The 54,961-nt window shown below is 60.5% G+C and carries 58 protein-coding genes (2 of these 58 only partly in view); 34 read left to right on the top strand and 24 right to left on the bottom strand.

Annotated features, from left to right (window positions below; all coding sequences use genetic code 11):
* The 3 genes in view from flaF to ACR0MO_RS16985 are tightly spaced (each overlapping or abutting the next) and all read left to right on the top strand, a layout consistent with a single transcriptional unit that may run on beyond the window.
* Positions 1–202, top strand: the 3' portion of a protein-coding gene (flaF, locus tag ACR0MO_RS16975) for a flagellar biosynthesis regulator FlaF (protein WP_170455280.1). Its footprint begins 173 nt before the window's first position; the window shows 202 of its 375 coding nt (coding positions 174–375); its start codon lies beyond the left edge, outside the window; the stop codon is at positions 200–202.
* Positions 202–603 carry a flagellar biosynthesis repressor FlbT gene (flbT, locus tag ACR0MO_RS16980; RefSeq protein ID WP_170455278.1) on the top strand — a complete coding sequence of 134 codons (402 nt, stop codon included), beginning with the start codon at positions 202–204 and terminating at the stop codon, positions 601–603. Before flaF ends, flbT begins: the two co-directional genes overlap by 1 nt.
* Positions 600–1,394 carry a DUF1217 domain-containing protein gene (locus ACR0MO_RS16985; protein WP_170624631.1) on the top strand — a complete coding sequence of 265 codons (795 nt, stop codon included), beginning with the start codon at positions 600–602 and terminating at the stop codon, positions 1,392–1,394. The genes flbT and ACR0MO_RS16985 overlap by 4 nt, the downstream gene beginning before the upstream one ends.
* A gap of 111 nt (positions 1,395–1,505) precedes the next feature.
* Here ACR0MO_RS16985 and ACR0MO_RS16990 read toward each other — a convergent pair whose 3' ends face one another.
* From ACR0MO_RS16990 to ACR0MO_RS17000, 3 genes are all read right to left on the bottom strand, one after another.
* Positions 1,506–3,077, bottom strand: a complete 1,572-nt coding sequence (locus ACR0MO_RS16990) for a DUF427 domain-containing protein (RefSeq protein ID WP_480892428.1) — start codon at positions 3,075–3,077, stop codon at positions 1,506–1,508.
* Positions 3,078–3,168: 91 nt separating this feature from the next.
* A complete protein-coding gene (locus ACR0MO_RS16995) occupies positions 3,169–3,870 on the bottom strand; it encodes a helix-turn-helix domain-containing protein (RefSeq protein WP_170523814.1) in 702 nt (233 codons plus the stop codon).
* Positions 3,842–4,129 carry a hypothetical protein gene (locus ACR0MO_RS17000; RefSeq protein WP_170455270.1) on the bottom strand — a complete coding sequence of 96 codons (288 nt, stop codon included), beginning with the start codon at positions 4,127–4,129 and terminating at the stop codon, positions 3,842–3,844. The genes ACR0MO_RS16995 and ACR0MO_RS17000 overlap by 29 nt, the downstream gene beginning before the upstream one ends.
* A 176-nt stretch (positions 4,130–4,305) precedes the next feature.
* Here ACR0MO_RS17000 and ACR0MO_RS17005 point away from each other — a divergent pair, with 176 nt between their 5' ends.
* The 4 genes from ACR0MO_RS17005 (at position 4,306) to ACR0MO_RS17020 (ending at position 8,226) form a co-directional block, all read left to right on the top strand.
* Positions 4,306–4,770: a hypothetical protein gene (locus ACR0MO_RS17005; protein ID WP_170523816.1), complete on the top strand. Its 465-nt coding sequence runs from the start codon at positions 4,306–4,308 to the stop codon at positions 4,768–4,770.
* A 112-nt stretch (positions 4,771–4,882) separates the two neighbouring features.
* Positions 4,883–5,500: a ribonuclease HII gene (locus ACR0MO_RS17010; RefSeq protein WP_170523819.1), complete on the top strand. Its 618-nt coding sequence runs from the start codon at positions 4,883–4,885 to the stop codon at positions 5,498–5,500.
* Positions 5,501–5,607: 107 nt separating this feature from the next.
* A complete protein-coding gene (locus ACR0MO_RS17015; protein ID WP_170455264.1) occupies positions 5,608–6,708 on the top strand; it encodes a site-specific DNA-methyltransferase in 1,101 nt (366 codons plus the stop codon).
* Between the two features lie 141 nt (positions 6,709–6,849).
* Positions 6,850–8,226 carry an adenylate/guanylate cyclase domain-containing protein gene (locus ACR0MO_RS17020; protein WP_480892433.1) on the top strand — a complete coding sequence of 459 codons (1,377 nt, stop codon included), beginning with the start codon at positions 6,850–6,852 and terminating at the stop codon, positions 8,224–8,226.
* A gap of 78 nt (positions 8,227–8,304) precedes the next feature.
* Here ACR0MO_RS17020 and ACR0MO_RS17025 read toward each other — a convergent pair whose 3' ends face one another.
* On the bottom strand, positions 8,305–9,441 hold the full coding sequence (locus ACR0MO_RS17025; protein WP_170455414.1) for an alkane 1-monooxygenase: 1,137 nt from the start codon (positions 9,439–9,441) through the stop codon (positions 8,305–8,307).
* A 61-nt stretch (positions 9,442–9,502) separates the two neighbouring features.
* Positions 9,503–10,558 carry an A/G-specific adenine glycosylase gene (gene mutY / locus ACR0MO_RS17030; protein WP_170455260.1) on the bottom strand — a complete coding sequence of 352 codons (1,056 nt, stop codon included), beginning with the start codon at positions 10,556–10,558 and terminating at the stop codon, positions 9,503–9,505.
* Positions 10,559–10,639: 81 nt separating this feature from the next.
* On the opposite strand from mutY, the gene ACR0MO_RS17035 reads away from it, so the two are divergent.
* Together ACR0MO_RS17035 and ACR0MO_RS17040 are read left to right on the top strand one after the other, a co-directional pair.
* The gene (locus tag ACR0MO_RS17035; RefSeq protein WP_170455258.1) at positions 10,640–11,146 is read left to right on the top strand and encodes a DciA family protein; all 507 of its coding nucleotides are present in this window, start codon (positions 10,640–10,642) and stop codon (positions 11,144–11,146) included.
* Positions 11,147–11,159: 13 nt separating this feature from the next.
* Positions 11,160–11,822, top strand: a complete 663-nt coding sequence (locus ACR0MO_RS17040; protein ID WP_170455256.1) for a DsbA family protein — start codon at positions 11,160–11,162, stop codon at positions 11,820–11,822.
* Positions 11,823–11,862: 40 nt separating this feature from the next.
* Here ACR0MO_RS17040 and lpxK read toward each other — a convergent pair whose 3' ends face one another.
* From lpxK to ACR0MO_RS17065, 5 genes are all read right to left on the bottom strand, one after another.
* On the bottom strand, positions 11,863–12,861 hold the full coding sequence (gene lpxK, locus ACR0MO_RS17045) for a tetraacyldisaccharide 4'-kinase (RefSeq protein ID WP_170624713.1): 999 nt from the start codon (positions 12,859–12,861) through the stop codon (positions 11,863–11,865).
* The gene (locus ACR0MO_RS17050; RefSeq protein ID WP_170455253.1) at positions 12,848–14,083 is read right to left on the bottom strand and encodes a glycosyltransferase N-terminal domain-containing protein; all 1,236 of its coding nucleotides are present in this window, start codon (positions 14,081–14,083) and stop codon (positions 12,848–12,850) included. Before ACR0MO_RS17050 ends, lpxK begins: the two co-directional genes overlap by 14 nt.
* On the bottom strand, positions 14,080–14,880 hold the full coding sequence (locus ACR0MO_RS17055) for an inositol monophosphatase family protein (RefSeq protein ID WP_480892438.1): 801 nt from the start codon (positions 14,878–14,880) through the stop codon (positions 14,080–14,082). Before ACR0MO_RS17055 ends, ACR0MO_RS17050 begins: the two co-directional genes overlap by 4 nt.
* The gene (locus tag ACR0MO_RS17060; RefSeq protein ID WP_170624619.1) at positions 14,867–16,213 is read right to left on the bottom strand and encodes a TldD/PmbA family protein; all 1,347 of its coding nucleotides are present in this window, start codon (positions 16,211–16,213) and stop codon (positions 14,867–14,869) included. The genes ACR0MO_RS17055 and ACR0MO_RS17060 overlap by 14 nt, the downstream gene beginning before the upstream one ends.
* Positions 16,214–16,348: 135 nt before the next feature.
* Positions 16,349–17,869, bottom strand: a complete 1,521-nt coding sequence (locus tag ACR0MO_RS17065) for a DUF2125 domain-containing protein (protein WP_170624617.1) — start codon at positions 17,867–17,869, stop codon at positions 16,349–16,351.
* Between the two features lie 139 nt (positions 17,870–18,008).
* Here ACR0MO_RS17065 and ACR0MO_RS17070 point away from each other — a divergent pair, with 139 nt between their 5' ends.
* Genes ACR0MO_RS17070 through ACR0MO_RS17080 form a run of 3 tightly spaced genes read left to right on the top strand, consistent with a single transcriptional unit; the run spans position 18,009 to position 20,091 of the window.
* Positions 18,009–18,752: an SDR family oxidoreductase gene (locus ACR0MO_RS17070; protein ID WP_480627112.1), complete on the top strand. Its 744-nt coding sequence runs from the start codon at positions 18,009–18,011 to the stop codon at positions 18,750–18,752.
* Entirely contained in the window at positions 18,749–19,357 is a 609-nt protein-coding gene (locus tag ACR0MO_RS17075) for an enoyl-CoA hydratase/isomerase family protein (RefSeq protein ID WP_170455246.1), read from the top strand. Before ACR0MO_RS17070 ends, ACR0MO_RS17075 begins: the two co-directional genes overlap by 4 nt.
* Positions 19,354–20,091 (top strand): VOC family protein, encoded by a 738-nt coding sequence (locus ACR0MO_RS17080; RefSeq protein ID WP_480627113.1) that lies wholly within the window; start codon positions 19,354–19,356, stop codon positions 20,089–20,091. The genes ACR0MO_RS17075 and ACR0MO_RS17080 overlap by 4 nt, the downstream gene beginning before the upstream one ends.
* Here the strand turns inward: ACR0MO_RS17080 and ACR0MO_RS17085 are convergent, their stop codons facing one another.
* On the bottom strand, positions 20,092–20,388 hold the full coding sequence (locus ACR0MO_RS17085; protein WP_480627114.1) for an HNH endonuclease: 297 nt from the start codon (positions 20,386–20,388) through the stop codon (positions 20,092–20,094).
* A 46-nt stretch (positions 20,389–20,434) separates the two neighbouring features.
* On the opposite strand from ACR0MO_RS17085, the gene ACR0MO_RS17090 reads away from it, so the two are divergent.
* A complete protein-coding gene (locus ACR0MO_RS17090; RefSeq protein WP_170455407.1) occupies positions 20,435–21,625 on the top strand; it encodes a TIGR03862 family flavoprotein in 1,191 nt (396 codons plus the stop codon).
* On the opposite strand, the gene ACR0MO_RS17095 is transcribed toward ACR0MO_RS17090, so the two are convergent.
* From ACR0MO_RS17095 to ACR0MO_RS17115, 5 genes are all read right to left on the bottom strand, one after another.
* Positions 21,622–22,209, bottom strand: coding sequence for a glutathione S-transferase family protein (locus ACR0MO_RS17095; protein ID WP_170455240.1), 588 nt, complete (start codon positions 22,207–22,209; stop codon positions 21,622–21,624). The genes ACR0MO_RS17090 and ACR0MO_RS17095 overlap by 4 nt on opposite strands.
* Before the next feature lie 68 nt (positions 22,210–22,277).
* The gene (gene holA, locus ACR0MO_RS17100) at positions 22,278–23,306 is read right to left on the bottom strand and encodes a DNA polymerase III subunit delta (RefSeq protein WP_480627116.1); all 1,029 of its coding nucleotides are present in this window, start codon (positions 23,304–23,306) and stop codon (positions 22,278–22,280) included.
* Complete coding sequence (gene lptE, locus ACR0MO_RS17105) at positions 23,303–23,794, bottom strand: LPS assembly lipoprotein LptE (RefSeq protein ID WP_480780961.1); 492 nt, start codon at positions 23,792–23,794, stop codon at positions 23,303–23,305. Before lptE ends, holA begins: the two co-directional genes overlap by 4 nt.
* The gene (leuS, locus tag ACR0MO_RS17110) at positions 23,781–26,315 is read right to left on the bottom strand and encodes a leucine--tRNA ligase (RefSeq protein WP_480892443.1); all 2,535 of its coding nucleotides are present in this window, start codon (positions 26,313–26,315) and stop codon (positions 23,781–23,783) included. The genes lptE and leuS overlap by 14 nt, the downstream gene beginning before the upstream one ends.
* A 72-nt stretch (positions 26,316–26,387) precedes the next feature.
* Positions 26,388–26,876 (bottom strand): DUF3576 domain-containing protein, encoded by a 489-nt coding sequence (locus tag ACR0MO_RS17115; RefSeq protein ID WP_480586287.1) that lies wholly within the window; start codon positions 26,874–26,876, stop codon positions 26,388–26,390.
* A 285-nt stretch (positions 26,877–27,161) separates the two neighbouring features.
* On the opposite strand from ACR0MO_RS17115, the gene ACR0MO_RS17120 reads away from it, so the two are divergent.
* On the top strand, positions 27,162–28,169 hold the full coding sequence (locus ACR0MO_RS17120; RefSeq protein ID WP_480892446.1) for a porin: 1,008 nt from the start codon (positions 27,162–27,164) through the stop codon (positions 28,167–28,169).
* Positions 28,170–28,273: 104 nt separating this feature from the next.
* Positions 28,274–28,933 (top strand): YggS family pyridoxal phosphate-dependent enzyme, encoded by a 660-nt coding sequence (locus ACR0MO_RS17125; RefSeq protein ID WP_480892449.1) that lies wholly within the window; start codon positions 28,274–28,276, stop codon positions 28,931–28,933.
* Here the strand turns inward: ACR0MO_RS17125 and ACR0MO_RS17130 are convergent.
* Together ACR0MO_RS17130 and ribA are read right to left on the bottom strand one after the other, a co-directional pair.
* The gene (locus tag ACR0MO_RS17130) at positions 28,917–29,417 is read right to left on the bottom strand and encodes a L,D-transpeptidase family protein (RefSeq protein WP_480892452.1); all 501 of its coding nucleotides are present in this window, start codon (positions 29,415–29,417) and stop codon (positions 28,917–28,919) included. The two genes, ACR0MO_RS17125 and ACR0MO_RS17130, sit on opposite strands and share 17 nt — an antisense overlap.
* A complete protein-coding gene (gene ribA, locus ACR0MO_RS17135; protein WP_480892455.1) occupies positions 29,414–30,508 on the bottom strand; it encodes a GTP cyclohydrolase II in 1,095 nt (364 codons plus the stop codon). Before ribA ends, ACR0MO_RS17130 begins: the two co-directional genes overlap by 4 nt.
* A gap of 161 nt (positions 30,509–30,669) precedes the next feature.
* Between ribA and ACR0MO_RS17140 the strand changes: the two genes are divergently transcribed.
* The 6 genes from ACR0MO_RS17140 to ACR0MO_RS17165 all read left to right on the top strand — a co-directional run bounded on the left by ACR0MO_RS17140 (position 30,670) and on the right by ACR0MO_RS17165 (position 34,698).
* On the top strand, positions 30,670–31,356 hold the full coding sequence (locus ACR0MO_RS17140) for a response regulator transcription factor (protein ID WP_050605036.1): 687 nt from the start codon (positions 30,670–30,672) through the stop codon (positions 31,354–31,356).
* Positions 31,357–31,552: 196 nt separating this feature from the next.
* Positions 31,553–31,969 carry a DUF5071 domain-containing protein gene (locus tag ACR0MO_RS17145; RefSeq protein ID WP_480892457.1) on the top strand — a complete coding sequence of 139 codons (417 nt, stop codon included), beginning with the start codon at positions 31,553–31,555 and terminating at the stop codon, positions 31,967–31,969.
* A 95-nt stretch (positions 31,970–32,064) separates the two neighbouring features.
* The gene (locus ACR0MO_RS17150) at positions 32,065–32,853 is read left to right on the top strand and encodes an exodeoxyribonuclease III (protein ID WP_480892459.1); all 789 of its coding nucleotides are present in this window, start codon (positions 32,065–32,067) and stop codon (positions 32,851–32,853) included.
* A 76-nt stretch (positions 32,854–32,929) separates the two neighbouring features.
* Positions 32,930–33,847 carry a thioredoxin gene (trxA, locus tag ACR0MO_RS17155; RefSeq protein WP_480892462.1) on the top strand — a complete coding sequence of 306 codons (918 nt, stop codon included), beginning with the start codon at positions 32,930–32,932 and terminating at the stop codon, positions 33,845–33,847.
* Between the two features lie 27 nt (positions 33,848–33,874).
* A complete protein-coding gene (locus ACR0MO_RS17160) occupies positions 33,875–34,516 on the top strand; it encodes an LON peptidase substrate-binding domain-containing protein (protein WP_170455215.1) in 642 nt (213 codons plus the stop codon).
* Complete coding sequence (locus ACR0MO_RS17165) at positions 34,513–34,698, top strand: Trm112 family protein (RefSeq protein WP_170523870.1); 186 nt, start codon at positions 34,513–34,515, stop codon at positions 34,696–34,698. The genes ACR0MO_RS17160 and ACR0MO_RS17165 overlap by 4 nt, the downstream gene beginning before the upstream one ends.
* On the opposite strand, the gene ACR0MO_RS17170 is transcribed toward ACR0MO_RS17165, so the two are convergent.
* Positions 34,695–35,957 (bottom strand): FAD-dependent monooxygenase, encoded by a 1,263-nt coding sequence (locus tag ACR0MO_RS17170; RefSeq protein WP_480780954.1) that lies wholly within the window; start codon positions 35,955–35,957, stop codon positions 34,695–34,697. The genes ACR0MO_RS17165 and ACR0MO_RS17170 overlap by 4 nt on opposite strands.
* Positions 35,958–36,009: 52 nt before the next feature.
* On the opposite strand from ACR0MO_RS17170, the gene ACR0MO_RS17175 reads away from it, so the two are divergent.
* The 4 genes from ACR0MO_RS17175 to ACR0MO_RS17190 all read left to right on the top strand — a co-directional run bounded on the left by ACR0MO_RS17175 (position 36,010) and on the right by ACR0MO_RS17190 (position 42,168).
* The gene (locus ACR0MO_RS17175) at positions 36,010–37,338 is read left to right on the top strand and encodes an amidase family protein (protein WP_170624591.1); all 1,329 of its coding nucleotides are present in this window, start codon (positions 36,010–36,012) and stop codon (positions 37,336–37,338) included.
* 109 nt (positions 37,339–37,447) lie between these two features.
* Positions 37,448–38,629, top strand: coding sequence for an aminotransferase class I/II-fold pyridoxal phosphate-dependent enzyme (locus tag ACR0MO_RS17180; RefSeq protein ID WP_170455209.1), 1,182 nt, complete (start codon positions 37,448–37,450; stop codon positions 38,627–38,629).
* Between the two features lie 14 nt (positions 38,630–38,643).
* On the top strand, positions 38,644–41,532 hold the full coding sequence (locus tag ACR0MO_RS17185) for a DNA translocase FtsK (RefSeq protein ID WP_480892465.1): 2,889 nt from the start codon (positions 38,644–38,646) through the stop codon (positions 41,530–41,532).
* Positions 41,533–41,571: 39 nt separating this feature from the next.
* Positions 41,572–42,168, top strand: a complete 597-nt coding sequence (locus tag ACR0MO_RS17190; RefSeq protein ID WP_170455204.1) for an outer membrane lipoprotein carrier protein LolA — start codon at positions 41,572–41,574, stop codon at positions 42,166–42,168.
* A gap of 10 nt (positions 42,169–42,178) precedes the next feature.
* Here ACR0MO_RS17190 and ACR0MO_RS17195 read toward each other — a convergent pair whose 3' ends face one another.
* A complete protein-coding gene (locus tag ACR0MO_RS17195) occupies positions 42,179–42,760 on the bottom strand; it encodes a transglycosylase SLT domain-containing protein (protein ID WP_170455203.1) in 582 nt (193 codons plus the stop codon).
* A gap of 61 nt (positions 42,761–42,821) precedes the next feature.
* Positions 42,822–43,703 (bottom strand): AEC family transporter, encoded by an 882-nt coding sequence (locus ACR0MO_RS17200; protein ID WP_480892468.1) that lies wholly within the window; start codon positions 43,701–43,703, stop codon positions 42,822–42,824.
* An 80-nt stretch (positions 43,704–43,783) separates the two neighbouring features.
* Here ACR0MO_RS17200 and hspQ point away from each other — a divergent pair, with 80 nt between their 5' ends.
* Complete coding sequence (gene hspQ / locus ACR0MO_RS17205) at positions 43,784–44,110, top strand: heat shock protein HspQ (RefSeq protein WP_170455199.1); 327 nt, start codon at positions 43,784–43,786, stop codon at positions 44,108–44,110.
* Positions 44,111–44,145: 35 nt separating this feature from the next.
* Here hspQ and ACR0MO_RS17210 read toward each other — a convergent pair whose 3' ends face one another.
* The 3 genes from ACR0MO_RS17210 to ACR0MO_RS17220 form a co-directional block, all read right to left on the bottom strand.
* On the bottom strand, positions 44,146–45,723 hold the full coding sequence (locus tag ACR0MO_RS17210; RefSeq protein WP_480892471.1) for a gamma-glutamyltransferase family protein: 1,578 nt from the start codon (positions 45,721–45,723) through the stop codon (positions 44,146–44,148).
* Between the two features lie 215 nt (positions 45,724–45,938).
* Positions 45,939–46,388: an ATP-binding protein gene (locus tag ACR0MO_RS17215; RefSeq protein ID WP_480892474.1), complete on the bottom strand. Its 450-nt coding sequence runs from the start codon at positions 46,386–46,388 to the stop codon at positions 45,939–45,941.
* A 19-nt stretch (positions 46,389–46,407) separates the two neighbouring features.
* Positions 46,408–46,746, bottom strand: coding sequence for an STAS domain-containing protein (locus ACR0MO_RS17220; protein WP_170624586.1), 339 nt, complete (start codon positions 46,744–46,746; stop codon positions 46,408–46,410).
* Positions 46,747–46,850: 104 nt separating this feature from the next.
* On the opposite strand from ACR0MO_RS17220, the gene ACR0MO_RS17225 reads away from it, so the two are divergent.
* From ACR0MO_RS17225 to ACR0MO_RS17260, 8 genes are all read left to right on the top strand, one after another.
* Positions 46,851–48,023, top strand: a complete 1,173-nt coding sequence (locus tag ACR0MO_RS17225; protein ID WP_480627130.1) for an acetyl-CoA C-acyltransferase — start codon at positions 46,851–46,853, stop codon at positions 48,021–48,023.
* A 93-nt stretch (positions 48,024–48,116) separates the two neighbouring features.
* Positions 48,117–48,566, top strand: coding sequence for a GAF domain-containing protein (locus ACR0MO_RS17230; protein WP_170455191.1), 450 nt, complete (start codon positions 48,117–48,119; stop codon positions 48,564–48,566).
* A 226-nt stretch (positions 48,567–48,792) separates the two neighbouring features.
* Positions 48,793–50,277 (top strand): peroxidase family protein, encoded by a 1,485-nt coding sequence (locus tag ACR0MO_RS17235; RefSeq protein WP_480892476.1) that lies wholly within the window; start codon positions 48,793–48,795, stop codon positions 50,275–50,277.
* Between the two features lie 155 nt (positions 50,278–50,432).
* On the top strand, positions 50,433–51,002 hold the full coding sequence (locus tag ACR0MO_RS17240; protein WP_170523903.1) for an XRE family transcriptional regulator: 570 nt from the start codon (positions 50,433–50,435) through the stop codon (positions 51,000–51,002).
* 13 nt (positions 51,003–51,015) lie between these two features.
* Positions 51,016–51,639, top strand: a complete 624-nt coding sequence (locus ACR0MO_RS17245; RefSeq protein WP_170523906.1) for a LysE family transporter — start codon at positions 51,016–51,018, stop codon at positions 51,637–51,639.
* A 4-nt stretch (positions 51,640–51,643) separates the two neighbouring features.
* Positions 51,644–52,024, top strand: a complete 381-nt coding sequence (locus ACR0MO_RS17250) for a GFA family protein (protein WP_170523909.1) — start codon at positions 51,644–51,646, stop codon at positions 52,022–52,024.
* A 15-nt stretch (positions 52,025–52,039) separates the two neighbouring features.
* Positions 52,040–54,487, top strand: coding sequence for a GcvT family protein (locus tag ACR0MO_RS17255; RefSeq protein WP_480892480.1), 2,448 nt, complete (start codon positions 52,040–52,042; stop codon positions 54,485–54,487).
* Between the two features lie 18 nt (positions 54,488–54,505).
* On the top strand, positions 54,506–54,961 hold the 5' portion of the coding sequence (locus ACR0MO_RS17260; RefSeq protein WP_480875723.1) for a cupin domain-containing protein. It continues 21 nt past the right edge of the window; 456 of the gene's 477 nt are visible here — the first part of the coding sequence; it begins with the start codon at positions 54,506–54,508; the stop codon falls past the right edge of the window.

Genomic DNA, 54,961 nt, shown 5'->3' on the forward strand with positions numbered 1-54,961 from the left:
GCGTCTGTGGACGGTTCTTGCAACGGGCGTGTCTGACTCGGATAACGCCCTGCCCAATGACCTGCGGGCCCGCATTTTCTATCTGGCGGAGTTTACCGAACATCACAGCAGTCAGGTTCTGACCAACAACGCAACCATTGATCCCTTGTTGGAAATCAACACCGCAGTTCTGCGCGGGCTGCGTCAGGGTGGGGCCGCGTGATGGGGGGGCTGGTCCTGAAATTGGCCCCGAAAGAGAGGGTTCTGATCAACGGCGTTGTCATTGAAAACGGGGATCGACGCAGCCGGTTCTCGATCATGACGCCGCAGGCCAATGTGCTGAGGTTGCGAGATGCCATTCACCCGGATGAGGTGAATACACCCGTCCGTCGTGTCTGTTACGCCGCGCAGCTTGTTCTGTCCGGGGATATGGATCCTGTTTCCGCAAGACAACAACTGCTGCGCCGCGTTGAAGAACTGAGTCAGGTTTTCACCGATGCCGACAGCCGGCGCGTTCTGACCGAAGCAACCGATGCGCTGGTGGCCGAGCATTATTATAAATGTCTGAAATCGCTCCGCTCGCTATTGCCGAGGGAAGAGCGTTTGATGGCCTATCAGCAATGACCTTCCAACCCGTCATACCCACTGGCGGGCTGGTCGGCTGGCGCTTTCTGCAACGCACGTACGATTCGCAGTTTCAGGCCTTTTCGACCTCGAACATCAACGAGCGAGAGACACGGTATTTTCTGGAAAACATCGGTCAGGTCGAAACAGCCGAACAACTGGTGTCGGATCGGAGGCTGTTGCAAGTCGCACTTGGGGCGTTTGGGCTTGAGGGTGATCTGGATAACCGCTTCTTCATCCGCAAGATCCTTGAGGATGGAACCAGCGCCGATGACGCCTTGTCCAACCGGTTGGCCGACAAGCGGTATCGCGAGTTCTCGGACGCTTTCGGATTTGGCCCCGGTCAGGTGCGGCGGACCGGATTTGCATCGCTTATGGAGCAGGTCGCACAGGACAACATGACCGCACGTTTCGAGATCTCGGTAGGTGACTCGGATGAGTCCATGCGCATCACCCTTTATGCGCAACACGCACTGACCGAACTGGCTGAGGCGGATACAAGCACGGACACGAAGTGGTTCGATCTGATGGGGTTACCGCCGCTGCGCAGCATGATGGAAACGGCATTGGGATTACCTGCGTCCTTCGGGCAGTTGGACATTGATACGCAATTGGTCGAGTTCAAAGAGCGTTTGTTCAGTCTGACGGGCTCTGAAGATCTGTCGCAATTCACGGATGAGGGCGCTGTGTCCCGCCTGACCGATACCTACCTTGCGCGCAGCCAGATTGCGCAGTTGCAGAACACGATCTCTCCTGCGCAGACCGCGCTGATCCTGCTGGGGGCCGGGTAATCCTATGATGGCCGAACAAGTCACGGGATGAACCGTCTTTGGCGAAACCGGGTTCGCCGAAGACTATGATTGCACCGCTGGTCGAAAGACCCGGATCGAGGCACAGGCAAGCTAAGAATTCAGGATGTCATCTGCAGATGTGCGCAATGCATAGGATCTGACCGGTTTGGACACATTATGCAACGCGACCTCGCCCAAGGGCTGCGCATTTGCGCAGGCCGGCGCGATGTCTTCCGAAACTACGATGCGGTGCCCAACGGTTTTGCCGAACTCCCCCAACCGGGCGGCGACATTGGCAGCCTGACCGATCACGGTGAAATCCAACCTTTCGCGCGAGCCGACATTGCCATAGGTCACACGCCCATAGGCCAGACCGATCGAGCAATCGCAATGGGTGTCGGTGCCGGCTTGCCGCAACTCGCCCAGTCGTTCGACAATTCCAATTGCCGTACGTTGCGCGCTTTCTCGCGCGACCGCGGGGTCGTCGATGGCCGGAAAGACAGCAAGCACAGCGTCGCCGATGAATTTCAGAACTTCTCCCCCATTGTCGTGAACGATGCCGGATACGGTTTCGAAAAACTCATTCAGAAGGTTGATATAAGCCGCACGTCCCAATTTCTCTTCAAGGCTGGTCGAATTGCGCAGATCGCAGAACATGATCGCCGCATCAATCTCATCCCCGTCGCCGCGACGGATTTCACCACCCAGAACCCGCGCCCCGGATCGTTTGCCGACATAGGTTTCCAGCAGAACCTGCGCGTTCTCGCGCTGCATGAACACTTCGTAATACCGAGCGATCACGGCCGAGCATTCAAAAACCAGCCCAAGATTTTCGGTCGTGAAGCCGTTGGGGTGATCGCAGGTCAGGGTCAGAACATTGGTGCGCCCGTCCGAAAACGGCAGCGGCATGGCGACATAGTCCGTTGCGCCCTTGGCCCTCAAATCCTCCATGATCGGGAAACTGTTATGGGGGTTCTCGTCGTTCAGCCGTTGCCGCACGCCACCCAGCCCGTTGGAAACATGACGCAGCGGGCTGTTGATAAACGCCGGATGGTCATGGATCTCGTAGGTTGGTGCGTGGGTCAGAATCTCGGCCTGATCCTTTTCCCAGATATAATGCTTGCCCACGATCAGGGGATGAAGCGACCAGGCCAGAATGCTGAGGCGTTGAATCGCGATCCCGTGTTCCAGCATTTTCTCGGCCAGCGCTTCTGTAAACGCCTCGGGCGTATTGGCGGTTGAGGCACCGCGCATCAGCCAATCAATCAAGGGGCCGCTGATGTTCCCGTCATCAGGTTCGCGCAGTTGGTTCTGGCCCAGATCGATCTCGGTATAGGCGTCGGGCATGAACCCGATATGGCCCTGAATCGCGATGCTTTCCGGCAGCGCGTCTTCATAGGCCCAGACGGAATTGGTCAGATGCTCACCCGGCAGGTTGATGTCATGATAGGTCGCGGTGCCCTTGAACGGGCAAAAGGTCTGCAGTTCGGTTTCCGAACTCAGGTCCACGCACAAATCCGCGCGCGGGATGTAGAGGGTGGGCGGCAGCCGTGTCTCATACATCACCTTGGCATTGTGGCTCTCGGCCAGAAGAATGTCGTTCCGGTAAATGGCAATTCTGCCTTTCAACGGCTCGACAGAGATTCCGTAACCTTTGGGTCTTGGTGTGGCGTGGACGTTCATGATCGACCTCCCTTGCCATGGGGTCCCAAAATAATGGGGTTTTCCGGTCTTTATTCCAAGGGGCACGGCCCAGTTTTTCCGCTGCGCCGGGTCACACCATCTGGATGACGTCCTTTTCGATGGACAGCATATAGCCCTTTTTGGCGATATTCTTGACCAACAATTCGCTGACCATCTGGTTGCCCAACGCGTCGCGAAGGCGTTTGATACGGGTGGCCCCGGCTGCCTCGTCACAATCGGCTGCATCACGGCCCGAGATCATCGCCTCGATCTGGGCACCTGACAGGACCTCGTCGTCAAGGCGGGATTCGGCCAGAATGGACAGGGTTTCCATCGCGGCAGGGGTCAGTTTGAAGTCCATGTTGTTGAGGTAAACCGTGTTTTCCTCGCGGCTGATCAAAAGCGAGGTCACCTGAATCCCGGTGCGTTCGATCTGTGCCATGCGCCGGTTCAGCAGCACCAGCATCACCAGAAACACAAAGGCCGAAATCAGCATCGCGCAGGAAAAGACAAGCAGCACATAGATGACCATCCGATAGCTGGCCAGCGTATCGGCAAAGGCGGTGCCGGATTGGGCCAGAATCTCCAACAGCCGGATTTCGGCCTGCGTGGTCAGGTCGCTTTCGACAAACAGCCTTTCGACCCGTGCGTTGAAGGCGTTGGCGTCGGGCAGGGTCCAGAACAGAAATGCGGCTGCGGTCACGAGAATGGCCAGGATGGCAGCAATGCCCAGCCCGACCAGTCGAACCCCGGAGCGTCTTGCGTCAGAAACGGAGATAGAATTTTCCGGCATTGGCCTTCCTTTGATCCAACCCTTCCGGCCCAAATACCGACATGACGTTCAGCAAGGTCCAGCCGGACCCGCGCAGGCGCTGCGCGACCTCCTGCTTTGCCTGCCCTTTTTTGCACGAAGACACCTGCATCACGCCGTAGTGCAGGCGCAACGGATTGTCCTGTTTGGCCTTGTAGTCGGCATAGCAATCCGCCGCCAAAGCAGAGGAGCCCACCGATAACAGGGTCGCAATGACCAGAGAAGAGAGGATCTGTTTCATAGGCCGCATCCTGCGCATGGGTGGCCGGGATATTCAATAACATAAGGGGTTAGACGCGGCTGATATTCGATAACAACCGCGCGTTATTGCTTGTCTGAAGGGGGCGGGCCCAGTGTCGGGGCATCACATTCGCGGTCCTTAGCGGGTCCGCCCCAAGTTGCGAAAGGACATGCATCATGCACCGCAAATTCATCGCCCTGATCGTCGCCACCGCCATTGCCGTTACCGGCGTCTCGGCCTCGCAAGCGCGGGCTGCAGATACCGGGGACATTCTTGGCGGGCTGGCCGCCATTGCCATCATCGGCGCGGCGGTCAATCACTATAACAAGGAAAAGCGCAGGGATCGGCCGAGCCGCCAGTATCATCACGTGTACAAGGAACCGAAGATCGTGCATCCACATGTTCGTCCGGTTCCGAAACGTGTGGCGCGATATGACCTGCCGCACCGGTGCCTGCGGACCATCAAAGGCTACGGACCCAACCGGCAGTTGCTTGGGCCAAAATGCCTGAAGAAACACTACAGACATGCCAATAGCCTGCCCAACCAATGCAAGGTCGGTTTCTGGAACGGCAAAAAGGTCAAGCGGGGGTATGAACCCGCGTGCCTGCGCCAGCAAGGATACCGCGTGGTTTACCAGTAATCGGTCACGAGCAGGAGCGGTGCCGCAAGAAGCGCCGCGCAAGAGAGGGGGCGGCACAAGCTGCCCTCTCTTTTTTCTTGCGGTCGGTCGTGAAACGCGGTTTGCCAAAGGGATGATGGTACCGAATTTTGAACTTGAGCAGGCCCTGCTGGACCGAGGGCATCTGCGCGTCGCAGGTGTTGATGAGGTCGGGCGCGGCCCGCTGGCCGGGCCGGTTGTGGCGGCTGCGGTGATTCTGAACCCCGGTGATATTCCCGCCGGGTTGAACGATTCCAAGAAACTAACCGCCAAGCGCCGCGCCGCTTTGGATACGGTCTTGCGGGACAGCGCCGAATTTGCGGTTGCCGAGGCGTCGGTGGAAGAAATCGACGAGATCAACATCCTGCGCGCCTCGCATCTGGCCATGGCGCGGGCGGTGGCGGCCCTGGACCCTGCGCCCGATTTTCTGCTGATCGATGGCATTATGATACCGCGCGGCCTGAAAATCCCTTCGCAGGCGGTTGTCAAAGGGGATGCGCGATCGGTGTCGATCGCGGCGGCCTCGATCCTTGCCAAAAACTGGCGCGATCAGGTGATGGTGGATTTGGCGCAACAGCATCCGGGCTATGGGTGGGAGACAAATGCCGGTTATCCGTCAAAACAACACAAGGAGGCGCTGCAAAATCTTGGTGTGACCCCACACCATAGACGTTCGTTCAAGCCTGTCCACAATATCTTGTATCAAGAGTAAATCGTAAGTCGCTGATTCAAAAAAGAAATTGACGGCGAATCGTCTTTGACTCATCCTTGTCTCAACCAAATGAGCGCAAAAGCGCCGTGGATACTTGAGGCAGTAAAATGACAACAACCACCAAAAAGGGCGCAAAAGCGCTCCCTTTAAACACGATCCTATCCGGGGACTGCATCGATGTGATGAACAGTCTGCCCGAGGCGTCGGTTGACCTGATCTTTGCGGATCCTCCGTATAATTTGCAGTTGAAGGGGCAATTGCATCGCCCGGATAACTCTCAGGTGGATGCGGTTGACGACCACTGGGATCAGTTTTCCAGCTTTGGCGCTTATGACCAATTCACCCGCGAGTGGTTGAAAGCGGCGCATCGCCTGCTGAAACCCAATGGCGCGATCTGGGTGATCGGGTCCTACCACAACATCTTCCGCGTGGGCTCGGCCCTGCAGGACGCGGGTTATTGGATTCTGAACGACGTCGTGTGGCGCAAGTCGAACCCGATGCCGAATTTCCGCGGCAAGCGATTCACCAACGCGCATGAAACGATGATCTGGGCGTCGAAACGTGAAGGTGCGAAATACACGTTCAACTACGAGGCGCTGAAGGCCCTGAACGAAGGCGTGCAGATGCGCAGCGACTGGGTGCTGCCGATCTGCACCGGGCATGAACGGCTCAAGGATGAAAACGGCGACAAGGCACATCCGACGCAGAAACCGGAATCGTTGCTGCACCGGGTTCTGATCGGCTCGACCAATCCGGGGGATGTGATTCTGGACCCGTTCTTTGGCACCGGCACGACCGGTGCGGTTGCCAAGATGCTGGGGCGCGAGTTCATCGGCATCGAGCGCGAAGAAAGCTATCGCAAGGTGGCCGAGAAGCGTATTTCCAAGGTCCGCAAGTTCGACCGTGAGGCGCTGGAGGTCAGCGCCAGCAAACGCGCCGAGCCGCGCGTGCCCTTTGGCCAATTGGTCGAACGCGGCATGCTGCGCCCGGGCGAGGAGCTCTATTCCATGAACCAGCGCCATAAGGCCAAGGTGCGCGCCGACGGGACGCTGGTGGGCGATAACGTCAAGGGCTCGATCCATCAGGTCGGCGCACATCTGGAAAACGCGCCGTCCTGCAATGGCTGGACGTACTGGTGTTTCAAACGCGACGGCAAGACTGTGCCGATTGATGTGCTGCGCCAGCAGATCCGCGCGGAAATGAACTGATTTCACGAAAACCGCCGGTGCCTGTGGCCTGACACATGGCACTACGCCTTGCCCCGCCGATCATCCGGCGGGGTCTTTTGTTTTGGCCGCAGGAATGGTTGCATGGGATCACTCTGATACCTGATACGAGAGTGATCCGTCATGACAGACACCAGCGCCAGCCCCTCGCGTTTTGAAAGGTTCTTTGTCACCCGGCCCGACAATTTCGATCTGGACAACAAATATACCGAAGCCGCGCTGGAACAGCACAAGCGCGAGGGGCTGGAACTGGCCGTTCGCGCCCGCTGGATCGCGATGGGGCTGACCGGGGTGCTGCTGATCTACCTGAACCCGCAGTGGGAGGTGTTGTGGTATCACTTCGTCCTGCTGCTGATCTGCGCCAATGGCTGGCTGATCCGCCGCGCGGGCCGGGTGGGGCAATCGCGGGCTGAGCTGTTGCTGATCTTTGTCGATCTACTGATCATGACCTTGGGCATGATCGTACCCAACCCGTTCAGCGACGATGTCCGACCGCTGGCGATGCAGTACCGGTTCGACAATTTCCAGTATTTCTTCATCATTCTGGCGGCGGGCACGCTGGCTTATTCCTGGCGCACGGTGATTGCCATCGGGTCGTGGACCGCAGGGGTATGGACTGCGGGGTGGATCATTGCCTGGTGGATCGCCACCCCCTTCCCCGGGATCAGCGAGCGGGTGGCGGATGCGTTGCAGGGCTATCCGGATGTGGCCGAAATGTTGGATCCAAACAGTTTCCGGGCCGAACTGCGCATCCAGGAGGTGATCGTGTTTGTAATGGTCGCGGTGACGCTGGGCGTATCCATGCGGCGGCTGAACCGGCTGTTGATGACCAATGCGGGGCTGGAGCGCGAGCGGGCGAACCTGTCGCGCTATTTCTCGCCCAATGTGGTCGATGAACTCAGCCAGAATGACGAGCCGTTGAAACAGGTGCGCAAGGAAAACATCGCGGTTCTGTTCATCGATATCGTGGGCTTCACCAAGTTTGCGGCGGGTCGCGACCCGTATGAGGTGATCGAGGTTCTGCGCGGGTTCCATGCCCGGATGGAGACCGAGGTGTTTCGTCATCATGGGACGCTGGACAAATATCTGGGTGATGGGTTGATGGCCACGTTTGGCACGCCGGTCCCGACGCCGCTGGATGCCACCAACGCGCTGGGCTGTGCGCGGGCGATGGTGGACATGATCGACCGCTGGAATCTGGAACGCCGTCGCGCGGGCGAGGTTGAGATTCATGTGGGGATCGGGGTCCACTATGGCTCGGTCGTGTTGGGTGATATCGGGGCCAACCGTTTGGAATTTGCGGTGATCGGCGATGCGGTGAATGTCGCTGCCAAGCTTGAGGCGATGACGCGCGACTATAAGGCACGCGTTGTGGTCAGTGACGCGCTGCGGGCTCAGGCGTCGCAGGAAAGCCCCGCATACGCGATGGAAGGATTCACTAGGCGCAGCGCTCAGGCCGTGCGCGGCGTGGCCGACCCCATGGATATCTGGGTGTACTGAGGGGCTCCCGCCCGTCGTTGCTGCATCGAAGATGCAGCGCCTTCGGTTGGGCCGGGCAGCGCGCAGGGCGCGCTGCGGTCACGCATTTGGCTGGGGGTTCTGCGCCTTGTTGTAGGGATGCCAATCGGTGATCTCGGGGTAGTATTGCCGCCGCCAGGCCCGCACACGGGGGTTCATGACGCGCCGCCACAAGGGCGGGATCATCGCGGCCACCGTCATGACCGGGTAGCCATGGGGCAATTGCGGCGCGTCCTCTTTTGCGTGGTTTTGCAGCAACGGAAAGCGCCGGTTGGGTTTGTAGTGGTGATCCGAATGGCGTTGCAGGTTGATCAGCAACCAGTTTGACGCCTTTTGCGAGGCGTTCCAGGAATGGCGCGGCAGAACATGTTCGTATTTCCCGTCGCCGATATGTTTCCGGGTCAGCCCGTAATGTTCGACGTAGTTCACCAGTTCCAACTGCCAGATCGCCACGCCCGCTTGCAGCAGGAACAGCCCCAACCCGGACCATCCGCCGATCAGGGCCGCAAGCGCCAGCATTCCGCCTTGCAGCGCCCAATACCGCCAGAACGGGTTCGACGGGTCGGTCCAGGGGCGATCCTTGCGGGCCAGCTTGTCCCGCTCGGCTTTGAAGGCGGACATGAGGCATTGCAGCAGGACGCGCGGGTAGAAGCGGTGGAAGCCCTCGTTATACCGCGCGGTCACCGGGTCGCGTGGAGTGCCGACATAGCGGTGATGGACCAACAGATGTTCGGACCGGAAATGGGAATAGAGGACCATGGCAAGCAGGATATCGCCCAGCCAGCGTTCCAGCCGGGATTTCTGGTGCATCAGCTCGTGGCTGTAGTTGATGCCAACCGTACCCGAGAGGATGCCCATACCGAAAAACAGCCCGACCTTGGACCAGCCTGACAGGTGATCGGTGTGCGTGACATACCAGATCAGGCCAAACAGGGTGACAAACTGAACCGGCACCCAAAGCTTGGTCAGCAGGATGTACCAACGCAGCACATCGTCTGGCGTTTCGGGATCGGCATTGTCCAGGTTAAGGCCGGTCAGGCGGTCCAGCGCGGCAAAGGCCCACCAGGTCGTCAGCGGGATCAGCAGAACCCACCAGCCGCCTGCGATGGCTGTGATCCAGATCAGGGGAACCAGCAGAAAGGACACCCAGAAGGGCAGAGCCGTTTGCCAGCGGGTCAGGGTCTCTGTTGTGATCATCATTCGTGCTCCGAACCGGTATGGGCAGCCTAGCCGGGCGACCCAATGGGGCACAACGGGCTTATTGCCCGCGCCACAGATCGTGGGCCTTGCGCATCACGGTTGGCAGGTCGCTGGGTTTGAAATCGTGTTTGGGCAGTATCGTCAGGCCGTTTGGTGTTTCTTGCTCAGGCAGGTCCGCTGTCCAGATACGCAGAACCAGATGGAAATGAGTGAAGGTGTGGCGCACTTCGCCGGGCAGCAGGTTCCAGTCGGCGCGGAACGGAGGTGCCTCGGCTGGTGCATCCGACCAGTCCGAGCCCGGCCAGCCCAGCATTCCGCCCAACAGCCCTTTGTCGGGACGACGCTCCAGCAGCAACGCTCCGTCCCGGCGCTGGGCGATGTAGATATGCCCGAGGCGGGTGGGTTTTGGCTTTTTCGGGGTCTTCCGGGGCAATTCTGCCTGCGTTCCTGCGATGCGGGCCAGACAGGGGTCACGCAGGGGGCAGATGCCGCAGGCGGGGGATTTCGGGGTGCAGATCGTTGCGCCCAGATCCATCACCGCCTGCGCATGGTCGCCGGGGCGCTGATCCGGCGTCAGCGCGGCGGCCTTGGCCTTCAGAACTGGTTTCGATCCGGGCAGTGGATCATGAATGTCATAAAGCCGCGCCATGACACGCTCGACATTGCCGTCCAGCACGGTCTCGGGCCGGTCAAAGGCAATGGATGCGATGGCGGCAGCGGTGTAGGGGCCGATCCCCGGTAGGTTCAGCAGGGCGTCATAGGTGTCGGGGAACCGCCCGTCATGCTGATCCGCCACGACCCGGGCGCATTTCAGCAGGTTGCGGGCGCGGGCGTAGTAGCCAAGCCCTGCCCATTCGCCCATCACCTGATCATCCGGCGCGGCGGCCAGATCATGAACGGTTGGCCAGCGCGAGGTGAAACGCATGAAGTAATCACGTACGGCAGCAACGGTTGTTTGTTGCAGCATTACTTCGGACAACCAGACGCGATAGGGGTCTGGCTGCACGCCTGCGGCACGATCCGCAGGCCCTACGCGCCATGGCATGTGCCGCGCGTGACGGTCATACCAGTCGAGCAATGCGGCGCTCAGGTCGAATTCAGGGCTGTCACGCAAGATTTATCTAACTCTCTGTCGGGTTTCGCTGGCACCTGCCGTTTCGCCCATTACAATAGCGGCGCAGGAGTTGGAAACCAGATGCAGCGCAGACGTTCTTCGACCCGCGGGTTCAAACGGACCGCGACATTGCTGAACGACCAGATCAGGCGCGCCGGGGAAAGCCGGGGCTTTGCCGTGTCGCGTCTGTTGACCCACTGGGCCGAGATTGTGGGGCAGGACACCGCCTCGATCGCGCGTCCGGTCAATGTGGGCTATGGCAAGGGCGGGATCGGCGCGACGCTGACCCTGCTGACCACGGGCCCACAGGCCCCGATGCTGGAGATGCAGAAGGAACAGCTGCGCGGCAAGGTGAACGCCGTATACGGCTATAACGCGATCAGCCGCATTCGCATCACCCAGACCGCTCCGACAGGATTTGCCGAGGGGCAGGCCAGTTTCGATCACAAACCGAAACACGCAAAACCGGAAATAAAACCAGAAATTGCGGCCGAGGCAGACAAAGTGTCGCGCGATGTTCACGATGGTGATTTGCGCGCTGCCCTTGAACGTTTGGGCCGCAACGTTTTATCCAAACAGAAACGCTGAGAAAGGGCTGAGAATGAGCCGTATTGCAACCGTAATCTGTGCGGCTGTCGCCGTCGCCGCTGGCGGCTATTGGCTGACAACCTCGAATTCCACCCCGGCCAACCCGCTGGTTGGCAGTGCCATCGCGCAAGAGGCCGATCTGGACACCTCGACCATCGTCGAAATGGTGCAGGGTGCCGAGGATGCGCCGGTCGAGATCATCGAATACGCATCCTATACCTGCCCGCATTGTGCAAATTTCCATCAGGGCGCGTATAAGCAGCTCAAGAAGGATTTCATCGACACCGGGAAGGTCAAGTTCATCTACCGAGAGGTGTATTTTGACCGCTATGGTCTGTGGGCCTCGATGGTTGCGCGCTGCGCGGGTCCCGAGAAGTTCTTTGGCATCACCGACCTGATCTATGAAGGTCAGTCCGAATGGACCCGCGCGGGCGGCCCGCCGGAAATCGTCGACGAGCTGCGCAAGATCGGGCGTCTGGCCGGGATCGATGGCGATCAGCTAGAAGCCTGCCTGCAGGACGGTACCCGCGCCCAGACACTGGTTGCGTGGTATCAGGAAAACGCCGAGCGTGACGATATTCAGGCCACCCCGTCCTTCATCGTCAACGGCGAGAAGGTGTCGAACCAGTCCTACGAGGATTTCAAGCGGCTGATCGAAGCCGAGCTTGGCAGCTAAACCCATTCCCGGTCAGCCCGTTCAGGGCTGGCCGGATCCATCAGGGCGAAGGTGCCGCCTTTAACAGCATCTCGCGCACAGAATCGGCATCTGCCACTTGCAGGCGCACCGGCAGGGTCACGACCTTGCGACGAAAGGCATCGGGCAACCGGACCGCATCTTTTTCCGTTGTCACCATCTGGGCACCCAAGGACCGGGCTTCGTTCTCAAGCCGGGTCATAAGGGCTGTCGTCAGCGGTTGGTGATCGTCCAAAGCCTCGGCCCGCAGCAGCTCGGCCCCTTGCTGGCGCAGGGTCTGGAAGAATTTCTCGGGATGTCCGATGCCTGCAAAGGCCAGCACGCGCGACCCGGCCCAGTCCATTCCTGTTTGCAAAGGTTCGACGACACCGGTCGCGTGCGGCACTGAAATCTGATCGCCCCACTGATCGGCAAATACCTGTTGCGCGGGGGCGTCGCCAAGGGACAGAACCAGATCGGCGCGTTTCAGGCCCACATCGACGGGTTCGCGCAAAGGCCCAGCAGGCAGGCACAACCCGTTCCCGAACCCGCGTTGCGCGTCCACCACGATGATCGAGAAATCCTTGGCGACCGAGGGGTTCTGGAACCCGTCATCCAGCACGATCACACTTGCGCCTTCTTGTGCGGCAGCACGCGCACCGGCGGCGCGATCCTTGGCCACCCAAACCTCGGCAAACATGGCCAGCAGCAGCGGTTCGTCGCCGACTTGCGCGGCCGAATGTTTGCTTGGATCGACCCGCACCGGTCCTTCCAGCGACCCGCCATGTCCGCGTGTGACGATATGCGGTTCGTGCCAGTTGCTTCGCAACTGTTCCACAACCCAGATCGCCGTGGGGGTCTTTCCGGTTCCGCCTGCATTCAGGTTGCCGATGCAGATCACCGGAACGCCCGGATTGACCCCGGTATCGGATGCAACGCGGCGCGCGGTTGCCGATGCGTAGATACGGCCCAGAGGGGCCAGTAGCCGCGCCCGCAGGTCCAGCTTGTCTGGGCCGGTGTTCCAGAACTCAGGTGCTCGCATCATCTGCACTCCGCTGGTCCAGCGCTTCCTGCACCATGTCGATCAACTGGTCGGCCTGCGGCGCGCCTTCGGTGATCATTTGCCATCCTGCAAGGGCCATGCCCGCCGCCTGATCGGGGGCCAGAAGCTCGACAATCGCATCGCCCAATTCGGTGGCGGATTTCACCATGCGTGCCGCCTTGACCTGTTTCAACTGATCGTAAAGCTCTTGCTGGCTGTGCACAAAGGGGCCGTGCACAATGGCCGATCCCAATGCAATCGTCTCAAGCGGGTCCTTGCCAGCTGCGCCACGTTCAAGCGAACTGGCCATGAATGTGACGGGTGAGACTCGTTGCCAGAGGCCCAGATCTTCGGGCTCGGATGTCAGAATGACCTGTGTCGTGTCTTCGATCTTGTCGCCCTGATCCCAGTAGGCACAGCGCAGATCCATCGATTCAAGCCGCCTGTGCAGCGGTCCGGCTTCGCGCATGTCGGCCACATGCAGCACCAGCGCCAGACGCGGCAGCATCCGCATCGCCTGACGATGGGCACTGAGAACCGAGATGAATTCCTTGTCCTGCACCCATGCCGCCAGCCAGACGGGCCGACCCGAAAAGATGTGATTGATCTCAATAAGCTCGTCTTCGGGCCAGGGTTCCGGGTTGGGGCTGATCTGCAGGGGGGGAGATACGGCAACCTTGGCCGATGCAACACCCATGCGCCGGATCTGGCGTGATGTGTCTTCGGATTTGGTCAGGATTCTGTCAAAGCAATCAAATGTATACCGGGAAATGTCCGGCAGCCACCGCGCGGTTCTGGGGATCTCGATCTCCAGCGTCGCCTCGATCAGGATCAGCGGTATGCCCCGTTCCTGAGCGCGGGTAATGATGTTGGGCATCAGGCCGCCGCCAACCCACAGCCCCATATTCGGACGCCAGTGGTTCAGAAACCCGCGTGCCGCGCCGGTGTGCTCGACCGGCAGGGTGATCAGCGGATAGGGCGTTTCGGCCCATCGTTTCAGGTCAGCCTTTGGCGGTGCGCTCAGCAGGATGGACAGGCCGGGCCGGACCTGTTGCAGACGGTGGCAGAAGTGATTGATCACCCGCAGCCGGTCCTGATCTGCGATGTGGATCCACAACAACTCCCCTTCAGGTCGCGGCAGGTCGGGCTGGCCATTGCCGTTGGGAACCCCCCACGACAAAACCCGATAGGCCGCAAGGCTGAGAGAGCGGGGCTTGCTCATCCGCTGATCCCGGGGCCGTTGGGATCCAGTTGTTCGGATAGCTGGTCGTGCAGGGGTTTCCCGGCGGCAATCACCCCGTTCAGGCGGGGATGGGCATTGTTGAAGCGCAGCGGTTGGCCTGCACGGTCGGAGCAGATGCCGCCCGCCTCGCGCACGATCAGGTCGCCTGCCGCGATGTCCCATTCCCAACTGGGGCGCAGGGTCAGCATCCCGTCGAACCAGCCCTGCGCGACCAGCGCCATGCGATAGGCCAGCGACGGGCGATAGGCCCGCGTGAACGACGGGGGCTGGCCCTGACGCCAATGATGGGGCGCGAGGTTTGGTTTGGCCGCCAAAAGCTCGGAATCGTCCAGCGTGGCGGTTGTTGCGATGCGGATGGGGGCGCCGTTCAGCGTGGCCCCCTGACCCTTGGCTGCGGCGTACAGCAGGTCGCGCAGGGGCAGATAGATCACCGCTGCCGTGACCTCACCCTTCTCAGCGATGGCCAGCGAATGCGCCCATGTGCGGGCACCCTCGGCAAAGCTGCGGGTGCCGTCGATCGGGTCGATGACAAAGACGCGGTCGCGGTTCAGCCGATCCGGCGTATCCTCGGTTTCTTCGCTCAGCCAGCCGTAATCGGGGCGGGCTGCGGGCAGGTGCTGCTCCAGCATGGCGTTTACCGCCAGGTCGGCCTCGGTCACCGGCCCGGCCCCGTCGGGCTTGTCCCAGCGTTGCGCCTGCGCCCCGGAATAGCGGGTGGCGATCTTTCCGGCCTCAAGGGCTGCGTCGATCAGAAGTGGCAGATCAGTTGCCGGCAAGCGTCATTCCTTCGATCAGCACCGAGGGGACGACCCGCGACAGATAAGCCCGCGCGTCATTGGCCGGGATCATCCGTTTCAGCATGTCGTGCAGATTGCCTGCGATGGTGCATTCGTTGACCGGGTGCGTGATCTCACCGTTTTCGACCCAGAATCCGGAGGCCCCACGCGAGTAATCGCCGGTATTCGGGTTGATCGTCGAACCGATCATCGACGTCACCAACAGGCCGGTGCCCATGTCGCGGATCAGGTCCGCGCGGCTTTGGTCACCCTGGGTCAGGCTCAGGTTCCAGTTGCTGGGCGAGGGCGGCCCCGACACGCCGCGTGTGGCGTTGCCGGTCGAGGCCATGTCCAGCTTGCGCGCGCTGGACAGATCCAGCGTCCAGCCCGTCAGAATGCCGTTTTCGACAATCGCGCGGCGGCGGGTCGGCAGCCCTTCGGCATCAAAGGGGCGCGAGCCCGAGATGCGCGGGCGGCTGGGGTCTTCGATCAGAGACAAATGTTCGGGCAGAATCTGCTTCCCAAGGCTGTCTTTCAGCCACGAGGCCCCGCGCGCGATGGCGGCACCGTTGCTGGCGGCCAGCAAATGCCCGATCAAAGACGATGAGATACGTTCATCAAACAGAACTGGAAAGCTGCCGGTCTCGGGCTTGCGCGCACCCCCAAGGGCCACGGCGCGTTCGCCCGCCTTGCGACCGATCTCCTGCGGGTCGCGCAGGTCGGACTGGAACGTGCGGCTGTCGCCGTCATAATCCCGCTCCATCCCCGTGCCTTCGCCCGAGATGGCGACGCACGAGGTTGAGCGATAACTGCGCGCATACCCGCCCGAAAACCCGTTCGTGGCGGCCAGAAAAACGCGGTGGGTTCCATAGCTTGCACCGGCGTCGGACACTTGCGACACGCCCGGTACGGCCAAAGCGGCGGCTTCGGCGGCAAGCGCATCCTGCATCAACGCATCTGGGGCAGGTTCCGGGGTGGGGTCGAACAATTCCAGCGCGTCGATGTCCCAGCCATTGGCCAGTTGCGCGGCATCGGCCAACCCGGCAAAGGGGTCCTCGGGGGCCTCTTTCGCCATGGCAACGGCGCGTTCGGCCATCGCGTTCAGGGTTTCGGGACGATTGTCAGAGCTTGAGACGATGGCCTGCCGTTTGCCGACAAACACCCGCAGCCCAAGATCGGTCCCTTCCGAACGTTCCGCATGTTCCAGGGCCCCGCCGCGCACTTCGACCGAGACCGACGAGCCGTCGATAACAATCGCATCGGCCGCTTCAGCCCCGGCTTTGCGGGCCGCATCCAGCAGGGATTGGCTGATTTCTTCTGGTGTGCGCGTCATGGGGCCTCCGGTTTGACTGCAATGGACCTAGCCTTGCACAGCCCGTCTCGCAAGACCCGTGACCGAATGGTTTTGTGACGTCTGCACCGTAGGTCAAGGGCAAGGGCGCGCGGTCACGCCCTTGCCCGATCACATTTACTTAATACGCTGACCATTCGCCAGAATCTGGCCGTCTTCGGTGAATTCGATGGTTGAATTCAGCGTGTCGGGCTCATCCCCCGGCACCGCCATCATGCCCATCATCATCCGGGCGCCCAAGGCATCGCTGTCGGACATCAGGCCCATTCCGATCAGCTTGTCGATCAGTGCATTTGCCCCCACCAGTTGAAGGTTCGCGACACCAGCCGGGGCGGGCATGCCGAATTCCTCGGTGTTTGCGTTGTCGAAGGTGAAATCGCCGTCACCGGTCAGTCTTGCCCCAACCAGCGAAACCAGAAGCTCGTTGATCTTCAGCGAGTGCAGCTCGGCCGGAATCTCGCCTGTTGCTTCGAACTCGGCGGCCTCTTCGGGATCGAAGATGTTCATCAGAACTTTGGCGGTGCCGCTGGTGTCCAGCGCGATGGTCGCCGGATCGCGGGGCAGAGTGCCTGCGGGGTCAAACATGCTCCACAAGATATCCGACATGGTGAAATCGGTCAGGTTCATCGAGAAGCCAAACGGCTTGACCTCATCCGAAGGTTGAACCGGAATCTCAAGTTGCAGACCGGCTTTCTCCATCGCGGCTTCCAATGGGAAGGGCAGGTCCGCCGTTGTCACCGCCAGCTTGGTATTGTTCTGCTCGATATCATAGGCAATCCGCTCGGCATCCATGCTGGCCGCAAAGCGCCCGCCTTCGGATGAGCTGGCCATGTTGAACTGCTCACCCTCGCTGACGCCGCTGATATCGGTCTTGCCCGAGGCATAGGTGAAATCGCCCGCAAAGGCGAAACCGGCAGCGTACAGCGCCTCAGGATCGCTGAGGTCAAATTCCAGCGGCAGGATGTTTTCACCCGCAAACGTCAACTGGTCCATTTTGCCGACAAACAGGCCGGAATCGCCGTTCTCAGGGTCTTCGAACTGGATGTCGTAGGACAGTTCGGCGGCTTCGAACGTCTGATCGATTGTGCGCTCATCACCGATCAACATGCGAGAGCTTCCGGACAGGTCGGTCATGTCAAAGCTGACATTCAGAGCATCATCGGGCAGGGCTTCGTCGCCAGCCTGCAACTCGCCCAGAACGATGCTGAGGGTGGATGCGGAATAGTCATAGGTCATGTCTTCGGGCGAGCCGGAAACAACCATGTCCAGATCGGTCTGCGAATAGATCAGGTCGACCGAGAATGCCTCATCTTCGGCCGTGCCCGAGATTGTCATCGGGAAGCTGTCGGGAAAGCCGATGCTGACGGTGCCATCGCCGTTTTCGGTCAGTGTCATTTCCGGCATGACCATCTGGAACTGACCGTCATCTTCGGGGAAGGTCATCGACAGGGTCATGTCCGCGATTGTGGTCACGTCCCCGGCGTTGCTTTGATCGCCGGTAATTGTATAGCCCATCGACTGGAAATAGTTCTGCCAATCGGCCCAGACATCATTTGCAGTCAGGTCGGCCCAGGCGCCTTGGGTGGCAACGGCGTAAGCCAGGGCTGCGCCGCAGCTGCGGCGAAGGAAAACAGACATAAGGTAACCCTTCTTGATCAATTTGTGGCGCATGGTCGGGGTTGCGGCGGGTATCGTCAAGGGGCAAGGGCTGGACGCCTTCCCCGTTTCCGCGCTACGGCTTTGGACAAGGACCAGCCCACGGATTGAGGAGGGGGAAATGCAGGGAAAAACAGTACTCATAACAGGGGCCAGCCGGGGAATCGGGGCCGAGGCGGGGCGCGTTTTTGCCGCAGCCGGGGCCAATGTCGCGCTGATTGCACGCAGTCGTGATCAGATTGATGCGCTGGCGGCTGCGCTGGGGGATAACGCGATTGCGCTGGCTTGCGACGTCAGTGATTTCGCGCAGGTCGAACAGGCGGTGGCCGATTGCGTTGCCCGGTTTGGCGGTCTGGACGTACTGATCGGCAATGCAGGTGTGATCGAGCCGATCTTTCACCTGTCCAACGCCGATGTCGCATCCTGGAGCCAGGCCATCGATATTAACCTCAAAGGCGTATTCTACGGCATGCGCGCCGCCCTGCCGGTGATGCGCGCCGCCGGGGGTGGTACGGTCCTGACCGTCTCGTCCGGTGCGGCATCGAACCCGGTTGAGGCGTGGAGCCACTATTGTTCCTCGAAAGCGGGTGCGAAGATGCTGACCGAATGCCTGCATCTGGAAGAGGCGCATAACGGTATCCGCGCCATGGGCCTGTCGCCGGGCACTGTGGCCACGGATATGCAACGTGTCATCAAGGCCAGCGGCATCAACCCGGTTAGCCAGTTGGATTGGGATGTTCACATCCCGGCGGACTGGCCCGCGCGGGCGCTGATGTGGATGTGTTCGTCAGACTCGGATGAGTTCTTGGGCTCCGAGATTTCCCTACGCCAAGATGACATCCGCCAAAGGATCGGCTTGACGTGATTGAATTGACGAAGGACGACGGTCTATGGACCGTCACGATCAATAACCCGGGCAAGGCAAACGCCCTGACCGGTGCGATGCTGACCGAACTGGCCGAGATTGCCGAGGCCGCGACCGAGGCCAGCGCGCTGATCCTGACAGGTACCGGCAAAGTGTTCAGCGCCGGGGCCGATCTGGACGAGGCGCGCGCCGGGCTGGCCACCTCGGACGTGTGGGAGCGCCTGTCGGGCGCGATTGCCGCCTTGCCCTGTCTGACGGTGGCCGCATTGAACGGTACGCTGGCCGGTGGGGCCAACGGGATGGTGCTGGCCTGTGATCTGCGCATCGCGGTGCCCTCGGCCAAGTTCTTCTATCCGGTGATGAAGCTGGGCTTTCTGCCGCAACCGTCCGATCCCAAACGCATGGCGGCCCTGATTGGCCCGGCGCGGACCAAACTGATCCTGATGGCAGGGCAGAAGATCACGGCAGAGGAAGCCTATGCCTTCGGTCTTGTGGACCGCATCGTCGCGCCCGAAGACCTGATGCCCACAGCGCGCGAGCTGGTGGCGGACAGTGTCGCTGCAAAGCCCGACATCGCCGCTGGCATCGCCGAGCTGTGCCGATGAGGTTGTCCGCGCTGCGATTGCGCGTCGCCGATCCGGATCGCCTGGCCGGATTTTACCGGAACGCGCTTGGCATGTCGGTGCGGGCCGAAGGGCAAAACCGCCGCGTCGGCTATGACGGGCAGGATGCGGATCTGTTGCTGATGCCAGGTGGCGGCGGGTACGCCCATGATCAGGGGCAACGATACTGGAAGATCGGGATTACTCTGCCCGATGTGGACGCGGCGGTTGAGGCGTTGAGCAAACAGGGCCATGCTGTCAGTGTCCCGCGCCAGTTTCTGGATATCGGCTACATGGCCCATCTCAGCGACCCCGAAGGCTTTGTGATCGAACTTCTGCAACATGATTTCGAAGGCAACCGGCCCGAAAATGCAGCCGATCCCGCGAACCCGTTCGCGCAGGCGCGGGTCGGTCAGATCACCCTGCGTACCGGCGATATAGCCGCCGAGGACGCGTTCTGCCGCGCCCGGGGCATGAAACTGCTGTCAATGCAGGACGTCGCTCCATACGGGTTCGATCTGCATTTCTACGCCTTCACGCAGGACGCCCCGCCTGATCCCGACCCGTGGGCGGTCGGAAACCGCGAATGGTTGTGGAAGCGCCCCTACACAACGCTGGAATTTCAGCACATTCAGGGCGCGCAATTCGCACCGGTGCCGGATTTCAAGGGGTTGGAGTTCGAGGGCCTGGCCCAGCCGATTTCGGATGCCTTCGGTGATCCCGTCCTGCCCGGCTGATCACCGAGCGCGCCGTTTTCCCGGCACTTTCGAACGAAAACCGGGCGGGCGTTTGCGGACCCAGTTCAGGAATTTCTCAAGCCTGGGATGCGCGCGCAGGGCCTCGACCGTGTTGAAACTGCGCGCCAATTCGGCCTCGGTCAGCGTGGCGTGGATTTCCTTGTGGCAGATCTGGTGCAGCAGAACGGTGGGTCCGCCCTTGCCTCCTTTGAGTTTTGGGATCAGATGATGCAGGCTGCCGCCGCCTTCGGGGATCGGGCGGTCGCAAAGCGGGCAGATCGGATCGCTGTTCGTCATGATCGGGAATGATGCGCCTGTGGGCGACGAAGGCAAGAGGGTGCGAATGGCGCAGGCAGTGGTGATCGGGGCAGGTCCCGCCGGGTTGATGGCGGCGGAACAGCTTGCCCGGGCCGGTCACTCGGTTCTGGTGGCCGAGGCCAAACCCTCGGTCGCGCGCAAGTTTCTGATGGCGGGAAAATCGGGGCTGAACCTGACCAAGGATGAACCTTTCGAGACCTTGATCCAGTCTTATGACGAAGCCGCCGACTGGCTGCTTCCGATGCTGGCCGAGTTCGACGCGCAGGCCGTTCAGGACTGGGCGCGCGGTTTGGGGCAAGAGCTGTTCACCGGCTCGACGGGCCGGGTATTTCCAACCGTCATGAAAGCCTCACCCCTGTTGCGCGCGTGGCTGGCCCGCCTGTCAGAAGCGGGCGTTGAGATCAGGACGCGCTGGCGCTGGACTGGGTGGCAGGGCGATGTGCTGACATTCGACACCCCGGACGGCGAACACAGCCTGACGGCAAGCGCGACAATTCTAGCGATGGGCGGGGCCAGTTGGGCGCGATTGGGATCGGACGGCAATTGGGCGACCCCCCTTGCCGACAAAGGTGTTCAGATCACCCCGTTTGCTCCCGCCAATGCCGGTCTTCTGGTCGACTGGTCCGACCAAATGGCATCGCATTTCGGCGCGCCAATCAAAGGTGTTGCCCTGCAAGCCGGGTCCTTGCACACACGCGGCGAGGCGGTGATCTCGGCCCGCGGGCTGGAGGGCGGCGGCATCTACACCATCTGCAAAGCGGTGCGAGACGGGGCGCCATTGACGCTCGACCTGATGCCTGATGTGTCGCAGGACGACGTGGCGCAGCGCCTCAGCAAACCGCGCGGCAAGGCCAGCCTGTCCAATCACATCCGCAAAGTTCTGAAACTGGGGCCGACCCGAACGGCGTTGCTCATGGAGTTCGGGCGGCCCATCCCGTCCGCGCCCGATGCCTTGGCACAACTCATCAAATCGCTGCCGGTTCATCATGCGGGCCCGCGGCCAATGGACGAAGCCATCTCAACCGCAGGTGGCGTTTCGCGCGCGGCCCTGACCGATGGCTTGATGCTGACGGCCCTGCCAGGCGTTTTTTGCGCCGGAGAGATGCTGGACTGGGAAGCGCCAACAGGTGGTTACCTGTTGACGGCGTGTCTGGCCACAGGGCGCTGGGCCGGTCGATCCGCAGTAGACCGGCTGAGGCAAAACGGTCCTGATTAATTGAGTTCGGCCAGTTTCTTATAGGCAGGCCGGTTCCGCATCTCTTTGCCGTAGGCTTTCAACACGTCCGAATCCAACGAAAAGCCCGCGCCCTTTGCCCAGCTCATGCAATGTACCAGCAGGATATCGGCGATGGTCATTTGATCACCCATCAGGAACGGACCCTGGAACCGTTTCTCTAACCGCTTGAAATTCTGATCGAACTCCCATTTGGCGGCCTCGCCAATCTGCGGGACGCGCTTGTCCTCGGGCAGGATGAACCCGTGCCGTGCCGCAACCCACAGGACCGCGTCCAGTTCGTCCAGAATCGCGTGGAACACCGAATCCTGAGCGGCGCGTTCAGGGCTGCCCGCCGGGAAGGTGAAGGCCCCGTGTTTGTCGGCCAGATAGGTCATGATCGCGGAACTGTCCGAGATCACATGATCGCCGTCCACCAGAACCGGAATCTTGCCGCTGTGGTTCAACGCGGCAACCTGTGGATCACGTGGTCCGACATTGACCAACTCGTACGGCTGCCCGAGCTCTTCCAGCAGCCAGATGACGCGCGAGGCGCGGCTTTGGACGCGTCCATAGATCTTGTACATGCTGATCTCCTGCCATTTGCTGGCCTGAGTGTGGCCCGGAACGGGCAGGGGTCAAGACAAACGCAGGGTCAGCGCGACCGGGCGAGCATTGCCAGACGGATCATGGCACGTTCGACCAGCGCCATCGCCGGGGCTGTCTGCCCGGCTGAGCGCAAGGACAGGTCGGTATCGGTCAAAACGGTCAGCGCCGTTTGCAGCTTGGGTGCGCCCCATCCCTGCGCTTGCCGCAGAATGCGGTCGCGGCGTTTGCCATAGACCGGCGGGCGCAGCTTGCCGATTCCCTGCGCCGCACCGCCGGGGTCCGAGGCGCAGGCGTAAAGTGTGCGAAAATGCCGGGTCGCGCCGATGCACAGCGTCACCCCATTGGTGCCCTGCGCCTGCAGACGCCGGATCAGCGGCCCGATCTCACCAGCGCGGCCCTCGGCGACCACGTTCAGGACATCGTCCAGCGCCGCTTCGGTCGAACGGGGCGCGCAGGCTTCGATGTCCTCCAGGCTGAGTTCGCTGTCATCTCCGCGCTTGAACAGCGACAGTTTTTCAACCGTCTGGGCGAAATCGCCGGGGCTGAGGCTGACGGCCAGTTCGTTCAGCGCCGACATTGTGTCGCGCGGCACGTTCCGCAATCCGGCCTGGGCCAGCACACGCTCGACCTCGGCCCGTGAGGGCGGATCGTCATAGATACCAACCGCATAGGCCGCCGGGTGCGATTCGAAGGCTTTGCGGATTTTGGAACTGGGTTTCAGCTGCCCTGCGGTGACGATGATCTGCGCGTCTCCGGGTGCCCAATCCTCAAGCGCGGCCAAAATCGAGGGGGCGGCAGCATCCGTGGCTTCTTCGACGAACACGGCGCGGGGGCCGGGGAAGAAACCGACCGCTTTGACCGCATCCAGCAGTAAAGCGGGGTCGCCGCGCAAGTCGCTGCCGGGCATCCGGGTCAGGCGCATTTCCTCTTCGGCATTTGCGCCCAGCAAGGCCGCCAGCACCTGTTGACGCTTCAACGCCACCCGCATGGCATCCGCGCCGTAGATCAGCAGGCCGGTCTTGTCTGCATCCGGTTTGGCGAAATAGCCGTCAGCCTCACGCGGGCTCAGCTTCATGCGGTCAGGCCCGGCGTGGCGTAAAGGCGATTGACGATCTGATCCGACAGAATCGTCATCAGGCGCCGTGTCGCGTCGCGTTCATCGGCGAGTGTGGAAACCGTTGACCCAGACGCCGAATAGCCCACGAAATCGGTGACGGTGCCCGAGGCCACGATCTGCCCCGAGGCGTTCGAGCGCAGCGAATACTGCGCCCGTCCGTTGATCGTGTAGCGGTTGGTCTCGTTGGTTGTGGTGATGGCCGCGCTCTGAACCTGAGTAGAGACCTGCACGCTCAGCTTGTAATCCTTACCCGAGGTCGCACTGCGCCCAAGCTGCTGTTCCAGATTCTGAACCAGAAGGAACGTGTTTTCGTTATTTGGCGCAGACAGTTCGACCTTGCCAAACAGCGCCGATCCTGCCCCGCCCGGAGCGTAAACCGGTTGAAAGCCGCAGGCAGCAAGCGCCAGCGGCATCAACAGAAAGGTTCTTCGGTCAAACGACGACATTCACGATCCGACCCGGGACAACGATCACTTTCTTCGGGGCCGATCCATCCAGCGCCCTTTGCACAGCTTCGGTGCCAAGCGCGAGTTTTTCAACCTCGTTCTTGTCCATGTCCTTTGGAACGCTGATTTCGGCGCGGCGCTTGCCGTTGATCTGGATCGGCAGGGTGATGGTGTCATCGACCAGCATCGCCTCATCGGCCACCGGCCATGGCGCAGTTGCCACCAGCCCTTCGCCGCCCAGCAACTCCCAGAGTTCCTCTGACAGGTGCGGGGTCATCGGCGACATCAGTTGCGCCAGTGTCTTGGCGGCCTGACGCTTGGCGTCGGTGCCCGCCTTGGATTTGGCCAGCGTATTGGTAAAGGCGTAAAGCTTGGCAATCGAGGCGTTGAAGCCAAAGGATTCGACGCCTCCGGTCACATCATGGATGGCTTTATGCATTTCACGCAGCAAGGTTTCGTCTTCGCTGTTGGCCGGGTTGTCCGACTCGGCGATTTCTGAGGCGATGCGGTGCACGCGGGTCAGATGTTTGTACGCGGCCTCGGCCCCGGCGGCGGTCCACTCAACGTCCCGCTCGGGCGGCGAATCGGACAGCACAAACCAGCGCGCAGTATCTGCGCCAAAGGCCGAGATGATGCTGACCGGATCGACCACGTTCTTTTTGGACTTCGACATTTTGGCCGAGGGGATGATCTCGACCTCGGTGCCGTCGGCCAGTTTACCGTCGGTCACATCCTCGGGCAGGTGATAGACCGGGCGGCCCTTGGCGTCGCGGGTCTGGTAAATCTCATGCGTTACCATGCCTTGCGTGAACAGCGCATTGAACGGCTCGATGGCCTTTTTCGGCAGATGCCCGGTGATCTGCATCGCCCGCGCGAAGAAACGGGAATAGAGCAGGTGAAGAATCGCATGTTCGATGCCGCCGATATACTGGTCGACATTCATCCAGTATTCGGCCTCGGCCAGATCGGTGGGCGTTTCCGCGCGCGGAGCGGTGAATCGGGCGAAATACCACGACGAATCGACGAATGTGTCCATCGTGTCGGTTTCACGCTTGGCCGGGGCACCACAGGACGGGCAGGCGCAGTCACGCCAGGTCGGGTGGCGGTCCAGCGGGTTGCCCGGTTTGTCGAATGTGACATCGTCGGGCAGGCGGACCGGCAGATTCTCTTTCTTCTCGGGCACGACGCCGCAGGCATCGCAATGCACAACGGGAATCGGGCAGCCCCAATAGCGCTGACGGCTGAGGCCCCAGTCGCGCAGGCGGTATTTGGTGACGCCTTCACCCCAACCCGCCTTTTCGGCGAAATCGACGGTGGTGTTGATGGCCTCATCGCCCGTGGCCTCGGTCAGGCCCGCGAAATGGTTCACCCAGCGCACCTTTTCGGTCTTCGGCGGCACGAAGGCGATCTTGTCGACCGGCGTGTCATCATCCAGCGCAAAGAAGGTATCGACCACGGGCAGGCCATATTTGCGGCAGAAATCGAGGTCGCGCTGGTCATGTGCTGGGCAGGCAAAGATCGCGCCGGTGCCGTAATCCATCAGGATGAAGTTGGCGATCCAGACCGGCAGCTCCCAATTCGGGTCCAGCGGATGACGCACGCGGATGCCGGTGTCATAGCCCAGCTTTTCGGCCGTTTCGATGGCCTCTTCGGTGGTGCCACCCTTGCGGCATTCGGCAACAAACTCAGCGACTTCGGGGTTCTCAGACTCCAACGCCTTGGCAATCGGGTGATCCGGCGAGATGCCCACAAAGGACGCACCCAGCAGCGTATCGGGGCGAGTCGTATAAACCGTGATCGGCTCACCTCCATCGGTGCGCTCAAAGCCGAATTGCAGGCCACGGGACTTGCCGATCCAGTTCTCCTGCATCAGACGCACCTTGGCGGGCCAGTTGTCCAGCGTATCCAGCGCATCCAGCAATTCCTCGGAGTAATCCGAGATTTTGAAGAACCACTGCGTAAGCTCGCGCCGTTCCACCAGCGCGCCCGACCGCCAGCCGCGCCCGTTTTCCACCTGTTCATTGGCCAGAACGGTCATATCCACCGGGTCCCAGTTCACCACGGCGTTCTTGCGGTAAACCAGCCCGGCCTCGAGCATGTCCAGAAACAAAGCCTGCTGCTGGCCGTAATATTCCGGGTCACAGGTGGCAAATTCACGCGACCAGTCGATCGACAGACCCAGAGGTTTCATCTGTCCGCGCATGTCGGCGATATTGCCATAGGTCCAGTCTTTCGGATGACCGCCAATCGCCATCGCGGCGTTTTCGGCGGGCATCCCGAAGGCATCCCAGCCCATCGGGTGCAGCACGTTGTGCCCGGTCGCCAGCTTATGACGCGCGATCACGTCGCCCATCGTGTAGTTGCGCACATGCCCCATGTGGATTCGGCCTGATGGGTAGGGGAACATCTCAAGCACATAGTATTTCGGCTTGTCCGCCTTGTGGTTGGCGGTGAAGATCCCGGCCTTGTCCCAGGCCTCTTGCCATTTTGCTTCGATTTCGTTGGCCGAGTAGCGCGACATCATGCGGTCCTTCGTGAATGAAAACGCCGGGTCAGAACCCGGCGTGGTCTTAGTGCGAAATTAGACGGGTTGCTAGAACTTACTGTCTGCAATGCGTAGCTGACGTGCGCGAGACAGGATCGCATCTTCAACCGCGCGCGAGGTTGCCGCGCTGACGGGTGCACCGCCGCTGGACTGCAACGCAACCGACAAGGACCGCGCCGCAAGCGCCGGGTCGCTGATATGCACGGTTGCCCGGTACGAACGCCCTCCGCCCGGAGGAGTGCCGTAACCCGTTACGATCACACCGGTAAACGGATCCACCTCTTGCACAGGCAGGAAACTGAGGACGTCCAGCGATGCGGCCCACAGGTAACGGTTCACATTCGCTGTCTGTTCAGCACCGCTGCGGTCGAACACATCCCAAATGGTCGAACGGTTGGGGTCGTTCAGTTCCCGTTCAGCGGATCGGGTGCTGTCCGTATCGTTGTAAACCGGGTTCGGCGCAGCGCCGCGATTCGGGCCGCAGGCGGAAACGGCGGCGGTAATTGCAATCAGACCCAAAATCGTCGGCAGGCGCATTGTCAGCAGATCCTGTTTTCACTTGCTATACATCGTCGGGGGATACTCCTAACTAAGGTCCCTGTGTGCAACAAGCCTATTCTTTATGAATTGTCGGTGTGATTGCCGCCTGACAGGTCCCAAAACCGACTGTGGCATCCTTGCACCAATCTGATCCCAATGAACCGCCCCCTTTTATGCCAAGCTTGCGCAATGGGGGCAAAAAGAGCGAAACGGTGTCCGTGCTGAGACATATGCCTTGGTATGTGTCGAGTAGATAAAACTTTTGAAACCGAGGGAAACAAGATGAAAAAAGTTCTCTTCGCAACGACGGCGCTGATCGCGACCGCAGGCGTTGCAGCAGCTGAAGTGAAATTCAGCGGTTACGGCCGTTTCGGTCTGGGCTATCTGGAAGATCGCACAGGCACCGTTAGCACCATCGACGGCGCGACCGCGACCGGTGTTGAAACCGACGAAACCATCCTGGTCTCGCGTTTCCGTCTGAACATCGACGGCATCGTTGAAACCGACGGTGGCGTTCGCTTTGAAGGCCGTGTTCGTGTACAGGCCGACGAAGACGCAGGTAACGGCGAAGCAAACGCGGCCAGCCTGAACGGCGCGCGCTTCTCGGTCATCTTCGGCGGTCTGCGTGTTGACGCGGGCAACGTTGCTGGCTCGTTCGACAACCTGGCAAACTACTACGGTAACGAGCCTGGTCTGGAAAACTTCATCGGCCAGTACTCGGGCGTTGACTATGACTTCCTGGCCTATTCGTCGACCGGTTCGGGTGCAAACGCTGTGTTCTTCCAGTACGCAGTTGGTGACTTCGCGTTCGGCGCGTCGTATGACCAGCGTACTTTCGCTAACGACGCTGTTCCTGGTTCCGACACCACGGATGCAGATCGTTGGGACATCAGTGCCACCTACACGTTCAACAACATCACAGCTGCTCTGGCCTATGGTCAGACCAGCTCGATCGGTGACATCGACAAGCAGAGCCTGGCCGTTCTGACCCTGGGTGCAGAATTCGGTGACTTCTCGGGCACTCTGTTCGTCGCGGACGACGACGTTGCAGATGACAGCCGCAACGGTACCGCATATGGTCTGTCGGCTGCTTACAACGTGAACGCAGCAACCACCCTGACCTTCGCTTACGGTGACGGTTCGGCTGACGACGACCTGCAGCAGTACGGCATTGGTGCCATCTACGACCTGGGTGGCGGTGCATCGCTGCGCGGTGGTATCGGCAACCAGAAGCGTGGCGACGGCGACAGCCAGCTGCGTGCTGACTTCGGTGCACAGTTCAACTTCTAAGTTGATCTGAACCGAACGGTTCTTAGGGCGGGTCTATGGACCCGCCCTTTTCTTTTGCCTGAACATGGTGTTCTGTCGCGCCAAAGACAGATTTGAGGAACGCCATGTCCCTGCAAGACATCACCGCCCGCATCACAAAGGCCGAATCCAAAGCAGGCCGGGAACCCGGGTCGGTCAAACTGATCGCCGTATCGAAGGTCCAGCCGAATGAACGGGTTCAGGCCGTACTGGAACAGGGCCACCGCTGTTTCGGTGAGAACCGGGTGCAAGAGGCGGCAGGCAAGTGGCCCGCGTTCAAAGAGCAGTTCGACGGGATAGACCTGCACCTGATCGGACCGTTGCAAACCAACAAGGCGCGGCAGGCGATGGAGCTGTGCGACGCGATCCATTCCGTCGACCGTCCGAAACTTGCCAAAACCCTGGTGCGGCTGGCGCAGGAGATCGGGTCCTGCCCGGACTTGTTCGTTCAGGTCAATACGGGGGAAGAGGCGCAAAAGGCCGGGATTCTCCCGACCGACGCGGATGGGTTCATCGCAGAATGCAAGGCTCTGGACCTGCCGGTTCGGGGGTTGATGTGCATCCCACCGGTCGAAGAAGAGCCCGCGTTGCATTTTGCCCTGCTGGCCAAAATCGCTGAACGCAACGGGTTGAACGGCCTGTCCATGGGAATGAGCGGTGATTTCGAGCAAGCCATCGCCCTTGGCGCGACCCATGTGCGGGTCGGCTCGGCCATTTTCGGCGAGCGGGTCAGGCCTGAGGAATAATCAGCCGCGTGCCCGGTGCGATCCGCCGGGCGATCCAGTGCAGATGATCGCGACGGAAGGCCACGCAACCTTCTGTCGGAAAGCCGGGCCTGCGCCATTGGTGAACAAAGATGGCCGACCCCGCCCCCGGAACCGCATTTGGCCAGTTCCAGTCGGTTATCAGAACCAGATCATATAACGGATCCACCCGGCGCAGCTTTTCATGGCTGAAGGCGTAAGGCGCTGAAACTAAACTGTTATACCCGCGATCGGACATATCGTCGGACCACAGATCCGTCGGGCCGATGGGCCGCGCCCAGGAACAGGGTGCAGCCATCCGGTCCGGGCGATACAGCATCCCGACAATGCGGTGCGTGCCGGTTGGGGTGGCCCCGTCACCTTCGCGTTTCGCGGCGCTCAGGCCCCCTTTCCCAATCGAGCAGGGGAAGATGCGGCCCAGAAACCGGACGCCGCGTGGGGTCCAGACCAGATCGCCCGGCGTCACAGCAAATGCCCGGATTTCGCAGCCTTGGTGGCCAGATAGCCGCGGTTATGCGCCGTCTCACCCACTTTCAGCGGCACGCGTTCGGTCACTGCGATCCCGGTTTTCTCCATCATCGACATCTTGGCCGGGTTGTTGGTCAACAGACGCACCGAGCTAAAGCCCAGCGATTTCAGAATGTCCGAGCCCAGCCGGAAATCACGCTCATCATCTTCAAAGCCCAGCCGGTGATTGGCCTCGACAGTGTCAAACCCCTGATCCTGAAGGAAATATGCGCGCATCTTATTGGCCAGGCCAATCCCGCGCCCCTCTTGATTCAGGTACAGCAATACGCCTGCGCCCTCAGCCCCCATTTGCGCCAGCGCGCCCCGCAACTGCGGGCCGCAGTCGCATTTCAGACTGCCCATCAGGTCGCCGGTAAAGCAGGCCGAGTGCAGGCGCGCCAAAACCGGTTTGTCCCGATCCGGACGGCCGATTTCTACGGCGTAATGCTCCTCGCCACCGTCTTCGGGGCGGAACACATGCAGGCGACCGGCCTCGGACACCTCCATCGGCAGACGCGCGGCGACAACCGGGTGCAGGGCGCTGCGATCCGCCAGATGAGGGGCCGCACGCGTGTGATCGATGCAGGTGAGGCCGTGCTGTGCAGCAAAGGCCTGGCCGTCCTCAACCGGCATCACAACAGCTGCGGGCAACAGGCGTGCCGACTTGGTCAGCGCGATGGCAATGCGATGCAGGTTGGCATTCCCCTGCCGCTCGGTTATCAGGGGGCCCTTCATTGGCGCGTTCAGATCGTCCGAGGGATCGGCAACCGCCTGCACCCAGTCAATCTCAACATCTGCCGGGATCACAACTCGCGCCAGATCCCCGTCATAGGCGCGCGCTTTCAGCGTCTCGGCCCGCCGTCCGGTGATTGCGACTACAGGTGTCCCGCCAAGCCCGCGCAAATCCGCCAGACGTTGGGGGTTGAGCGTCTCGGCCGCAAGCGCCAGCACACTGACGCCGCTGTCGTCGGTCAGGGCCACAGGCACGCCCATGCGCAGGTCTGCCCGTGCGCGGGCCAGCAGCTCGGTGATGTCGGGGTTCAGACTCATTGATAATGCCCAATCGCGTTCGGCGGACTTCTAACGGTTTCCAAAAGAAATGTGAAACATTTCTGCCGCGTCTGACACGATGGCGTGAGACGGGTGCAGCAAAGCTTGTCGATTGCATCTTCTACGCGCAAGTGATGGAAAAGGCTTAGGAGGACCGCGAAATGGCTCAGCTCAAGAAAATCCTGCTGGTGGATGACGACGAAGACCTGCGCGAAGCGCTTAGCGAGCAACTGGTGATGACCGAGGATTTTGACGTGTTCGAAGCCTCTGATGGTTCGTCGGCCATGGAGCGGGCCCGCGAGGCGATCTACGATCTGGTCATTCTGGATGTGGGACTGCCCGATACCGACGGGCGCGAGCTGTGCCGCCTGATGCGCAAACAGGGCGTCAAAAGCCCGATCCTGATGCTGACGGGCCATGACAGCGACGCCGACACGATCCTGGGCCTGGATGCCGGTGCCAATGATTATGTGTCTAAGCCCTTCAAATTCCCGGTTCTTCTGGCCCGCATCCGCGCGCAACTGCGCCAGCATGAACAATCCGAGGACGCCGTATTCGTTCTTGGCCCGTACACCTTCAAGCCAGCCATGAAAATGCTGATCACCGAGGAAGACCGCAAGATTCGTCTGACCGAGAAAGAGACCAACATTCTCAAGTTCCTGTACCGTTCGACCGATGGCGTTGTGGCGCGGGATGTGCTGCTGCACGAGGTCTGGGGTTACAACGCCGGTGTCACCACCCACACACTGGAAACCCACATCTATCGCCTGCGTCAGAAGATCGAGCCTGATCCCTCCAATGCTCGCCTTTTGGTCACAGAATCGGGTGGATATCGCCTTGTATCGTGATCCGAGGTGGATTGATTTGGATCAAAGTGATACTCTGGCCACATAATTAGGTTACTCCCACCCCGCGCATGTCCGGGTTATGACATGCACCTCCCTGTTGGACTGCCGGGCCTTATGGCCCGGCTTTTTTTGTAGTGAAACTGGAGATTGGCTTGAGGTGATTGTGGCGGCTGCGTAATCCATTTAGTTTCGCAAAATGAATATTCGAGACTGCATTCCTAAAGACAAGTTTGATGTATCCGCTTCGGCACGGGCAAAAGAAGTGGGATTTCCCATGCTAGATGACGCTATTCCCTTGCTGCTAGCGTGGGTTCAAGATTCAAACTGGCCAGTAGCTGAGCCGACTGCGTCTGTATTGATAGATGCTGGGCCAGAAATAATACCTCATATCCGAAATCTTATGATGGGAGACGACGCGGAATGGAAGTACTGGACACTCGTTCTTGTTGTATCACGGGCAACTTCGGACGTGGTTAACGCCCTAAAAGTTGAGTTGCTGCGTTTGGCGGAAAAACCTGGCGAAGCTGATAGGCGCGAAAAGGTAGATGTGGTGGCGCGAGACATTTTGAGAGAACGACTTGGTTATTCAGCTACAGACAAGATTGTTCGCTAGATCATTTTGACTGCTAGAAAATTCAGAGACTTTCCCATGGCACCCCAACCCGCACCACGCTAACCTCCGCCCAATCGCGACAGAGGAATCCCCACATGCCCTTCACCCTTGCCACCTGGAACATCAACTCGGTCCGCCTGCGCGAGCCTATCGTGCTGAAATTGTTGCAGGAAGAGGCTCCGGACGTGCTGTGTTTGCAGGAATGCAAGTCTCCGGTCGACAAGATCCCGACCGAAGGGTTTGCGGAACTGGGGTATACCCACATGGTTGCTCGGGGCCAGAAGGGCTATAACGGCGTCGCCATCCTGTCGCGCCTGCCGATGGAAGAAGTGGGCGATAAGGATTTCGCCGGTCTCGGCCATGCGCGCCACATCGCGGGACGGTTGGAAAACGGTGTGACGATCCATAATTTCTACGTCCCTGCAGGCGGGGATGTGCCGGATCGCGAGGTGAATGAGAAGTTCGGGCAGAAGCTGGATTACCTCACTGACATGCGTGATTGGTTCCATGCGGAAAAACCCGAGAAATCCATTCTGGTCGGCGATCTGAACATCGCCCCGCGCGAAGATGATGTGTGGTCGCATAAACAGCTGCTCAAGGTGGTTTCGCACACGCCGATTGAAGTTGAGCATTTGGCGGAAACGCAGGATGCAGGTGGATGGGTTGATATCACCCGTCAGGATATCCCCGAGGGGCAGCTTTTTAGCTGGTGGTCCTATCGGGCGCGGGATTGGGACGCGGCGGATAAGGGGCGGCGGCTGGATCATGTCTGGGCCACGCCGGATATCTCGAACGCGGGTCACTCCAGCCGTATCCTGCGCGATGCGCGCGGATGGGAAAAGCCCAGCGATCACGCGCCCGTCTTTGCAAGTTTCGATCTGTAACCGGGAAACTCAGCCCTTGGTTTCTGCGCCAAGCGGTTGCATATAGGGCGCAAGTTCGAACGAAAGAGTATTTGCCATGGACCTTCTGAACCCGTCAGACAGCACCCCCGCCACCGATCTGATCAAGGACGGCTCTGAGGCCACGTTCATGGCCGATGTGGTCGAGGCGTCGCAGGAAACCCCAGTGATCGTGGATTTCTGGGCGCCATGGTGCGGCCCGTGCAAAACGTTGGGGCCACTGCTGGAAGAGGCCGTAACTGCCGCCAAAGGTGCGGTGAAGATGGTCAAGATCAACGTGGACGAGGCGCAGATGATTGCGTCTCAGTTGCGGATCCAGTCGATCCCAACCGTTTACGCCTTCTTCAAGGGTCAGCCGGTTGACGGATTTCAGGGTGCGCTGCCGGGGTCCGAGATCAAGGCATTCGTGGACCGTGTGATCGAAGCGGCAGGCGGCGAAAGCCCCGGTGGCCAGTTGGAAGAGGCCGTTCAGGCCGCCGAAGAAATGCTGACCGAAGGGGCCGCCGTAGATGCGGCGCAGACCTTTGCCGCGATTCTGGGCGAAGATCCCAACCATGCCGCAGCTTATGGCGGGCTGGTGCGCGCGCATATCGCATCCGACGATCTGGAACAGGCCGAGGCGATCCTGAACAGTGCCCCGGCCGAGATTTCCAACGCGCCCGAACTGGAAGCGGCGCATGCACAATTGGAATTGGCGAAACAGGCGGCAGATGCGGGCCCGGTGGCTGAACTGACCGCTGCGGTCGAGGCCGAGCCCGACAACCATCAGGCCCGGTTCGATCTGGCGCAGGCGCTGCACGCCAATGGCGATGTGGAAGACGCCGTGGCACAATTGCTGGAATTGTTCCGTCGGGATCGCGAATGGAATGACGGTGCGGCCAAGGCTCAGTTGTTCACGATTTTCGACGCGCTCAAGCCCAATGATCCGATTGTTCTGAACGGGCGGCGCAAGCTCAGCTCGATGATATTTGCCTAATTCCTGATCAGAGCTACACTCGGGTACATGATGCATCCCGCCGACCTGCCGGAAACGGTATCCGTTTTCCCATTGCCCGGGGCGCTGCTGCTGCCCCGTTCGCCCCTGCCGCTGCATATTTTTGAGCCGCGCTACCTGCAAATGGTGGATGACGCGCTGAAGACCAAGGAACGGCTGATTGCGATGGTCCAGCCGAACCCCTCGGCCAACGATGACACCAAGCTGCACCGCATCGGATGCGCCGGGCGCATCACCCAGTTTTCCGAAACCGAAGATGGCCGGTACCTGATCACACTGACTGGCATTTCCCGGTTCCGCATCAAATCCGAACTGGACGCCTTCACCCCGTATCGCCGGTGCGAGGTGTCATGGGATGGGTTTGATCGCGATCTGGGCAAGTCCGAGAACGATGATGGGTTCAATCGGACACGGTTTCTGACCCTTTTGGAACGGTTCTTCGTATCCCGCCAATTGTCCACCGACTGGGGTTCGCTGAAGGATGCCGATGATGAGCTTTTGGTGAATTCCCTGTCGATGCTGATGGATTTCGACCCGGAAGACAAACAAGCCCTGCTAGAAGCTCCGTGCCTGCGCACACGGCGCGAAACCCTTGTGACATTGATCGAATTCGCCCTGCGTGGCGGATCAAATGAGGAAACACTGCAATGAGTGATCCAGCAAACGCGTTCGACCGCCATATGCTTGAGGCGCTGATTTGCCCGCAGACGCATACAACATTGCACTATGACGCGGAAAAGCAGGAACTGGTGTCCAAAGCCGCAGGGCTGGCCTTTCCGATCCGCAACGGGATTCCGGTGATGCTGGTGGATGAGGCGCGTCCGCTGGACTAAATCGGGCGGCCTTGCAGCAGTTTCGGCAGATCGCCAGTCAGACCTGCCGCTTCACGCACGAATCCGCGCCGCAATCCGGGCAAGGATCCGACGATCCCCATTCCGATATCGCGACCGATCCGCAGCAGCGGATTGTCGTTTGAAAACAGCTTGTTGAACACATCCGTCGCCATCGCAAGCGAGGCTGTGTCAAAGCGCCGCCACTCCTGATACCGCTGCAATACAAGGGTCGAGCCGATCTCTTCACCCCGCCGTCCGGCCAGTGTCAGCACTTCGGCCAGCGCGCCCACGTCGCGCAGACCGGCGTTCAGGCCTTGCCCGGCAATCGGGTGCATCCCATGCGCCGCATCCCCAACCAAGGCCAAGTGATCCGAGATAAAGGAATTGGCGATGGTCAGGTTCAGCGGATAGGTGAAGCGGTCGCCTTGCAGGCGGATGTCACCCAGAAAATCTCCGAATCTGGGCCGCAGAACCTGTAGGTACTCGGCCTCGGGCAGCGCGTTGATGCGATAGGCGGTGTCGGTGCGTTCGCTCCAGACGATGGAACTGCGATTGCCGGTCAGTGGCAGAATCGCCAGTGGCCCGGGGGGCATGAAGAACTGATGCGCGACGCCGTGATGGGGCAGGTCGTGCTCGATGGCGCAGACAAGGGCGGTTTGACCATAATCCCACCCGCTGCGCTTGATGCCCGCCCGCGCCGCCGTACCGCTGCGCCGACCGTCGCACCCGACGACCAGTTGCCCTGCAACCGTGCTGCCGTCATCCAATGTCAGGGTGACGCCGGATGTACCCGTTTCCTGCGCCACAACGGTCTTGCCGCTGATCTGGGTGATGCGCTTTTCCTCTGCCATCGCCTCAAGAAAGGCGCGGCGCAGGTGGCGATCCTCGACCATATAGCCCATCGGGCCTTCTTCGATCTCGGCATGGTCGAAATGCATGAAAAAGGGCGACGGGCCGGAACCGGCATGGCCGTCGGTCACCTTGATCTCAAGCATCGGCTGGGCGTGGTCCGCGACCCGCTCCCACACACCAATCGCGTCCAGCAACCGTTTCGAGGCCAGCGCCAGCGCATAAGACCGCCCGTCAAAGTCTGCGTCTGTACGGACCGTCTCGGCCAGAGAATCAATCACGCTGACCGCGTGACCGGTTTGCGCCAAGGCCAGTGCCAGGGCGGGGCCATTCAGGCCGCCGCCAACGATCAGGATATCCGATGCCCGTGTCATGCCCTGCAATATGCGCGCCCTTTCGGGATTGTCCATGTGCGGTCCTGTCGCTACCGTCCCGTTCAGGCAGAAAAGAAGGAGGGGTGAGATGCAGGAATGGCTAACCATGACGGCCTGTGATCTGGGTCGGGGCATCGGCATGGGGCAGATCGACCCTGTGGACCTGACCGAGACCTACCTGAGCGCCATTGACGCCCACCCTCATCGCGACCGTATCTTTGCCCGCGTCACCCATGACCGCGCGCGGGCCGAGGCGAAGGCCGCAAAAGACCGCGCTGCTTTGGGTCTGCGCCGGTCCCTGCTGGATGGTGTTCCGATCAGTTGGAAGGACCTCTTTGATACGGCCGGTATCGGCACCGAGGCTGGATCGGCCCTGTTGAAAGGCCGTGTTCCGGATGCGGACGCCGTGGTTGTGCGCAACGCCACGTCCATGGGGGCGGTTTGTCTGGGCAAAACCCATATGAGCGAGTTGGCCTTTTCCGGTCTTGGCCTGAACCCGATCACCGGGACCCCGCCCTGTATCGATGATGAAGAGGCTGTGCCGGGCGGCTCATCCTCGGGCGCCGGGGCCAGTGTTGCCTGGGGTTTGGCCGCCTGTGGGATTGGGTCGGATACCGGCGGGTCGGTGCGTATCCCGTCGGCGTGGAACAATCTTGTGGGTCTGAAAACCACCGCGGGCCGGGTCAGCCTTGAAGGCACCGTACCGTTATGTCTGCGGTTTGACACGGTCGGCCCCTTGGCCCGGTCGGTCGAGGATGCGGCCCATGTTCTGGCGCTGCTGGAAGGCGGTACCCCCGCCGATTTGCGCGGCGCGTCTTTGGCGGGTCGTCGTTTTGCGGATCTGCAGAATGTCGCGAAGGACGATCTGCGAGACGCCCCGCGCGCGGCCTATGAGGATGCGCTGGCCCGTCTGGCCGATGCAGGGGCAGAGATCGTCCCGCTGGACGTGCCCGAGCTGAATGACGCGATGGGCCTGACCGGAGTGCTTTATACAACCGAGGCTTATGGCTTGTGGAAGGACGTTATCGAGGCCAACCCCGAGGCAATGTACCCCGAGATTTTGGAACGGTTCCGCATGGGTCAGGCTTTTTCAGGCCCCGACTATGTTGCGGCCTGGTCCAGACTCAAAGCCTGCCGTGCCGCATGGGATGCGGCCACTGCCGGATTTGATGCCGTTCTGGCCCCGACCGCACCGATCCTGCCGCCAAATCTGGACCGACTGCTGAGCGATCACGACTATTACGTGACCGAGAATCTGCTGGCCCTGCGCAACACCCGCATTGGCAACCTGATGGGGCTGGCGGCTTTGACTTTGCCGACCCAGACACCCGGTTGCGGGCTGATGATGCTGGGTTATCCGGGGTCCGAAGAGGCCCTGTTGCGGCTGGGCTCAGCGGCGGAAACCGCATTGGCGTGAATGCCACAATCCCCTGATTCGGCACCTCTTTGTCTGGACGGGGCGGGGTCTGATCTGTAATCTGCCAAAAAAGACGGGGCGAAATGACCCCGATATTGAGGCAGTAGTTATGATTTTCCCCGAGCGGTTTTCGAACCTACCGGAATATGCATTCCCGCGTCTGCGCACCCTGTTGGACCATCACCAGCCGGGGGGTGACGTGATTCACATGACCATCGGCGCGCCAATGCACGACTTCCCCGCTTGGGTGACGGATGTGATCACCGAAAATGCGGCTGGATTTCAGGGCTATCCACCGAATGAAGGCTCGCCCGAGTTACGTGGGGCAATCACCGACTGGATCAAACGCCGTTATGGCGTGAGTATGGACCCCGACACCAACGTCATGGCGCTGAACGGCACCCGAGAGGGGCTGTACAACGCGGCCATGGCGTTGTGCCCGGAACAGAAGAACGGCCAAAAGCCGGTCGTTCTGTGCCCGAACCCGTTTTATCAGGTCTATATGGTCGCCTCGATCTCGGTCGCAGCCGAGCCTGTTTTTGTCCCTGCCACAGCGGCCACCGGACATTTGCCCGACTATGCGGGCCTGCCCGAAGACGTGCTGAACCGCACCGCCATTGCCTATATCTGCTCGCCCGCCAACCCGCAGGGGGCCGTGGCATCGCGCGATTATTGGGCCGAACTGATCGCCCTGGCCGAGAAATACGATTTCCGCATCTTCGCCGATGAATGCTATTCCGAGATTTACCGGGATGAAGCCCCCACAGGCGTCCTGACCGTCGCGCAAGAGATGGGGGCAGATCCCGAACGGATCACGCTTTTCAACTCACTGTCGAAGCGGTCCAATCTGGCGGGTCTGCGGTCCGGTCTGATCGCGGGCGGTTCCGAAACGATCAAACGTGTCAAACAGTTGCGCAACTATGCCGGTTCGCCTTTGCCTATGCCATTGCAGGCTGCTGCTGCCAGGGTTTGGGCTGATGAGGCGCATGTTGTCGAAAACCGCGCGCTCTATCAGGAAAAATACGCCATTGCGGATGGGGTCTTTGCCGGTGTGCAGGGCTATATGCCGCCCGAGGCCGGGTTTTTCCTGTGGCTGCCCGTTGAAAACGGCGAGGAGACCGCATTGAAGCTGTGGCAAGAGACCGGAGTGCGGGTCCTGCCGGGCGCATATCTTTCTCAAGGCGATCCGGGGCAAAACCCGGGCGAGCACTTTATCCGGGCCGCTATGGTGGCCCCAAAAACAGAGTTGCAGCGCGGGCTGATTACGCTCCGCGACTGCATCTATTCGTGAGGTACGAGGGCAAAATGGCATCATTGAACGCGCGCAACCGCGATCCGCTACTGGACAGCACGACTCAGGCCGCGATCGAGCGGCGCAGCAAGGAATTGATCGGGATCGCCCTAATCCTGCTGGGCTTTGCCGCCGCGGCGATGATCTGGTCCTACACGCCGGACGATCCGAACTGGATGGTCTCGACCGACGCGCCGGTGCAGAACTGGATGGGGCGGATTGGGGCTTCGATTGCCGCGCCGTTGTTCATGATCGTTGGCTGGGGCAGTTGGGGTATTGCGCTGGTGCTGATCGGTTGGGGTGTGCGATTTGCCGGTCATTTCGGTGAAGATCGTGCCGTTGCCCGTTTGATCTTTGCCCCGATCTGGATCGCAATTGTCTCGGTCTACGCCGCGACTCTGGTGCCCGGTGCCGAATGGCGCGCGACCCACAGCTATGGGCTGGGCGGGCTGTTTGGCGACACCGTAATGGGGGCGTTGCTGACCCTTCTGCCGATTTCCTCGCATTTCCTGGTCAAGCTGATGTCGCTGGCCATGGCCGTCGGGATGATCGCGCTGGGTGTCTTTGTGCTGGGCTTCACCAAGGTTGACGTGCGCCGTGGCACACGCGCCTTCCTGCTGGGTCTGGTCATGGCTTATGACCTGCTGATGAACCTGCTGGGCCGTGGGGCCTCGGTCACTGCGCAGGCTGCGCGGGATCGTCGGGCGCAGTGGAAAGAACACCGCGCCGCGCGGGTTGAGCCGGTTTTGAACGATGAGATTGCCTTTGGCGATCCCATCTTTGAAGACCTGGGAGAGGAAGCGCCGGAACCTGCCCCAAAAACCGGCCTGCTGGCCCGGATGCCCGCCCTGATCCGCCGTCCCGACCCAATGCCTGAGCCCGAATTGGTCGAACCCATGCCGGTCGAAGGCTTCGATGAAATGCCGGGCGAGGATCGCATCCGCTCGAAAATCTCGGCCGCTGTGCGCAACCGCAAGGTGGCAACCGGTGAGATGACGCCCGAGCCAGATCCGAACCTGCCGCTGACCAAAGGCCGTGGTCGCGGGCCGGACCCGTTGATCCTGAACGCAGGGCCAACAGGTGGCCTGCCGCCTGAACCGCCTATGACCGCGCCCGAGTTGCCACCGGAACCGATGCTGACGGCTGACCCCGCGCCCGAGTGGCAGGAGCCTTTGCATCAGGACTTTGCGCCTGAGCCGGGTTTCGACGACGATGCTGTGTTCGAGGACGCCCCCGAACCCGCGCCGCAAACGCGTCCGGCGATGAAAATCCCGGTGGCCGAGCCGCGCAAGCCTGTCGTGGCACAGCCGGTGCGCCGCGCGCCGCAACAATCCCGCCGCGCGCAGGCCGAGGCGCAGCCGGCCCTGTCTTTCGAAGAACGGCATTCCGATTTCGAATTGCCGCCACTGGGACTGTTGTCGAACCCGGCCAGCATTCAGCGCCATCACCTGAGCGATGAAGCGCTGGAGGAAAACGCGCGGATGCTGGAAAACGTGCTGGATGACTATGGCGTCAAGGGAGAGATCGTCAGCGTCCGCCCCGGCCCCGTTGTCACCATGTATGAACTGGAACCGGCCCCGGGCTTGAAAGCCAGCCGGGTGATCGGTTTGGCCGACGATATCGCACGCTCGATGTCGGCCCTGTCGGCGCGGGTTTCGACCTTGCCGGGGCGCTCGGTGATCGGTATCGAACTGCCCAATGAAAACCGCGAGATGGTGGTGCTGCGCGAAATCCTAGCCAGCCGTGATTTCGGCGATGGCAACCATGCGCTGCCTCTGGCGCTGGGTAAGGACATTGGCGGTGAGTCTGTGGTGGCGAACCTTGCGAAAATGCCTCACCTGCTGATCGCGGGGACCACGGGTTCGGGTAAGTCGGTGGCGATCAACACGATGATCCTGTCGCTGCTCTATAAGCTGACGCCGGATGAATGCCGCCTGATTATGATCGACCCCAAGATGTTGGAACTGTCGGTCTATGACGGCATCCCGCACCTGCTGTCGCCCGTTGTGACCGACCCGAAAAAGGCGGTTGTTGCCCTGAAATGGGTCGTGGGCGAGATGGAGGATCGTTACCGCAAGATGTCCAAAATGGGCGTCCGCAACATCGCGGGCTACAATGGCCGGGTAAAGGACTCGCTGGCCAAGGGCGAGATGTTCAGCCGCACGGTGCAGACCGGGTTCGATGATGATACCGGCGAGCCGATGTTCGAGACCGAAGAATTCGCCCCCGAAGCGATGCCCTATATCGTTGTCATCGTCGACGAAATGGCCGACCTGATGATGGTTGCGGGTAAAGAGATCGAAGCCTGCATCCAGCGCCTGGCGCAGATGGCGCGTGCCTCGGGCATTCACCTGATCATGGCCACACAGCGCCCGTCGGTCGATGTGATTACCGGCACGATCAAGGCGAACTTCCCCACCCGGATTTCGTTCCAGGTGACCTCGAAAGTCGACAGCCGCACCATTCTGGGCGAGATGGGTGCCGAGCAACTGCTGGGGCAGGGCGACATGCTGTATATGGCGGGTGGTGCCAAGATCACCCGCTGCCATGGGCCGTTTGTCTCGGACGAAGAGGTCGAGGAAATCGTTAACCACCTGAAACAATTCGGCCCGCCGGATTACATGAGTGGCGTGGTCGATGGTCCGGCCGAGGAAAAAGCCGACAATATCGACGCCGTTCTGGGCTTGAACACCGGTGGCAACACCAACGGCGAAGACGCTCTGTACGATCAGGCGGTGGCGATTGTGATCAAGGATCGCAAATGCTCGACCTCGTATATCCAGCGGAAACTTGCCATTGGCTACAACAAAGCCGCGCGGCTGGTTGAGCAGATGGAGGACGAAGGCGTTGTTTCGGCGGCAAATCACGTCGGCAAACGCGAAATCCTCGTCCCCGAGCAATAGGATATTTAATAACAAGGGCAGAGCGCATATCTGTGAAGCATGAAACAGATTGCTTTTGCCCTTGCTTTGACACTGGCCGCGCCTGCGGCCTGGGCTGCTGATAAGCTGCCGCTGTCGGAAATCTCAAATTACCTGAACCAGCTGAAAACGGTTCAGACCAGTTTCACTCAGGTCAACGATGATGGCTCGCTGAGTACCGGCAAGCTGTGGATGCAGCGACCCGGTAAAATGCGGTTCGAATATGACCCGCCGGACAGCGCCGTGGTGCTGGCACGGTCCGGCAGTGTCATGATCTTTGATCCCAAATCGAACCAACCGCCCGAACAATACCCGCTAAAGCGGACACCGCTGTCTCTGGTTCTGGCGCGGAATGTAAACCTTGGTCAGGCCAATATGGTGGTAGGGCACGAGTTCGACGGCACCGCAACCGTAGTGACGGCGCAAGACCCCAAGAACCCGGACTCGGGCCGGATTGAGCTGATGTTCACCGACAACCCGGTCGAACTGCGGAAATGGGTGATCCACGACAATGCAGGCACCCAGACCACGGTGCTGCTGGGCCCGTTGACCGAGGGTGGCAGACTGAATCAGGATCTGTTCTCGAACAGCAAAAGAAGTGGGTCAGCCGACCGCTGACCCCTTCACCTCAGTACCGGCAATTTGCCAGTTGCGACTGATACAGGTTCGCGCGCGCGTCCACATCGCTGGCCACGTTCAGCAACCATGATTTCTTGTTATGGCTGCCGCGGGCAAAGCCCGTGTGACCTTCGTGATAGGCCAGATACTGATTGCGCGTGTCTGCGGGGTGGATGCCATTCCGCTCGTAGCTTTTGTTCATGTACCAGCCAATGAAATCCGACGCGTCGCGAATGCGATCCCGCTTGGCGCGGCGTTTGCCGGTTTCACGCTGGTACTGCTCCCACGTGCCGTCCAGCGCCTGACCGTAGCCATAGGCGCTGCTTTGACGGCCCATCGGGATCACGCCCAGAACATAGCGGTGCGGCGTGCGCGCATCGTGGCGATAGCGGCTTTCCTGATAGATCGTGGCCATTTGTACGTGAACGGGAACGCCCCATTTACGCTCGGTGCTTTTGAAAGCCCGGATATAATCGGGCTTTTCGCGCGCAATGCTGCACGCGTCGTTCAGTCTGCTGGGCGGCTGTTTCGAGCCGCCCCCACAGGATGCCAAAAGCAGCACCCCTAGGAGTACGAAAAGAATTCTGCTCATGTGCCTCGTGCCTTTTTTCAGGCATTCTAGCGCAGATTGAGCGCTGAGGAAATCACAATCGCTACAGAATCAGCGCCAGAACAAGGGGTAACGCTGCGACCGACAGCAGGGTCGAGACCATGACCATCCCCGCAACGGCATCTGCGTCGGCCTGAAACCGCTCTGCCAGCAGGTAGGATGTGACCGCGACAGGGGTGCACATCTGCAATATCAGCACGCCAAAGGCGATGGCTTCCAGGTCAAAAGCGGACGCTATGGCCCACCCGAGGGCAAAGCACACCACCACTTTCAGGATCGACAGCCAGATGGCTTGTCCCAGACTGCGGGTGCTCAGGCGCGCGATGGCAACGCCCAAGGTCACCAGCATCATCGGAACTGCCATTTGTCCCAGCAAATCCAATGTGTTGGTCAGAAACAGCGGGGTTTCCCAATCCTGCCACAGGAACAGTGCCCCAAGCAATGTTGCCCAAACCATCGGTTGCCGGATGACCTGCCCAAACGCCCCTTTGCCTGCGACAAGATAAATGCCGTAGGTAAAGGAAAACAGCGCCGTCACCGACAGGAAAATCACGGCATATCCCAGCCCCGCCTGTCCGAAGGCAAAGATGCATAACGGCAGGCCCAGGTTGCCGGTATTGCCAAAGATCAAAGGCGACAGGTAAGTGCGCTGCTCCAGCCTCAGCACCCGAACGATTCCCCAAAACACGACCGCCAGACCAAGGTTGGCGACGATGGTGGCCACGGTGAATCGCGACAGGTCGCCACCCGGTATTTCGGTCTGCATCAGCGCCACGAAGATCAGGCTGGGCACCGCCAGCATCATGGCGAAACGGGTGACGAATTGCAGGCGGTATTCAAACCCCAGCTTGACCCAGGCAAATCCAATGCCCGCCAGAATAAACACCGGCGCGACAATTTCGAACACTGTCAGTAGAAGGTTCACAGACTGTTTCCCTGAATTTCAGATCAATGATTGGATTTTCCGCCCGGAAAGAGGTAGTAACTGCTTTGGGGGCTGAAACAATGCTAAAGACACATGCCAAGTACGGCTTGGGACAAGTAGTGCGACATAAAAAACATCCCTTCCGAGGGGTGATTTTTGACGTGGACGCGGAGTTTTCCAACACCGAGGAATGGTACGAAGCCATCCCTGAAGACAGTCGACCGATCAAGGATCAGCCGTTCTATCATCTGCTGGCCGAGAATGATCAGTCCTTCTATGTGGCTTATGTTTCAGAACAAAATCTGATAGCCGACCAATCGGGCGAGCCGGTAGAGCATCCCGATATTCCCAATATGTTCGGGCCGTTCGAGGACGGGTCCTACCCGCTGCACTTCCATCTGAACTGATCCACCGGGCCAACCCGGCCCGGACGCTGACGTCGCTAATATCCCAACGCACACCCGTCTTTGCGCGGATCGCTTGCGCCCTCTAACACGCCGTCGTTTCGGATTCGGATTGCCTGCGCGCCGCCAAGTGGGGTTTCTGAAATCTCAACAGTGTGGCCAATTTGCGACAATTGTTGCGCTACCTGTTCTGAGAACCCGCGTTCCAGTTTCAACACACCCCCGTCGGCAAAGGCGCGGGGGGCATCGATGCTGTCCTGTAGGCCCATGTCGAAATCCGTGAGGTTTGACAGGAAACGGGCATGACCGGTCGGCTGATAGGCCCCGCCCATGACCCCGAAGGGCATCATCACGCGGCCGTTTTCTTGCAGCATTCCGGGGATGATCGTGTGCATGGGGCGTTTGCCACCACCCAACTCATTTGGATGGCCGGGGTTCAGAGTGAAACCGGCCCCCCGGTTCTGCAGCAGAATGCCGTATTTCTGGGATGCGATGCCCGATCCGAAACTGTGGAAGATCGAATAGATCAGCGAAACTGCCATCCGGTCGCGATCGACCACCGTGATGTAAACGGTGTCCTTGTGAATTGCTTCGGTCAGCGGCGCTGCTGCCTGCATCGCGCGTTTGGGGTCGATCATGGCGGCCAGCGATGCGGCGATTTCGGGATCAAGGAACCGTTCCGCGCGGGCCATATGATCCGGGTCCGCGATGAAGCGGTTGCGGGCGTCATAGGCCAGTTTGGTGGCTTCGGCCTCGATATGAACGCGTTCCGCCCCGAATGGGTCCATGCTGGCCAGATCAAAATGCTTCAGGATGTTCAGCAGCAGGATGGCCGTCGCCCCCTGACCGTTGGGCGGATGTTCGACCAGATCGATGCCTTGATATGTTCCGCTCATCGGGTCGGTCACGGTGCATTTCGTAGCCGCGAAATCATCCGCGCCATGAACACCGCCTAGTTGGGTCAGCGCCGAAAGCATATCCTCGGCAATTTCACCGGTGTAGAAGGCGTCGCGCCCGTGCTTGGCAATCTGGCGCAGAACTTCGGCCTGACCCGGAGACCGGAAGACCTGACCGATCTCTGGGACGCCGCCGTTGATCAGATAGTGCTGCCTGGCGGCCCCTTGCAGAGTGCGCGCGCCGCGTTGCCAGTCAAAAGCGACCCGGGGCGCAACCGGTACGCCGAGTTCAGCATAGTGAATCGCCGGTTGCAGAATGGCGTCCAGTCCCAGACGACCTTCATTCTCTGAAAGATGACAGAACGCATCCACCGCGCCGGGGATGGTGACGGCGTCAGGGCTGGTCAGAGGTACCGCAGCCAGCCCTTTGGCGCGCAAAGCCTCGGCATCTGCCTGTGCCGGGGCGCGCCCGGAACCATTCAAAGCGCGAATCCTGTCTTCACCTGCCCGGTTGAACAGCACAAAGCAATCGCCGCCCAAACCCGTCATCTGTGGTTCGCAAATGCCCAACAGGATGGCCCCGGCAATTGCGGCATCCATCGCATTGCCGCCCCGACCCAGAATATCCAGCGCCGCCTTTGCGGCCAGAGGATGCGACGTTGCACATATCCCTTCGGTTGCCAGAACTTCAGACCGGCCCGGCAGATGCAGATCCCGCATGGTATTCCTCCTCCCCATCGACGGGTCGAACCTAAGACGCGGCCTGTGTTTGTCCAGTAATATTAGGGAGAGAAGTTCCTCGGCGCCGTTCACTGGGTGGGGGCTGTGACACTTGGCGCCGAGGGAAGCTATCTGAGCTACAAGTCACTGTATGACGGGGGTTTGCGGCGCGACAATGGTTCGAAAAAGGCCTTATTATGGCTATTGCTTGCCGGTCAGTCCTGCGGTTCAAAGTCAAACCGCAGCGACAGGCGATTGCATCCGTCCCGCCTTTCATACCAGATATCGCTGGTTAGCTGGTGGATCAGAAACCAACCAAACCCGCCTTCGGGCAGGTCCTGAACGCCTGTCTCGACCGAAGCAGGAATACCGTCGGGCAGTTTGTAGCCGGGCAGGGGATTGCCGGTATCGGAAATCAGGATGTCCAGCCGGTTGTGGTCCAGCCTGCACGTCACCTGCACCTTGGCCGGGGCGATGCCTGCATAGGCATGTTCGACCACGTTGTTGATCGCCTCAGCCAGCGCGATCTTCACATCATCCGCCATATGCGCCGGCAGCCCCTGCCGCGACAGGCCGGTGCTGAGTTGCGAAATTCCCGCGCTCGCTTCGGCCTCAGTGGCCGGGAAGGTCAGTTCAAGGCAGGTTTTGGTCCCTATCGGCTTCACGCAGTCCACTCCGCCCAGATCAGTCGATGGAACCGGCCAGGGCGTCATCCAGGGTGGCAAACAGATTGAACACCGTGTCCATGCGGGTCAGGCGAAACACCTTTTCGACCACCGGTTGCAGCCCGGCCAGATCCAGCCTGCGCCCGGCCCCAAGCTGCTTCATCGAGGCGACAATTGCGCCCAGCCCGCTGGAATCGATAAATTCGACCCCGCCAAGATCCAGCACCACCCGGTTGCATCCCGATTCGGTTGCGCGCCGCATGTCTTCCTTGAACTGAATGGCCATGGCGGCGTCGATCCGGTCGGTCTGGACCGTGATGATCTGAGTCTCACCGGATGTTGTAGTGGTCAGGCCCATGTTTGACCGCCCTCTTTCCTGGAATTGCTTCGTAGAAATACGCTAGACGGCAAATCTTACCATTCGGTATGCAGAAGCCGGAAAATGAACAAAGGAAGACCGTGATGAATGAGGTTGTGATCGCAGGGGCCGCCCGCACGCCGATGGGTGGATTTCAGGGCATGTTCGACGGGGTCGCAGCCGCGGATCTGGGCGGGGCCGCAATTCGCGCCGCATTGGAACAGGCAGGCACCGAAACCGTGGACGAGGTGCTGATGGGCTGCGTTCTTCCGGCAGGGCAAGGGCAAGCCCCGGCACGTCAGGCCGGTTTCGCCGCCGGTCTGGGCCAAGAGGTGCCGGCCACGACACTCAACAAGATGTGCGGATCGGGCATGAAAGCGGCCATGATGGCCTTTGACCAGATCGCACTGGGACATGCCGATCTGATGGTTGCGGGCGGAATGGAAAGCATGACGAACGCCCCCTACCTGTTGCCGAAAATGCGCGGCGGCGCGCGTATCGGGCACGGTCAGGTCGTCGATCACATGTTCCTCGACGGGCTTGAAGATGCGTATGACAAAGGCCGCCTGATGGGCACCTTCGCCGAAGACTGTGCCGAATCCTTCCAATTCACCCGCGAGGCGCAGGACGAATACGCGCTGCAATCCCTGTCCAATGCTCTGGCGGCGCAGGACAGCGGCGCGTTCGATGGCGAGATCGCCCCGGTTTCGGTACGCACCCGAAAAGGAGAGGTGATCCAATCGGCGGATGAGCAGCCAAAATCAGCCCGGCCCGAAAAGATCCCAACCCTGAAGCCGGCCTTCCGCAAGGATGGCACGGTGACCGCTGCCAATGCATCGTCGATCTCGGATGGCGCGGCGGCGCTGGTTCTGGCGTCTGCCTTGGCTGCTGAGGCACAGAATCTGTCCGTTCGTGCGCGTATCCTTGGCCACGCCAGCCACGCGCAGGCCCCGGGCCTGTTCACCACAGCCCCGGTCCCGGCTGCGCAAAAGCTGCTGGCCCGCATCGGCTGGAGCACCGAAGATGTCGACCTTTGGGAGGTGAACGAAGCCTTCGCCGTTGTCCCGATGGCCTTCATGCATGAAATGGGTCTGCCCCGGGACAAGGTGAACGTGAACGGCGGGGCCTGCGCGTTGGGCCACCCAATCGGCGCGTCTGGCGCTCGGATCATGGTTACACTGCTGAACGCATTGGAGAAGCGGGGCCTCAAACGCGGCGTCGCAGCGATCTGCATCGGCGGCGGCGAAGGAACGGCCATCGCCATAGAACGCATTTGACCCTTCTTCTTGTTTCAAATACGGCGGGGGTGAATTGAGCCAAAGGCTCAAGAGGGGGCAGCGCCCCCGCCCCTGATAGACAAAAGCGCAACCATGACCGCCGATTACGACACGCTTGCCAAAACCATCGCCGCGCTGACCGAAGGCGAGACCGATCAGGTTGCCTTGATGGCGACCATCGCCTGCGAAGTGCATCACGCCGATGATCGGTTTGACTGGACGGGTTTTTACCGTGTGACTGAGCCGGGGTTGTTGAAGATCGGCCCGTATCAGGGCGGACATGGCTGCCTGACCATCCCGTTCGATCGCGGTGTCTGCGGTGCTGCGGCGCGTACGGGAGAGGTTCAGCTGGTTCCCGACGTAGATGCGTTTCCCGGCCATATCGCCTGTGCCTCCTCTACCCGGTCCGAGCTTGTCTTGCCCGTGCGGGATGCCTCGGGCGAGGTGATTGCGGTGTTCGATATCGACAGTGATCAGCCTGATGCGTTCAACGATGCGGACGCGGATGCGCTGGGAACAATTCTGGCGCGGGTCTTTGGCTGATCGCCACATCCGGTACCGGCTGCCCCGACCCGTCTGACGCCTCTTCACCTCAGGTTCTTTAAACCTGAGCTTGTGCTGCCAAGTATCGGAAAGGTCTGAAAGACCCTTTCTCGTCGGCGGATTCGCGCGCCGTCAAATTGAGAATCTTCCCTATTTCTGCTATGAATCGACCTGTCGGATTTTTATTTTCACCGACATTTTTTATTTGTTTCAGGAGTATTTTGTTATGGCAGGTATGCATCACGGCCTTACGCGGCTTGATCAACTCACCAAGGTTTGTCTCAACGGCGCGGGCCCCTCCAGACCCTTTGTGCAGACCCTTGGGCGTCTCAAGCCACCAAACCCGGTTCATATCGTCAAGATCACCCATGCGGATGTGATCCATGCGCTGGACGACTTGTCTCAGTCCATGCGAGCCAAGGAAAACCATGATGGTCCGGCGGATGCGGGCATGACCTTTCTGGGTCAGTTCGTTGACCACGACATCACACTGGATGCGACATCGGCCCTGGGCACCCGGATCGATCCGGCCACCATCCCGAATGTCAGAACGCCCAGCCTGGACCTCGACTGCGTCTATGGTGCCGGGCCCGAGGCGTCACCGCATCTCTATGGAGCCGGGGATCAGGATCACATGCTGATGTTCGGGCGCAAGGAAAACCATCTGGATCTGGCCCGCACCTGCGCGGGCAAGGCCCTGATCGGTGATCCGCGCAACGACGAGAACATCATCGTCGCACAAGTGCAGGGCATCTTTATCGAGTTGCACAACATCCTGATGAGCAAGCTGAGCGAGGGCGGGTCCGAAGCCAAGGATATTCACGCCTGCGCCCATGAAGGGATCAGTGCCAAAATCTGGAAGGATCACGTATCCCCCGGATTAAGCAACTTTCAGGAAGTGCGGCGGTTCATTCGTCTGCACTACCAGTGGATCGTCTGGAACGAGTTGCTGCATGCCTTCGTCGAAGACAGCTGCCTGACAGCAGCGATGAAACGTCCGATCTTTGGCTGGGATGCGCCGGTCATGCCGGTTGAATTCACCGGTGCTTGTTATCGTTTCGGCCATGCAACGACGCAATTCGAATACAAGCTGAACGCGTCCGGCAGCCCCGTCAGCCTGTTTGCAACGCAAGGCTTCGGCCCAAGGGACAAGGCAGCCAATATCGATATGGACTTGTATTTCTCGATGAACGGCAAGACCGCGTCGCAAAAGGCCCGACCGGTTGGTCCCAAAATGGGCGCGCCGCTGCTGGAGCTGCCCTTCGTCACCGGCCAGATCGCGTTGGAGGATATCGGCGAGACGCTGACCGAGGCGCAATCCAAGAACCTGGCGCTGCGCAACATGATCCGCGACCGTTACACCTATCAACTTGCCAGTGGTCAGCACTTTGCCGCGCATCTGGGAACCGCCCCCGTTGCCGTGCCGCCAGAGCTTGCCGCCAAAGGGTTTCAGAAAACGCCCTTGTGGTTCTATGCCCTGCAAGAGGCTGAGCAGCATGGGCACGGCAAACTCACCGGTGTTGGCGGTCTGATCGTCGCCTCGGTCTTTGCCAATCTGCTGCAACGGGATCCGACGACCTTTGTGCATATTCCCCACTTCACGCCCTGGCCGGGATTTGGTGGCCAGCCGTCCTGTATGGCCGGCATTATTGCTTATGTCGAAGCCAACCGGGGGCATATCCGCGATCCGCACAGTCTGATGTGTGGCTGAAGAGGTGTGAAAACCTGTCGGGCATCCGGTGCCCGACAGGTCCAACGATACTGTTACCGGCTCGATGAAATTGCGTGAAAAAATGCTTTGAAATTTCACGAACCTCTGGCATCGTGAAAAACAGGGAGAAATTTTCACGAGATTCGGAGCGGCCAGTGAACAGCCAAGCCCCCCAAAGTGCCACATTGGGTGCCGATATTCGCGCGCTGCGAAAGGCGCGTGGGTTGACGCTGACCGAGATCGCGGCACGTTTGGATCGCTCTGTCGGGTGGCTCAGCCAGGTTGAACGCGACAAATCCGACCCGTCGATTTCCGACCTGCGCCAGATTGCGGAATCGCTGGGCGTGCCAATGTCGATGCTGTTTGCGCATTCTGCTGTTCCCAGCGACGAACAGGGCTATGTGGTGCGGGCCGGAACCCGCAGACCCATGGGATCGGATGAAGAGGGCCTGATCGAAGAACTGCTCTCGCCCGATCTGACCGACGATTTCGAAATGGTGCATTCCACCTTCGAGCCTCGGTCGCAAATGCAAACCCCGGCCAACCGACCGACGCAGGAGGTCGGGTATATGGTATCCGGCCATCTGGACCTGACCATCGGCAGCCGCCAGTTCACGGTGGGACCGGGCGATAGTTTCCGCATCAAGCATGAACCCTATCAATGGGCGAACCCCTATGATGAGCCCGCCGTGGCGATCTGGGTCATCGCCCCGCCGGTGTATTGATGAGAGCGTATTGATGAGCTTTGAGGCCTGGACCATATTCGCGCTGTTCTGGGTGGTGTTCGTCACTACGCCCGGACCAAATGCGGTCAATTGCATCTCGAACGGTATGAGCCTGCCGTTTCCCAAGGCGATGCTGGGGGTGTTGGCGATCCTGACGCAGGCGAGCGCGTTTCTGACCCTGTCGGCGCTGGGCGTGACCGCCCTGATCGCCGCATCGCCGACTGGGTTTTTCATTGCCAAACTGGTGGGTGCCGGGTTCCTGATCTGGCTGGGCATCCGCGGCTGGATGAACGCCGCGAAACCTGCGCCCGCCTCTGAACGGCCCGCGCGGCATGTCTATCTGCACGCACTGGCGGTGGCGACGATCAACCCCAAAAGCGTGGCCGGATATCTGGCCGCCTTTTCGCAATTCGTGCAGCCCGATGTGCCGATCTGGCAGCAGATGGGGGTGATCATGCCCACCGCGCTGGTCATCACCACGCTCAGCTATACCGGGTTCACCCTGTTGGGCGCGCTGATGGGCAAGGCGGCGCTGGGGGCGGTGTTCAACATCTGGGTGCGCCGGGTCATGGCAGCCTGTTTCATCATCTACGGCGTGTTGCTGGGCACCAGCTCCACGCCTGCAGCAAGGGGGTAATCACATGCATACTGGTTCCTGCCTGTGCGGTTCGGTCGCCTTTACCATCGACGGAGATCTGTCGCCGCCCTCGGCCTGCCATTGCGGCCAGTGCCGCAAGCAATCGGGTCATATCTGGGCCTCGACCTCGACCCATCAGGACAACCTGAGCTTTACCGCAAGCGATACCCTAAGCTGGTTCCGCGCCTCGGATATCGCCCGACGTGGATTTTGCAACGCTTGCGGTTCGTTCCTCTTCTGGCAGCACAATGATGAGGACACAATCTCGATTTCCATGGGCGCGCTAAGCGAACCCACAGGACTGCACCTCGCCCGGCACATCTTTGTGGCCGACAAGGGCGATTACTACGACATTACGGACGATCTGCCTCAAGAGGCACAGTAACAGGGATCAAACAACATGAGTGATTTTCCGACAAAAGCCCGCGTGGTTGTTATCGGTGGCGGTGTGGTGGGGACCTCCTCGCTGTACCATCTGGCCAAGAAGGGCTGGACTGACTGCGTTCTGCTGGAAAAGAACGAACTGACAGCGGGTTCGACCTGGCATGCGGCGGGCAACGTGCCGACCTTCTCGACCTCATGGGCGATCATGAACATGCAGCGCTATTCGACCGAGCTGTATGCGCGTCTGGGGGATGAGGTCGACTATCCGATGAACTACCACCAGACCGGCTCGATCCGTCTGGCACACACGAAAGAGCGCGTGCAGGAGTTCGAGCGCGCCTGTGCCATGGGCCGTTATCAGGGCATCGAGATGGAGATGTGGACGCCCGAACAGGCCAAGGAAAAATACCCGTTCCTCGAAACCCACGATCTGGAAGGCGTGCTGTTCGACCCCAGCGACGGTGACATCGACCCGGCGCAGCTGACGCAGGCACTGGCCAAGGGTGCGCGCGATATGGGTGCGAAAATCCTGCGCTTTACGCCTGCGACCGGTGTGACCCAGCACGAGGACGGAACCTGGACCGTCAGCACCGAAAAGGGCGATATTGACTGCGATTACGTCGTAAACGCCGCCGGGTATTATGCGCAGCGTGTCGGCGAGTGGTTCAAGCCTTATGGCGGGCGCACGGTGCCTATGATGGTGATGAGCCACCAGTACCTGCTGACCGAAGAAATCCCCGAGATTGAGGCTTGGTCGAAGCAAAGCGGCAAAAAGCTGCCTCTGCTGCGCGATGTGGATGTGTCGTATTACCTGCGGCAGGAAAAGCACGGCTTCAACATCGGCCCCTATGAACCCAACTGTCGCGCGCATTGGGAAACCGACGCCGACCCGATGCCCGATGACTTCAGCTTCCAGCTCTGGTCCGACGATCTGGACCGGATCGAAGACATCGTCGCCGACGCGATGGAGCGTGTGCCGCTGTCCGGTGAGGCCGGAATCTCGCGCATCATCAACGGCCCGATCCCCTATGCGCCCGATGGCCTGCCGCTGATCGGCCCGATGCCCGGTGTGAAAAACGCGTTCGAGGCCTGCGTCTTTACCTTTGGCATCGCGCAGGGCGGCGGTGCTGGCAAGGTGCTGGCGGAATGGATCGTCGATGGCCACACCGAATGGGATATGTGGTCGGTCGATCCGCGCCGCTACACCGACTACACCGATCACGATTACTGCGTGAAAAAGGGGATGGAGGTTTACGGCAACGAATACGCCATGCATTTCCCCCACCACGAATGGCCCGCCGCGCGCGACAAGAAACTGTCGCCGGTGCATGACACGGTCAAAGAACTGGGCGGTGTCATGGGCGCCTATAACGGCTGGGAACGCGCCAACTGGTTCGCGATGCCGGGCGACGACACCTCGCTTGAGGCGACGCACACATGGGGCCGGTCCGGTCCGTGGGAGCAGCGGATCAAGGAAGAATGTGAGGCCGTGCGCGACCATTGCGGTGTGCTGGACCTGCCTGGCTTCTCGCGCTTCATGGTCAAGGGCGAGGGTGCCGCCGAGGCGCTGCGCGGTCTGGTCACGGGCGGTCTGCCCAAGGCGGGCCGGATGAACCTCGTCTACGTTTCGGACGACCGGGGCCGCATCCTGACCGAGATGTCCTGTATCCGTCTGGGCGAAGATGAGTTCGTGATGATCACCGCCGCCACGGCGCAGTGGCATGACCGCGATATCCTGCTGAAGGCGATGCCTGCCGGGGTGTCGGTCGAGGATGTCACCACCACCCGCGACACGCTGATCGTGACCGGCCCGAAATCGCGTGAGATCCTGTCGGGTCTAACCGATGCGGACCTGTCCACCGGATGGTTGACCCACCAGTCCGCTACCGTCGCCGGACAACCCGCCTATCTGATCCGCGTGTCCTTTGCCGGTGAACTGGGTTGGGAGGTTCATGCCCTGAACGAGCATATGCCCGCGATCTACGGTGCGATCATCGACGCCGGGGCCAAGCCGTTTGGCATGTACGCGCTGAACAGCTTGCGTATCGAAAAGGGATACCGCGCGTGGAAAGGCGATCTGTCGACCGATTACTCGCTTCTGCAAGGCGGGCTGGGGCGGTTCGTAAAGCTGGACAAGCCGCAGGACTTCCCCGGCAAGGCGGCGATCCTGAACGAAAAGCAGCAGGGCGTGAAGAAGTCGTTCGTTACCCTGACGGTCGAAGCCGGTGAGTGTGACGCGCCCTATATGTCCTGCATCTGGCAAGGCGATCAGATTGTGGGTGAGACGACCTCGGGCGCATGGGGTTATCGCGTGGGCAAATCCATCGCGCTGGGCATGATCAGGACCGAGCTTGCCAATCCCGGCACCGAGCTTGAGGTCGAAATCTACGGTCAGAAACACCGTGCCGTGGTACAAGAGGACCAACCGCTTTGGGACCCCGAGAACGAGCGGTTGCGCGCGTAACCCCGTACGGAGATCGCCATGAGCAAACGATACGCCAAACTGGGACCCGGAGAGGGTCCCAACTATGACTGGGAAAATGACCACACCTTCGTCAAGGTGTCCGGTCAGGACACCGGTGGCGCATACGCGCTCATGGAAGACAATCTGAAGGCCAGCTTCGCGCTTGGCCTTCATCGCCACGACAGCCATGCCGAGACCTTCTATTTTCTGGAAGGTGCGGTGGATTTCTACGTCGATGGCGACTGGCATAGATGTACCCCGGGTACGACGATGCATGTCCCGCCCGGGGTGCCCCATGCCTGCCGGGTGGCCGATGCGGCCCCCGCCAGAATGCTGATGATCTTCCAACCCTCGGGCTTCGATGGCTTTCTTGCCGAACTGGCCGGGATGGATGAGGCTGACTTTGCCGATGAGGCCAAAATGGCCGCGCTCAACGCACGGTACGACATTGTGCCGATGGGTCCGGTTCCGGCG

Source organism: Ruegeria sp. K5 (assembly GCF_056531805.1).

Excerpts from the sequence above, each read along its gene's own strand:
- ACR0MO_RS17035 (WP_170455258.1), top strand. The coding sequence starts at position 10,640 with ATGCAGCGCAGACGTTCTTCGACCCGCGGGTTCAAACGGACCGCGACA.
- ACR0MO_RS17170 (WP_480780954.1), bottom strand. The coding sequence starts at position 35,957 with ATGGACAATCCCGAAAGGGCGCGCATATTGCAGGGCATGACACGGGCA.
- ACR0MO_RS17125 (WP_480892449.1), top strand. The coding sequence starts at position 28,274 with ATGTCCCTGCAAGACATCACCGCCCGCATCACAAAGGCCGAATCCAAA.
- ACR0MO_RS17040 (WP_170455256.1), top strand. The coding sequence starts at position 11,160 with ATGAGCCGTATTGCAACCGTAATCTGTGCGGCTGTCGCCGTCGCCGCT.
- ACR0MO_RS17250 (WP_170523909.1), top strand. The coding sequence starts at position 51,644 with ATGCATACTGGTTCCTGCCTGTGCGGTTCGGTCGCCTTTACCATCGAC.
- holA (WP_480627116.1), bottom strand. The coding sequence starts at position 23,306 with ATGAAGCTGAGCCCGCGTGAGGCTGACGGCTATTTCGCCAAACCGGAT.
- ACR0MO_RS17080 (WP_480627113.1), top strand. The coding sequence starts at position 19,354 with ATGAGGTTGTCCGCGCTGCGATTGCGCGTCGCCGATCCGGATCGCCTG.
- ACR0MO_RS17000 (WP_170455270.1), bottom strand. The coding sequence starts at position 4,129 with ATGAAACAGATCCTCTCTTCTCTGGTCATTGCGACCCTGTTATCGGTG.
- ACR0MO_RS17095 (WP_170455240.1), bottom strand. The coding sequence starts at position 22,209 with ATGTACAAGATCTATGGACGCGTCCAAAGCCGCGCCTCGCGCGTCATC.
- ACR0MO_RS17025 (WP_170455414.1), bottom strand. The coding sequence starts at position 9,441 with ATGATCACAACAGAGACCCTGACCCGCTGGCAAACGGCTCTGCCCTTC.
- ACR0MO_RS17180 (WP_170455209.1), top strand. The coding sequence starts at position 37,448 with ATGATTTTCCCCGAGCGGTTTTCGAACCTACCGGAATATGCATTCCCG.
- ACR0MO_RS17120 (WP_480892446.1), top strand. The coding sequence starts at position 27,162 with ATGAAAAAAGTTCTCTTCGCAACGACGGCGCTGATCGCGACCGCAGGC.
- ACR0MO_RS17245 (WP_170523906.1), top strand. The coding sequence starts at position 51,016 with ATGAGCTTTGAGGCCTGGACCATATTCGCGCTGTTCTGGGTGGTGTTC.
- ACR0MO_RS17020 (WP_480892433.1), top strand. The coding sequence starts at position 6,850 with ATGACAGACACCAGCGCCAGCCCCTCGCGTTTTGAAAGGTTCTTTGTC.
- ACR0MO_RS17210 (WP_480892471.1), bottom strand. The coding sequence starts at position 45,723 with ATGCGGGATCTGCATCTGCCGGGCCGGTCTGAAGTTCTGGCAACCGAA.
- ACR0MO_RS17230 (WP_170455191.1), top strand. The coding sequence starts at position 48,117 with ATGACCGCCGATTACGACACGCTTGCCAAAACCATCGCCGCGCTGACC.
- ACR0MO_RS16985 (WP_170624631.1), top strand. The coding sequence starts at position 600 with ATGACCTTCCAACCCGTCATACCCACTGGCGGGCTGGTCGGCTGGCGC.
- lpxK (WP_170624713.1), bottom strand. The coding sequence starts at position 12,861 with ATGCGAGCACCTGAGTTCTGGAACACCGGCCCAGACAAGCTGGACCTG.
- ACR0MO_RS17065 (WP_170624617.1), bottom strand. The coding sequence starts at position 17,869 with ATGTCTGTTTTCCTTCGCCGCAGCTGCGGCGCAGCCCTGGCTTACGCC.
- ACR0MO_RS17175 (WP_170624591.1), top strand. The coding sequence starts at position 36,010 with ATGCAGGAATGGCTAACCATGACGGCCTGTGATCTGGGTCGGGGCATC.
- ACR0MO_RS17010 (WP_170523819.1), top strand. The coding sequence starts at position 4,883 with ATGATGGTACCGAATTTTGAACTTGAGCAGGCCCTGCTGGACCGAGGG.
- ACR0MO_RS17140 (WP_050605036.1), top strand. The coding sequence starts at position 30,670 with ATGGCTCAGCTCAAGAAAATCCTGCTGGTGGATGACGACGAAGACCTG.
- ACR0MO_RS17115 (WP_480586287.1), bottom strand. The coding sequence starts at position 26,876 with ATGCGCCTGCCGACGATTTTGGGTCTGATTGCAATTACCGCCGCCGTT.
- ACR0MO_RS17160 (WP_170455215.1), top strand. The coding sequence starts at position 33,875 with ATGATGCATCCCGCCGACCTGCCGGAAACGGTATCCGTTTTCCCATTG.
- ribA (WP_480892455.1), bottom strand. The coding sequence starts at position 30,508 with ATGAGTCTGAACCCCGACATCACCGAGCTGCTGGCCCGCGCACGGGCA.
- ACR0MO_RS17070 (WP_480627112.1), top strand. The coding sequence starts at position 18,009 with ATGCAGGGAAAAACAGTACTCATAACAGGGGCCAGCCGGGGAATCGGG.
- flbT (WP_170455278.1), top strand. The coding sequence starts at position 202 with ATGGGGGGGCTGGTCCTGAAATTGGCCCCGAAAGAGAGGGTTCTGATC.
- lptE (WP_480780961.1), bottom strand. The coding sequence starts at position 23,794 with ATGTCGTCGTTTGACCGAAGAACCTTTCTGTTGATGCCGCTGGCGCTT.
- hspQ (WP_170455199.1), top strand. The coding sequence starts at position 43,784 with ATGCTAAAGACACATGCCAAGTACGGCTTGGGACAAGTAGTGCGACAT.
- ACR0MO_RS17090 (WP_170455407.1), top strand. The coding sequence starts at position 20,435 with ATGGCGCAGGCAGTGGTGATCGGGGCAGGTCCCGCCGGGTTGATGGCG.
- ACR0MO_RS16990 (WP_480892428.1), bottom strand. The coding sequence starts at position 3,077 with ATGAACGTCCACGCCACACCAAGACCCAAAGGTTACGGAATCTCTGTC.
- ACR0MO_RS17050 (WP_170455253.1), bottom strand. The coding sequence starts at position 14,083 with ATGAGCAAGCCCCGCTCTCTCAGCCTTGCGGCCTATCGGGTTTTGTCG.
- ACR0MO_RS17165 (WP_170523870.1), top strand. The coding sequence starts at position 34,513 with ATGAGTGATCCAGCAAACGCGTTCGACCGCCATATGCTTGAGGCGCTG.
- ACR0MO_RS17145 (WP_480892457.1), top strand. The coding sequence starts at position 31,553 with ATGAATATTCGAGACTGCATTCCTAAAGACAAGTTTGATGTATCCGCT.
- ACR0MO_RS17005 (WP_170523816.1), top strand. The coding sequence starts at position 4,306 with ATGCACCGCAAATTCATCGCCCTGATCGTCGCCACCGCCATTGCCGTT.
- ACR0MO_RS17185 (WP_480892465.1), top strand. The coding sequence starts at position 38,644 with ATGGCATCATTGAACGCGCGCAACCGCGATCCGCTACTGGACAGCACG.
- ACR0MO_RS16995 (WP_170523814.1), bottom strand. The coding sequence starts at position 3,870 with ATGCCGGAAAATTCTATCTCCGTTTCTGACGCAAGACGCTCCGGGGTT.
- ACR0MO_RS17255 (WP_480892480.1), top strand. The coding sequence starts at position 52,040 with ATGAGTGATTTTCCGACAAAAGCCCGCGTGGTTGTTATCGGTGGCGGT.
- ACR0MO_RS17015 (WP_170455264.1), top strand. The coding sequence starts at position 5,608 with ATGACAACAACCACCAAAAAGGGCGCAAAAGCGCTCCCTTTAAACACG.
- ACR0MO_RS17195 (WP_170455203.1), bottom strand. The coding sequence starts at position 42,760 with ATGAGCAGAATTCTTTTCGTACTCCTAGGGGTGCTGCTTTTGGCATCC.
- ACR0MO_RS17085 (WP_480627114.1), bottom strand. The coding sequence starts at position 20,388 with ATGACGAACAGCGATCCGATCTGCCCGCTTTGCGACCGCCCGATCCCC.
- ACR0MO_RS17150 (WP_480892459.1), top strand. The coding sequence starts at position 32,065 with ATGCCCTTCACCCTTGCCACCTGGAACATCAACTCGGTCCGCCTGCGC.
- ACR0MO_RS17235 (WP_480892476.1), top strand. The coding sequence starts at position 48,793 with ATGGCAGGTATGCATCACGGCCTTACGCGGCTTGATCAACTCACCAAG.
- ACR0MO_RS17225 (WP_480627130.1), top strand. The coding sequence starts at position 46,851 with ATGAATGAGGTTGTGATCGCAGGGGCCGCCCGCACGCCGATGGGTGGA.
- ACR0MO_RS17190 (WP_170455204.1), top strand. The coding sequence starts at position 41,572 with ATGAAACAGATTGCTTTTGCCCTTGCTTTGACACTGGCCGCGCCTGCG.
- leuS (WP_480892443.1), bottom strand. The coding sequence starts at position 26,315 with ATGTCGCGCTACTCGGCCAACGAAATCGAAGCAAAATGGCAAGAGGCC.
- ACR0MO_RS17220 (WP_170624586.1), bottom strand. The coding sequence starts at position 46,746 with ATGGGCCTGACCACTACAACATCCGGTGAGACTCAGATCATCACGGTC.
- ACR0MO_RS17060 (WP_170624619.1), bottom strand. The coding sequence starts at position 16,213 with ATGACGCGCACACCAGAAGAAATCAGCCAATCCCTGCTGGATGCGGCC.
- trxA (WP_480892462.1), top strand. The coding sequence starts at position 32,930 with ATGGACCTTCTGAACCCGTCAGACAGCACCCCCGCCACCGATCTGATC.